This window comes from Dinoroseobacter sp. S76, assembly GCF_049801095.1.
GTDB lineage: Bacteria > Pseudomonadota > Alphaproteobacteria > Rhodobacterales > Rhodobacteraceae > Dinoroseobacter.
The window spans coordinates 1-57,671 of the sequence record NZ_JBNAGH010000015.1 but is presented as its reverse complement, the minus strand read 5'-3'; the positions used below and the strand labels follow the sequence as shown (position 1 = coordinate 57,671).

The window sequence follows — 57,671 nt, the reverse complement described above, 5'->3', positions numbered from 1 at the left end:
AGCTCCGACATGATCGAGATCGTGGGCAACACGATGGAAAGCGATGCGGGCGGGTTTCTGACGAAAACCAATGGTGTCGAGATCGGCGAGAACGCCGTCTCCCTGCGCGACAGCACCAACATCACCTTCAGCCACAACACGATGACGGACTACAATAACGGGATCGTCTATCGTGAGGTCAAAGGCCTCGATATCAGCCATAACGACATCTCGGGCATCCAGTCCGACGGCATGCGGGGTGGCGGGATCCAGGATGTGGTGATCTCCCATAACAACATGCATGACTTCCACGGATCTTCCCAGGATGTGAACCATACGGACATGATCCAGATCTGGGGCACCAATGCGAAGCTGCTCACCTCGAATGTGGTCATCAGCCACAATCTGCTCGATGCGGGCAACGGCGCGGCCTCTCAGGGCATCTTCATCCGCAACGAGGAGTTCAGCACCCAAGGGTATTATCAGGACATCGAGATCCACGATAACGTGATCTATAGCGGCATGCCCCAGGGCATCGGGCTCTCGGATACCCAGGGCGCCGAAATCTACAACAACACCCTGTTGTGGAATACCGGCGCCACCACCCAGAGCAATACGAACAGCCCCGAGATCTCCAGCGCGCCCAAAATCATCGTCACGAACCTGCCCGAAGCGCAAATCTCGAAGAATGTGACCGGGTCAATCTCGATCAATGACAAGGCCTATAAGGGCAACAACTATCTGGTGAACTACACCGATCCCGCCTCCGAGACCTTTGTCGGGAACCATGTGCTGAACCTCTCGGGCCTCGGGGACGGCACTCTTGCCGATCTGCAATTCCTGCCCAACAGCCCCCTATACGGGACCTATGGCGCGGCCATGAGCACCGAGACCCTGGTCAGCAGCGACGACGAATCCGTCCTGATCTATCAGTATGATCTGGTCGGGAACCGGCTGGGTGTGGGCGTCTCGGCGGAATACAGCGTCGTCGGCGGCCAAAGGGTCGATCCGGACACGACCGAGATCACATGGATCTTCAGCGACAACACCGTGCGCATGGGTCTGGTTGCGGAACATACCTTCAATGATCCCGGCATCCACAGTGTGACCCTGCGCCTGAAGACGGCCGATGGGCAAATCCATGAAAGCACCCGCCTGGTCGAGGTCCTCTCCACCGAGAACCTGTCCCTGGTGTTTGGTCCCGGCGGTGTTTCGGACAGCTCGCATTGGGAGTCGGATCTCGTCGTCTCCGGCGCCGTCAATAACGGCATTGTCGGAACCGAGAATGGCTATGGTTTCCGACTGGATGGCAGCAGCCGCCTCGCAGTGACCCGGGAGAATGATCAGATCTTCAATCTGGACACGTTCCAGATCGATCTGGGCTTCACCATGGATGGAGGCTCCGCCGCAGGGACGCTTCTGGCCCTGAGCGGCGCCTTCAGCATCACCGTCAATGCCGATGGCAGCCTGAGCGCCGTGGTGGTCACCGATGAAGGCACCTTCAAGATGGCCACGGCCCGGGGCCAGATCGAGGCCGGGGTGTCCCATGATATCAGCCTGAATTTCGATGGGCTGGCCGAGACCATGTCTTTGTCCGTCGATGGCACGGTTCTGGCACAAACCACCGCGACCGGCACCACCCCGCCCCTGGGTCATCACTCCATGACGCTGGGCGGCGCCAGCTGGAGCAAGAGCGCCAAGGGGGTTGTCGACAGCTTTGAAATGACGGTTCCGCCCTCCATCGTCTATGACGACACACTGCCCGGAGAAAATCCGGCTGGTCCGACGGACGAGGTCCAGGAGCCGGATGTGGTGCCGATCTCGGAGGAAATCGACGAGAGCGAGGGCCAGGAGCAGACGGATGCGGATCTGATCCCCATCCTCATGCTGCAAAGCGGGGCCTGGGATATCGACACGCTCTGGGCCTGGCTGACCGAGAACAATCTCGTCACATCCGATGACAATCAGAGCCTTCTGATTGGCGAGGACCAGACCGCCGCCACCGAGAGCACGCTTCTGAGCGAGCCTGCGGATATGGCGCTGTAACGCGCCAGACCGGGTCCCGCACTCTGCGGGATCCGGTTCGGCCCGCCCGGGTCGTCAGACTTGCAGCGCCAGCTCGTGCAGGAATAACTCGTCCCGCAGGGCGAAGGCTTCCAGCTTCCGAATGCCCGCATCGCTCTCGAACCGATCCGTCAGGATCGGCCAACGGCGATCCTGCAAGGCTCCTTCCGAGACCCGGTGAAACTTGTCTGTCACCGAGACACCGAGACCGCGCTCCGCCAGATCCCGCTCCAGCGCCCCGAGATCCCGGATCGAATAAATCCGGTTCAGACGCGGGACATTGGCCAGAGCGGCTGCAACGGCACTGTCCTCATCCATGGCTTGCACCGCATCCCAGCCCAGCATGCGCCGCGTGGCGAAATAGCTGGTGTAGAAATTGTCGTAATGGGCCCGGATGAAGGCCTGCCATTCCGCATCGCCCCCGAAGAAATACTCCTCCGTCGAGACGGTCAGGATCCGGCGCAACCCGCGCAGATGGGGGGGGCTGGGCTGTTCCAGCACTTCATCGGCCCGCTCCTGGGCACGCTTGAGCACATAAAGGTAATAGGAGGCCAGCCGCTCGAACGGATCGCGCAACACCGTGAAGGCAAAACGGGCCTCGGGCAGGGCCTCGAGATCAACCCAGTCCAGATGCCCGGAATAGAGACTGTATCCCGGTGGCATCTGTGCCGGTCCCGGCGCTGCCTGACTGTGCAACCGGACCGGCGAGATCTCCTCCGGCTTGGCAAGACCGGTCAGCGCCTCATGGATGGTCTGCCCCGCGGTTTTGGGAATATGCAAAAAGACCAGGGGGCATTCGGGGCTGAGCGTCATTTGGAAATCGCGACACCTTCACTTGCAGCGCTCTCCTCGACCGGGGCCTGCGTCGCGGGACCGTCCGCAGAGGGCGCCTCCGGACGCATGACATCGGCGATCGTGGCCTGCACGATCTCCGCCAGATCCGCGGATGGGTCGAAATGGATCAGATGGCCATTCTCGGCCCGCGCGACGGCCGTGCCCTGTGCGCCGAGATGAAAGGCAAAGACCGGGAGCCCCGTGGCCAGTGCCTCATGGGTGGTATAGGAAAACGTCTCGGGCCAGATCGAAGGGATCAGCCAACAGGTCACACCGTATTTCGCGACCAGCTGATCAAGCTCCGCGATCCGGTAGGTCCCATGGACGGGCGCGCTGGCTGGCAACCCATAGGCCGGGTCGATATTGCCGATCAGCACCAGCCCGATCTCTGCTTTGGCATCGTTGGCCGTATCGGTCTCGGCCCCAGGCTCCGCTGCAGCTGCGCCGTTGGAGGGCGCGCCAGCGCGTTCCAGACGCCGGGCGAGATCCTGAACGACCTGCGCCCCTTTCTGGAAACCGATATTGCCGAGCACACCGACCACCGGACGGGCATCTGGCGGAGCGGCTGGCAGTTCCGGCACCGCCGTCAGCAGATCATGGGGTTGCACCTGGATGGTGCTGGCCACCGCCGGATAGACCTGCAGCACATGATCCCGGCTGTCCGCAGAAAAGACCGTCACCTGATCGGCCGCCTCCAGAAGCCCGCCCCAGGCCGCGCGCCACCCGGACAGGTCCACGCGGCTGCCATCGGGCCGGACAATCTGATGGGCCGGATCCTCGGTCCCGAGCTCTGGCAGACCGCGATAAGCGCCATCACTGTCCAACAGGCAGTAGGACGGGCTGAGCGCAAAGAAGTCGTGAAACAGGATCTCGATCTCGTCGGGCAGGCCCTCCACAAGGGCCGGATCCCGGCGCAAGGTCAGCAGACATTCCGGCAGCCCCACCGGATCCAGATCCCCGACCCCGCAGGAATAGACAATGCGCCGCGCGCCGAGGGGCGCCAGAAGCGCCTGCACAAACTCAAAGGCATCCGTCCCGCCAGAGACCCGCCCGGTCTTGGTGATCACCTCGACCTGCCAGCGTCGCGGCCCGCCAACGCGCAGGATCACCGCGCCCTTTGTCAGGGGCAGCTCGGCCTCGATGCGGGTCTCCAGATGGTCATCCGCGCCCCCGCCCAGGGAATGGGCGAGATAGATCGGCACGGCAACCTCCGCCACCCGGGCCCGCTCGGCCAACAGGGCAATCGCCAAAGCGACCCGCGGAGTGATCAACGGGTCCGCCTTGATGAAGCTCTGCACCTCCCGGTCGTAATTCGGATAGCGATGGGACACGATCTGATTGTTGTTCAGCACCAGCTTGATCTTTTCGGCCGAGCCGAAGCTTTCACCGCCGCGATGCTCCACATAAAGCCCGGGCAGGCCCAGATGCCGCCCACCAAGCGCCCGGACCTTCTGGCACCAGTCGACCTCTTCTCCGTAGCCGCGCCCGAAAATGGGATCGAGCGTGGGCATCTTGCGCAGCCAGTCGATATGCATGGCCATGCAAAACCCGACCCCGGTCGGTGCCACGGACAAGGTGGCCTCGGGATGGAAGGTCTGCGCCACACGGTCCACCGCATCCGCCTCCCCCGGGTCCAGCACACTGCGCACACACATCACCGGGGCCGAGAAGATTTCCGCGTCATTCGACATGGGGGTGACCGTGGCCACATCCTCATGCTGGATCATCGGGCGGATCAAGCGGCTGGCCCAGTTCTCGGGCACAAGCGCGTCGGAATTCAGCAGGACCACGTGATCGCCCCGCTCCAGTGCTGCGGCAAAGCCCCGGTTCACACTGCCGATAAAGCCGCGATTGGTCTCGTTCTCCAGCAGGGTGACCCGCCCGGGATGGGCGGCATTCTGGGCCGCAGCCCAGTCCCGCAGCCAGGGCCGAACCTCCGGATCCGTGGAGCAGTCCTCGATCACCACCGCATGCCAGGGCACATCCGTATGGGTGGCCACCCGCTCCAATGCTGCCTGGGTCAGCTCAAAGGCGTTATAGACCGGCATGATGACCGTGATCGGGACATCCGTGGGATAGGTGACCGCATCCCCTTCGACAAAGGTAAAGAGCGCGGTCTCCATCGGGCCGGCTTCCGGCACGGCTTCGAGCCCCAGGCGCCGCTTGATCTGATCCCGGCGGATGGGGTCACGGTGCAGCGCATAGCCCAGAATGGTGGGCACCAGCCCGGTCAGCACCCCGAGAAACTTTCTGCGCAAACGCGCCCGGGCCCGACCGATCCCCTCCAGGGTCAGGGTCGCCACCGGTTGCGGTGTCTGCGCGACCCCATGGGCGTGGATCTGCAGTTGGAAAGGAAAAGCATGGAGCGGCGCATCCAGCATGAACCCGGTATAGCGGTTCAGACCGAGCGCATTGGCCACATCCTCCCGCGGGATATGCGGCCGACGGCTGTCTTCTCCGCCCTCCCAGAACAGGGTGACTCGATCTGCCGTGCTCCAGCCCAGCACATGAACCCGGTTGCCCCGCACCTCGACCCGATCCACATGCCCCATGGGGATCTCGCCCCCGGCTGGATCCAGGGGAAAGCCCGGGCAATCCAGGGTCAGATGCCGGTCTGCGTAACGATGGAACAACCCTCGGAGGCGATTGAACACAGGTAAAATCCCGTCTTATTCGTGATCGAAAAAATCGCCATATACCGCTCAGGCGTCCTTCGTACCATGCGGTGTACCCGGCAGGTTCCAAGCTGTCCATGAGCGAGCCTGCCGCAACGCGGCATTTTCTTAACAGAGGCGCTCCGAGAGGCGGATCTGTCCCTAAACCCGACGAAAGACCCGCGCCGCGGTCCGCCAGATCAGCGCCAGATCGAAACAGACCGAGCGGTGGGTCGCATAGATCAGATCGAGGCGCGCCTTGCGCGGCACGCAGGCCCGGGCATAGACCGCATCGGTCTCGGTGGCATCGGCGCAACCCGCGAGCAACCACTCCTCATGGGCGTGATAGACCAGCGTCGCGAGCCCCGTCACCCCGGGGCGGCTTTGCAGGACCTGGGCATAGGTTTCGGGAAATCGCTCCACATATTCCCGCAAGGGCGGGCGCGGGCCGACAAAGCTCAGATCCCCGCGCAGGATGTTCCAGAGCTGGGGCAGCTCATCGAGCCGGGTGCGCCGCAACCAGCGCCCCGCCGGGGTGATCCGCGCCGCCTTGTCACCGCCGGACACCCCGCTGTCGCGCACAGCCACGGTCATGGTGCGGAACTTCCACAGGGTGAAGCCCCGCTCCGGCGTGGTCATCCGCTCGGAGGCATAGAAAACCGGCGCGCCCTGGGTGATCCGCAGCCACAGCGCCAGCCCCGCGATCACCGGGCCCAGCACCAGCGCCAGCACGAGTGCCAGGGCGATATCGAAAATCCGCTTGCCCGGGCTCATGACATGGCCTCCCGATGAGCGGCTTGATCCGCGCGCCATTCCGCCACGATCCGCGGTGCGGTCCCGGTCTCCGGCGACAAGGGCACCAGCCCCGCCAGTCGCGCTGTGTCCAACACCACCTCCGGCAGGGCCGTCTCGGGCGCCGGGCGAGCCTGCCACCCGATCCCGGCTGCCTCCAGCAGATCTCCCATGGCGACCCCCGGCCCGGGTCCACTCAGGTTCAGAACCGGCGGCAAAGGGGCCTCCGCCGCCCGGATCACCAGCTGAAACAGGGTCTCTGCAAGGGTTTTCGGCCCGAGATAGCTGCGCAGCGGGGTGCAGCCATCGGCGAACCGGTCCAGTGTCACCGCCACCCCCGGATGGGCCCCGGACAAAAGCGCATCCGCCCCGGCCACATTGCCGATCCGCAGGGCAGAGGCCCCGGGCAGCCCGGCCAGAGCCGCCTCAGCCGCCTGTTTGGCCCGGCCATACTCGCTCACAGGGGCCAGCGGATCCGCCTCGTGGCAGCGCGCCCGCGCGCCGTAAACCGCTGCCGAAGACGCCCAGAGAAGCGGTTTGCCCCCGGCCACCCGCACCCCATGGGCCACCGCCCGCGCCAGGGGTGGGATGGCGGCAAAACTCTCGACCACGCGCCCGGGCCCCGGCACCGGCCCGGCGAGATCCAGCACCACATCCACCGCAGCACAGGCCTCGGCCAGGGCCAGCGGATCCGTGCGGGGGTCAAACATGACCCAAGCGCCCGCGCCGGGATCATGCCCCTGCCGGGCCTGCCAAAGCGGCTCTAAACCGGGCGCATCCCAGTGACGGCGCAGCATTCCGCCCAACCGCCCGGTCGCGCCCAGAACCAGCACCCGCACCATGATCCGCCCTCCCCCATAGTTCAGCCCGGCGGCTCTGACGCCACCGGGCCCAACTTAAGTCTGTAAATATCCCCGCCGGAGGCGCCTGCCCCCACCACGGGCGCACCGCAGGGCCCCATACCCCGCGCCAGAACCCCGCCTAGTTCAGCAGATCGGCCAGGTATTCCCCGTAGTTGTTCTTGCGGAACTTGTCGGCCCGGGCCTGCAGCTCGGCGGCCGTGATCCAGCCTTGCTCATAGGCGATCTCATCGGGGCTGCCGGTCTGCAGCCCTTGCCGCCGCTCCAGGGTGCGTACGAAATTCCCCGCATCGAGCAGGCTGCCATGGGTCCCGGTATCAAGCCAGGCATAGCCCCGCCCCATGCGTTTGACGTTCAAAATCCCCTCACCGAGATACATCTCCAGCAGGGTGGTGATCTCCAGTTCGCCCCGGTCGCTGGGCGTGACCGCCCGGGCGCGCTCCGGTGCAGAGCCATCGAGGAAATAGAGCCCCGTCACCGCGTAATTCGAGGGCGGCACTTCGGGTTTCTCGATGATCTGCTTGACGGACCCGGCCTCGTCAAAGGCCACAACCCCGTAGCGTTCCGGATCGGCCACGTGATAGCCGAAGACGGTCCCGCCCTCATCGGAGGTATCGGCCATCAGATCCGGCAGGCCATGGCCAAAGAAGATATTGTCGCCCAGCACCATGGCCGAGGGCGCCCCGGCCAGGAACTCCTCGGCCAGGATATAGGCCTGGGCCAGACCATCGGGCGAGGGCTGCACGATATAGGTGAAGCTCACGCCCCATTGGCTGCCATCGCCCAGGGTGCGCTGGAACTGCTCCTGATCCTGCGGCGTGGTGATGATCGCGATCTCGCGGATCCCCGCCAGCATCAGCACGCTGATCGGGTAATAGATCATCGGCTTGTCATAGATCGGCAGAAGCTGCTTCGACACCCCGATCGTGATCGGGTAGAGCCGCGTGCCGGAGCCCCCGGCCAGAATGATGCCTTTGCGTTGTGTCATGGAAAAAACAGCCTCTTCATAAGGGAAAACATCAGCCCGCCTTGGGCGGGAAGAGCATATCCTCCGCCCGGCACAAGCGTGCATAGAGATCGATATCCTCGGCATAGAGCCGCGCAACACGCGCCACCAGCGCCTCATCATAGAGCGCGCGATGGGCGGGCACCTTGCCCTGCCGTTTCATGGCTGCCAGCCGGTGGATCGGCGCATCGGCAAACTCGCCATCCTCCTGAGCCAGATGGCTCGTGCCATGCCTGGTCAGGGGGCGGGCATCGGCCACGGCGATGCCGCGGGCGGCCAGAGCCTCCACCGCCGTGCCGAACTGCTCAAGCGCGAAGACATCATCATAGGTCTCATAGACCAGAAAATCGCTCTGGGGTTGCCAGTGGATGTTCTTGGTCAGGGCCTTGTACTTGCCCAGAGTCGTGACGAACTGCCGGAAACTGGTCTTTTCCGGGTCAAGCTTGTCCCCGGTGAGCCGGTGCAGCCCCCAGAAATCCGGATAGCGCCCGACGATCTTGTCGAGAAAAACCGAGGCCAGCCGGGCATAGGGGCAGCGCAGCACCACGAAGGTGTAGGGCGCAGTCACCAGCTCCCGCAGGGAGGCCCGGAAGGTGCCGTTATTGGGATGGATCCAGGCCCAGTCTTCGGGGCCCGCAATGCAGCCATTGGCCAGGGCCAGACTGTAGCGCAGGGTCGAGCAGGCATTCTTGGGAATGAAGCTATAGACCGCGCCCGTGGGGTAATGGACCAGCGCCTGGGTCGCCGCCGTCACATGGGGCCCGTTCTTGGCCAGGGTGACAAGCTGGCCCCGCGCATGGCGCAAGAGACGGGGGGAGACCCCGGGATCACCGGGGGCCGTCATGGGCCGGGCTCCAGGACCCGAGGACAATGCTCCGGCGCGCAGGTCATGGCTGGGGCGTCACCCCGAGATCGGAGAGGATCGCGCTCAGGCTCTCGGCCCAGTCGGGTCGGGCAATGCCGAAGCTGGTCTCGAGGCTGGTGCAGTCCATACGCGAATTGAAGGGCCGCTTGGCCGGGGTCGGATAGGCCGCCGAGGGGATATCGGTGACCGCGCAGTCAAGCCCCGCCTGGCCAAAGATCTCCCGGGCGAAATCGGCCCAGCTCACATCCGGACTGCCCGAGAAGTGATAGGTCCCGGATTTGCCCGGATCGGCGATCAGCTGCTCGGCGATGGCCAGACAGGCCGCCGCGATATCACCCGCCGCAGTGGGCCCGCCCACCTGATCGGCGACGATGGTCAGGCTCTCACGCTCGGCCCCGAGCCGCAGCATGGTCTTGACGAAATTATTGCCATGGGCCGAAACCACCCAGGAGGTGCGCAGGATCGCATGGGTCCCGTCCGCGGCCCGCACGGCCTCTTCGCCTGCCAGTTTCGACCGGCCATAGGCGCCAAGCGGGGCCACCGGCGCATCGGGCGCAAAAGGTGCTGTGCCCGCGCCGTCGAAGACGTAATCGGTCGAGATATGGACGAAGGGCACGCCGAGCTCGGCCGCCGCTTCGGCCATGGCCCCGGGGGCCGCCCCATTGATGGTGGTGGCGAGGGCTTCCTCTTCCTCGGCCTTGTCCACGGCCGTATAGGCGGCCGCATTGATCACCACCGAGGGGTTGGCCGCGCGCAAGGCTGCCGCACAGGCCGCCGGATCCGACAGATCCGCCGCCCCGCGCCCGAGATAGACCGCCTCCGGGGCGCGTGCCGCCAATTCCCGGGCCACCTGCCCGGTCTCTCCGAATACCAGTATCGTCATGAATTCACCTTTTTCAGAGCCGCATCCACGGGCTGGCTCGGACGCACCAGCCGCAGGGCCGGCTTTTCCACCAGATGCCAGGAGAGCACGGCGCAAATCAGGGTCAGGGGGAAGGCCACCGCCATATTGCTGAGCGGCGTGACGGCTCCCATGGAGGCCGCGAGCTGCTGCAGCGGGAAGGCGTAGATATAGATCCCGTAGGAGTAATCTCCGAGCCGGTTATAGGCCAGCAGGGACGGCATCTGGGCCAGCCCCAGCCAGAGCACCCCATAGGACAGGGCGAGCACGAAGAGCACCTCCGCGACCGGGCTGCCATGGGCCAGCACCGCCAGCACCACCAGCCCCAGGGCAAGGCTCCAATGCATCGGAACATGGACGCGCCAGACATAGAGCGCTGTGCCGATCGCAAAGGGCAGCGCCAGTTTTGCAAGGGCCACCAGCTTGCCATGGACGGGCAAATGCGGGGTCACGACACAGGCCATCACCACCAGGCAGAAGGCCAGAGCAAAGAGCCGCGGTTTGCGCAGCAGCCCTAAAAGCCCGGCCAGGAACACCCCGCCATAGCAGACCACCTCGTAAAACAGCGTCCAGAGGGAGCCGTTGATCGGCGGCCCGTAAGGCACGGTCTCGAAGACACCCGGCAGATCATAGTCGAGGCTGACAAGGGTCAGGTTGCGGATCAGGTAGCCCGGCACATCGGCCCAATAGACCCCCGCAGGCGCGGTGGTCAGAAACAGCCCGGCAAAGACGACCGTCAGCACCAGCACCGTGATCAGCGCCGGAAAGAGGCGCAGGGCGCGCGCTTCGAGGAACCGGGTATGGCTGTGCCCCCGATCAAAGCTCTTGGCGATGAAGAAGCCGGAGATTGCGAAGAAGACATAGACGCAAACGGTGCCCAGGGTCTTGCCCAGAAGCAGAAAGAGCGGTTGCACGGCCTCGGGGCCCAGGGCGATCGGATAGGCGTGGGAAATGAGCACGCCCGAGGCGGCGCACATCCGGATCAGGTTGAAATGGTTGTCCCGGCCGCGGGAGCGCGCCTCCAGCCGGGGGGCATCGCGCAGACTGATCATCAGAGCGTCTCCTGGATTGGGGGCTCAGAAGGCCTGGGCTTGGGTTTGGGGGGCAGCGGCTGCTCGGTCCGGGGCCGCTCCAGGGGCAGGCTCGCCGGATCATAGCCGAAGCGGGAGAAATCCTCGGCATAAAGCTCGGCGATCATCTCGCGATCCGCCGGGGTCACGGTGACCGGGGCGGGTTGGCTGCCACGCTTGGCCATGAGACCACCATGGGTGTTGATCACCGGCATCTCCCGGGGGGCCAGTTCCTCCCCCTGCAGGCGGTCGAGCCAGGTGACGACCGGGGCGAGCCCCTCCTCGAGCCGGAAGACATCCGTGCCCTCGGGGACAAAGGCGCTCATGGGCAGGAGGTGATTGTCAAAGGCATGGGGGTCCGCCCCGCCCTTGGCGCGCAGATCTTCGAGCCAGGCGCTGAGCCGGGTTTCGGGGGGGATCCGCTGCTCCCAGTCGCGCTGGAAGCGGAACACGCTGACCAGACGCGGCACCGGGTGGCGCAGCACGGTGAAGCGGGCGGCGAAGTATTTCACCGGGATCAACCGCTCCAGATCCGCGGCGGTCACATGCTGGGGCGAGGTCACGGTCCAGCGCGGACCGGGATCGCGGTAGTGGAACTGATCGCGGAAGGCGAGCGCGCCAAAGCGGCGCTGGAGATAAGCCTCCACCGAGGTGCCCGCGCATTTCGGCACATGGGCGAAATAGATCAGCTGCTGACGCAGGCGGAAGAACGGCACCGCCCCGCCCCCCTCAGGCCTTTACACCCAACCGGGCGCCGACACCGTCGCGATCCTGCAGGGCGCGCCACCAGGCCTCATTGGCCAGATACCATTCCACGGTCTTGCGCAGACCCTGTTCCACGGTGACCGAGGGGCGCCAGCCGAGCTCGGTGGCGATCCGGGTCGGGTCGATCGCATAGCGCGCGTCATGGCCCGGACGGTCGGTGACAAAGGTGATCTGCTCGGCATAAGGCGCTGGCCCCGGGCGCAGCTCGTCGAGGATCTCGCAGAGCGTCTGCACGAGCTCGAGATTGGTGCGCTCATTCTCGCCGCCGATATTATAGGACCGGCCCAGCTCGCCCTTCTGCACCACGGTCAGCAGGGCATCCGCATGGTCTTCCACATAGAGCCAGTCGCGCACATTGGAGCCATCGCCATAGATCGGCAGGGGCTCACCCGCCAGGGCCTTGAGGATGATCACCGGGATCAGCTTTTCCGGGAAATGGAAGGGGCCGTAATTGTTCGAGCAATTGGTCATCACCACCGGCAGCCCGTAGGTCTCGTGCCAGGCGCGCACCAGGTGGTCCGACGCGGCCTTGGAGGCCGAATAGGGGCTGCGCGGATCGTAGGGTGTTTCTTCGGTGAACTGGCCCGTGGCCCCCAGAGAGCCGAACACCTCATCCGTCGAGATATGGTGGAAGCGGAAATCCTCGGGCTTGCCCTGCCCCGTCCAATAGCTGCGCGCAGCCTCCAGCAGCTGATAGGTGCCGGTGATATTGGTCTCGATGAAATCCCCCGGCCCGTCGATCGAGCGGTCCACATGGGATTCCGCGGCCAGATGCATCACCGCATCGGGCTTGTGGGTCTCGAAGACCCGGTCAAGCTCGGCCCGATCGCGGATATCCACCTGCTCGAACACATAGCCCGGCGCGTTCGAGACGCTGGCCACATTGTCGAGACAGGCCGCATAGGTCAGCGCATCGAGATTGACCACGCTATGGCCATCACGGATCGCCTGCCGCACCACCGCGGAGCCAATGAAGCCCGCGCCGCCGGTTACCAGAAGTTTCATACCTTATCCCTCGTACTCAAACGGGCTGTCAAAATCGGCGAGCGCCGGGGCGGCCGCATCCTTGGGCGAGATCATCGGATCCCCGTCAAAGGCCCAGTCGATGCCGCAACTGTCCCAATGAACCGCGCCATCGCAGTCGGGCGCATAATAATCAGAACACTTGTAAACAATCTCTGTATCGGGCTCGCGTGTGACAAACCCATGGAGGAATCCCGCCGGCACCAGAAGCTGGCGGCCATTCTCGAAGCTCAGCTCGGTGCCGAACCACTGGCCATAGCTGGGCGAGCCCTTGCGGATATCCACCGCCACATCGAACAGGCGCCCGCGCCCGCAACGCACCAGCTTGTCCTGAGCATGGGGGGGTGACTGAAAGTGCAGGCCGCGCACCGTCCCCACCTGCGCGGACATGGAGTGGTTGTCCTGCACGAAATCCAGAGTGATGCCGTGATCGGCCAGAACCCGCCGAGAGTAGCTTTCGGAAAAGAACCCACGGTCATCCCCGAACCGGGCCGGGGTCAGGATTTTCACACCGGGCAAGGGGGTGTCTTCGATTTTCACCGGGAACCTCGTAAAATAGTGACTTTAAAACAGAGGACTACCCTCCGGTCGCGGCAGAATATACCAATCGCCCCAAAGGGAGTCACTGCGACGGCACGCGAAACGCCCCGGTTCTCGCGATATGCCGCAGTTGCACAACAGGTCCGGGGCCCGCGGTTCAGGCGGGCTAGCTCTCCTGCCCCATCCGCGCGCGCACAAAGCCCAGAAACGCCTTGTCGGCACTGCGCAGGCGCGGGCGGCCCGAGCTCGCCCAATAGGCGCGCCATTCGGCCTCCAGCGCATAGACATCCCAGCCGGGCGCCAGGGCGCGGGCCTCGTCGAGGGTCTCACCGGCCAGGGGTGGCAGGGTTGGGCCCGCCTCCTCCACCAGCCCACCGCGCAGGGAGAAGGCGATCTTGTCCCCGGGCAGCTCGGCCATCTCGTAATCCGGCAGATGATCGGCGGCGATCATGTCCCGCAGCATCTTGCGGAACACCCGGCGTGGGCTGGCCGAACCGGACTTCTTCAACAGGAGATCCACCGAGGCCACCCAGCGCGCCTGCCGCCCGCAATGCTTGCGCGCCAGCTCGTAGATCCGCCGCTCCAGCGGTTTGCGCAGGCGAAAGTAATCCCGGCTCAGCGTCAGGACCGACTTCGACACCACCGCCCGAAAGAGCCATTCCGAGAGCGTCACACTGACCGAGACCATGCGCCCGCCGCGGGCCTTGCGCACGATCTCCCAGCTCTCGATCAGGCCAAAGCCCCGGGTCACTTCCTGACCGCCGGTCTCCATATTGGTGGTGATCCGTGTCCCCGCCAGCCGCTCGAACGCCTCGCGCAACCGCCGATAGGCATCGCCCGAGGTCTCGCGATTGGTCGCCACCAACAGATCATGGGCCTTGATCTGGAGCGTGCGGCTCACCGCCTGCCCCGCATTCAGCGCCGCCATGAGCTGGCTGATACAGAAGATCAGGATGTCCTTGTCATGGATCGTGGCCAGCCCCTTGACGCTGGGCGTCACCTCGATCTCCACCCCGTTATGGGCATAGCTCAGCACCCGGCGATCCGGCCGCGTGGCCAGCGAGAACACCGGATGCTCCATGGTCGCCAGATCATCCTTGGGGATCGCGTCAAAGATATCGCAGACGAAGAAATCCGCCTGCGCATATCGGTCCGGCGCGAGCCCCCTGCGGGAGGGGCTGCGAGAGGCTGTCAGGTCTGATGTCACTGCTCGACTCAGATTTATCGTGGTTTTATTGACGCCACGCTAGGGTTATCCACAGCGCCGCGCAACCGCTGGCATCGGGGGTTCGGAGTCGGGCGAGCGTGGGATCAGAGTCGCTTTATCGGGGGTTCAGAGTCGGGCAGAGCAAAATCAGGATCAAAAAAGCCTGCAAATAAAAGGGCTTCTCAAAAACGACCAATCGCTTAACACATATATAACACGACTCTAACAGGCAGAAAAAATCTCTCCGCCTCGAGATCAGGCTCCTGTAAGGGCAGGAACCCCCCGGATTTGCTAAGAAAAGAGCAGGGAAGATCGGCTTTTCCTTCCATGTGCGGTGTTTTTGAGTATATTTAGGAAAACACAACACATGAGGCGGTTTTCATGGCCAAAGACCTCGCAGAGCAGCAGCCCCCCTATTTCAATATCGACCCCGATATTGCCTTGTCCGAGCTTGGGCCTCCGACAGACAGCGCAGGCTTTGCCGCCATCGCCGAGGCTTGCGCCCGGGGCCGTTCGGACCTCGCCTCCCGCGGGCTCAATGAGGCGGGCCAGAAAGAGCTGCGCCTCTTCTCCACCTGGGAGATCACCAAATACCTGATCCCGGTTGCCCAGGCCCATTTCCGGCGCGTGCTGAAGCAGAACCCGGACCTGCCCCAGGGGCGCAGCGAAACGGCGGGCGGCGCGAAATGGTTCACCCTCGACGAGGTCCTGCGCCTGCGGGCCTTCTTTGCCGAGGGGGGATCCAAGGCCAAGGAGTACCGCCCCTACCGCCCCGAAGGCCTGCCCGCGAAACTCGTGGCCGTTGCCAATTTCAAGGGCGGGGTCGGCAAGACCTCCACTTGCGCCCATCTCGCCATGTCCGCAGCTCTCGATGGCTACAAGGTGCTGGTTCTCGATCTCGACAGTCAGGGCTCCATGACCTCGATCTTCGGCGGGCAGGTGGCCGATGAATGGGCGACGGTCTTTCCCCTGCTCGCCCGGCATTACGGTCGGCATCTGCGGGCCGAGAACCAGCGCAGGCTCGACCGCAACGAGGCGCCCATCCCGCTGGATGAGACCTTGGGCGATGCGCTGGAGGTCACGGCCCAGAGCCTGATCCAGCCCACTCATTGGCCGAATATCGACCTGATCGGCGCCCAGCTGAACCTTTACTGGGCCGAGTTCCAGATCCCCGTCTGGCGGATGCAGGCGCGCTCCTGGAAGCTCTGGGATGCGCTGACCGAAAGCCTTGAGGCGGACGGGATCCTCGACGCCTATGACCTCGTCTTCATCGACACGCCCCCGGCCCTTGGCTACCTGACGATCAACGGGCTCGCGGCCTCGGACATCCTGCTCGTGCCCATGGGCGCGTCTTTCCTGGAGTTCGACAGCACGGGCCGCTTCTTCGACATGCTCCACTCCACCTTCCACTCCATAGAGGAGGGGGAAAACATGGCTGCCCGCGCCCTTGGCCGCGAGGAGCTGGCCTTTGAATGGGACGCGGTCCGCGCCGTGGTGACCCGCTATGACGGGGCCCAGCAGGCTGAGCTGGCCGGGCTGATGCAGGCCTATCTCGGGCGCACGCTCAGCCCCCACCGGCAGGATTTCACCGCCCTGATCGGACAGGCCGGGGAACAGGTCTCTGGCATCTACGAGGCCGATTACCGGGATTTCAACCGCGAGACCTATGTGCGGGGCCGGGAGACCTTTGACGCGACCTATGCGGCTTTCAAGCGGCTCCTGCTGGGGGTCTGGCGGCGCGATGAGCTCGCCGCCAAGGAGGACGCCGCGTGACCCGTATAGGCTCTAAACGCAGGTTTAGGCCCTGTTTAGGGTCGTGCGAGACACGTCCCCTGTCCCTCTCTTCTTGCCCCTGAGCCCGCTTTACGGAGGACATCATGGCCAAACGCAAACGCCTCACCCCCGCCCAGCCCGGCTATTTGGAGACCAGTGGCCCGAGCCTGTCTCCGGGCTTTGCCGCCCCTGCCCCATCTGAGCCCACGCCGTCGGCTTCGGCGATCCCACCCATTGCCCAGGTCGCGCGGGACAGCGCGGCCTCGGCGGCTTTGGCTGAGGTCACCGCCGAGCTGGAGAATGCCCGGGCCGAAGGGCGGTTGATCCAGGCCTTGCCCCTGGCGGCGATCCAGCGAGATCATCTGGTGCGGGACCGCCTGATCGTCGAGGCGGATGAGATGGCCGTCCTCAAGGAAAGCCTGCGCAGCCGCGGCCAGCAAACCCCGATCGAAGTGGTGGATCTGGGCGCGGGGCAGTTCGGGCTGATCTCCGGCTGGCGGCGCGTCACAGCCCTCGGGGAACTCCATGCGGAAACCGGGGAGGATCGCTTCGCCCGTGTCCAGGCGCTTCTGCGGACGCCGGAGACCGCCGAGGCGGCCTATACCGCCATGGTCGAGGAGAACGAGATCCGCGTGGGTCTCAGCCCCTATGAGCGCGCACGTATCGTGGCCAAGGCCGTGGAGCAGGGCGTTTTCCCGACCCATAAACGCGCGTTGCAGGGCCTGTTTGCAGCTGCCTCCCGGGCCAAGCGATCCAAGATCGGATCCTTCCTGACCGTGGTCGCGGCCCTGGATGGGGTGCTGCGTTTTCCCGGCAGTCTGACCGAACGTCTGGGCCTGCGCCTCTCCAAGGCTCTGGAGGCAGATCCCGAGCTGGCCCGAACCCTGCGGACACGCCTGCGCAAGACGCCTGCCGAAGATGCTGCGGCCGAGGCGGCCCTGCTCGAAGCGGCCCTCAGCGCGTCTGTCGCAGCACCCAAGGGACGAGCGCAGAGCAGCCCCAAGCCCCCTGCCCCGTCGCGCAGCGCTTCGGGTGCAGAGGAAATCCGGCCAGGGCTCTATCTGCGTTCGGGTGGCACCGATCACGCTGCGACCCTGACCTTGTCCGGCCCCCAGGTGACACCGGAATTGCGCGCGGCCCTGACCGCCTGGCTGCGGGATCAGAGCCAGCCCTAGAAACGCCCTATGTTCCCCGCGAAACGTTTCGCACGCGAAACAAATTTCTGTAACGCACTGAATTCAAATAGCTTCTGAATTCTGAGAGTCTCCGGATTCGCCTGTTCCCCATCTCCGGATCCTCCGCCGCCTGTTTCGCGCCCATTCCCGCAACGAACTGCCCGGGTTTTGGGCATTCACTGCGGATCGGCGTTTTCCAGCGAATGCGGCACCTACCCCCTTGTGGCCCTAACCGGGCATCCGCTACACAATCTGTGGTGGAATTAGGCAGTTGATGAAATTGGGGGCAGTCTGGCGGGGGCCAGCGGACCCGGTTTTAGAGATTTGAGCAGACCTTGAGCGGAAGACGTGAATTCGCAATACGGGTCAGGGGCATAGGCTGAACGACGTGTTAAATTTCGTCAAATCGCTGACCTTGGGTCAAAAGGCCATTACGCTGCTGACCGTGGATCTGATCCTGATCCCGCTGGCGCTTCTGGTGACCTTCGCGCTCCAGCCAGCACCGCTCCCCCTACGTGACACGCTGTTCCTGATCCTGCCGATCCTGCCCTATCTTCTGGCGGCCAGCGCCCTGGTCTCCTTCTGGATGGGCATTCCCTACACGCGCCTCAATGCCTATGAGAGCCGCGCCGTTGCCGGGACTGCGCAATACGCGGTGGCCAATGGGCTCATCGCGCTGGTGCTGGGCAAGATCGCGGGGCTTGGCCTGCCGGGCGGGCTCTATGTGATTTTTGCGGGCTGTTTCTTTCTCTTCTCGGCTGCGAGCCGGGTGGTGATGCTGCAAATCCTGACCGCGATCTATCGCCGGGATGAGGGCCATACCCGGGTGTTGATCTATGGGGCGGGGACCACGGGCACGCAGCTGGCCTCGGCGCTCAACGCCCATAAAACGATCTATCCGGTGGCCTTTGTGGACGACAACACCGCGCTCCATGGCCTGACCGTGGCCGGGCTGCCAGTGCACTCGCCGGTCCGGATCCGGGAGCTCGCCAATGCCAAGCAGATCGACCGCCTGCTTCTGGCGGTGCCCTCCCTGAGCCAGCCGAAACAGGCGCAACTGGCCCGCCGCTTGCAGAAGATGGGGCTCGACGTGCAGGCCCTGCCCTCCTTCTCGCAGCTCATCGGCGAGGAGCAACTGGTCGAGAAGCTCAAGCCGGTCGAAAGCCATACCTTCCTCGGGCGCCAGCAGCTCTGTGATGAGCTCGAGCGCGGCTGCGAGAGCTATGCGGGCCGGGTCGCTCTGATCTCCGGGGCTGGCGGCTCCATCGGCTCGGAACTGTGCCGTCAGCTCCTGGCCTGTCGCCCTGCGAAACTCGTGCTCTATGAGCTCAACGAGCTCGCCCTCTACAATGTGGAGATGGAGCTGCGCAGCCTGGCCGAGGTCACAGGCACCGAGCTGGTCCCGGTGCTGGGCTCGGTCACGGATCCACGGCAGGTGCGCGGCGTGCTGGCAGAACACGCGGTGCAGGTCGTGCTCCATGCGGCGGCCTACAAGCATGTGCCCCTGGTCGAAGCCAACCCGCTGGCCGGGCTTGCGAACAACGTCTTCGGCACCCAGACCCTCGCCCGCGAAGCCGCCGAGAGCGGGGTGGAGCGCTTCATTCTGATCTCCTCGGACAAGGCGGTCCGGCCCACCAATGTCATGGGCGCCTCCAAGCGTCTGGCCGAACTGGTGATCCAGGATCTGGCCACGCGCAGCCCGGGCACGGTCTTCACCATGGTCCGGTTCGGCAATGTGCTGGGCTCATCCGGGTCGGTCGTCCCGCTCTTTCAGGAACAGATCCGCCGGGGCGGTCCGGTGACGGTCACGGATCCCGGTGTGACCCGCTATTTCATGACCATCCAGGAGGCCGTGCGTCTTGTTCTGACCGCAGGCTCCATGGCCAAGGGCGGCGAGGTCTTCGTGCTGGATATGGGCCGGCCCGTGCCCATCGTGCAGCTGGCCCGTCAGGTGATCGAGAGCGCAGGCTATACCGTGCGCGACGGGGATGCGCCCGATGGCGATATCGAGATCGTCTTCACCGGTCTGCGCCCGGGCGAGAAGATGTACGAGGAACTGACACTGACCGATGATCATATCGGCACGCGCCATCCCAAGCTGTTCTGCGCCCGCGAGCAAAGCGTGTCGGAGATCGAGGTCGCGAGCATCCTGCGCGCCCTGCGCCATGCGGTGGCCTCCAGCGACCCGGTCGCGGGCCGCGCGGTGATTGATCGCTGGGTCGAGGGCTATGTTGCCGAGCCCCAACGCGTCCCGTCGTGACCGCCGCGTCAGACCCCGTATCAGACCCTGAAACAGGCCCGCGGAGAGGGGTCCCGGCCGCCGCGGCCCAAGGCGCCGGGGCAGCGGAGACACAGGCCCCTTTCCATCTCGTCGCTGACCGGGAAAACGCCTTGAAGCCGGGGGCGTTGCCATGGTCTCACTGCATCAGTTGGTGGGATGGTCTCACCGGCCCTGCGAGATCCTTTGCCATGCGCCACCTGCCCGTTTCCGCCCCGCTTGCCCCGGCCTTTGGTCCGCGCCGCCCGGGCAGATCCGTCCGGGCGCGCGCGGCAACCAGCCTGTGCTCTGCCGCGCTCTGCGCCGTGGCCCTGGCCCCGCAATCCGCCCTGGCCCAGGAAGGGCTGGCCCCCGCCCCGTTTCTTGTCACCGAGGGCGAAGCCCGGGCCGCAGCGAAACAACCCGATTACGCCTTTCGCCCGACACCGGAGGCCGTGCTCGCCCCGCCCAGCCTGAATTTCTACGGCGTGCCGGGGCTGATCGACATGCCGTCCGGCGAGGCGCTGCCCGATGGCCAGATCGCCGTGGGCATCTCGAATTTCGGCGGGCAGACCCGCACCACCCTGAGCTTTCAGCTCGCCCCCCGCCTGTCGGGCAGCTTCCGCTATACGGGCATTCAGGATTGGAACTCGGACGGGTTCGACACCTTCTATGACCGCAGCTTCGATGTCCGCTTCCTGGCCCTGGAAGAGAGCCGCTATCTGCCCTCGGTCACGATCGGTTTGCAGGATTTCGTGGGCACCGGCATCTATGCGGGCGAGTATATCGCGGCCACCAAGCACCTGACGCCCCGGATCAAGGGGACCTTGGGGCTGGGCTGGGGCCGTCTGGGCAGTGCGAATAATTTTGGCGGGATCATCTCCGATGACCGGCCGGATTTCGATGCCGACAGCCGCGGCGGCGAGATCGCGTCGGATCAGTGGTTCCGCGGGCCGCAATCGGTCTTTGGCGGGTTGGAATGGCAGATCACGGATCAGCTTGGGGTGAAGCTGGAATATTCCACCGATGCCTATGAGCCCGAGGCCGTGGAGCGCGATGTGTTCGAGCGCAAGTCGGACTGGAATTTCGGGCTCGAATACCAGGTGAACGACTCCCTGCGGCTCGGGGGGTATTACCTCTATGGCTCCGAGTTCGGCGTGATGGCCCAGCTGCAGTTCAATCCCAAGGGGCCGCCCCAGGCCCTGCGCGTGCCTGCGCCGGAGCCCGTGGCCCTGCGCCCGGACCGGGCAGCCAATCCCGCACTCTGGAGCACCGAGTGGCGCGCGCGCCCCGATGCGCTGCAGATCCTGCGCGATGCCCTGGCCCCCGCCCTGGCTGCCGAGGGGCTGGAACTGCGCAGCCTGGCGGCCACGGGCACCAGCATCGATCTGCGCTATACCAACAACCGCTATCTGTCTTCGGCCAACGGGGTGGGGCGCGCGGCCCGGGTTCTGGCGCAGATCTTGCCGCCCTCGATCGAGACCTTCCATCTGACCCCGGAGGTCAGCGGCATGCCGGCCAGCCAGGTCACCCTGCAGCGCTCGGATCTGGAAAGCCTGGAATTTGCCCCCCAGGCCGGGGCACGCCTGCTGGCGGAGGCCGAGATCTCCGAGGCGGCGGATCTGCCGCCCTCGGCCCTCCTGACCGATGAGGTGTCCCAGCCCCTGACCTGGGGGATCGGGCCCTATCTGGAGCAAAGCTTCTTTGACCCCGATGAGCCCTGGCGGTTCGAGATCGGGCTCGAGGCCACGGCGGCCTATCGGTTCACGCCGAACCTCACCCTGTCCGGCACGGTCAGCAAGGAAATCATCGGCACCATCGCCGATAGCGACCGGGAATCGAACTCGGTCCTGCCGCGCGTGCGCACGGACAGGATCCTCTATGCCCAGGAGGGCGATCCTGGGATCGAGGATCTGGTCCTGGCCTATACGTTCCGTCCGGGCGAGGATCTCTATGGCCGGGTGACCGCGGGCTATCTCGAGGCGATGTTCGGCGGCGTGTCAGCGGAGCTGTTGTGGAAGCCCGTGGACAGTCGCCTCGGCTTCGGGGTCGAGCTGAACTATGCCCGCCAGCGGGACTTCGATCAGCGGTTCGGCTTCCAGGAGTATGACGTGGTCACGGGCCATGCCTCGGCCTATTACGAGTTCGGCGATGGCTATCTCGGGCAGGTCGATATGGGGCGCTATCTGGCCGGGGATGTGGGGGCGACCTTCACCCTGTCGCGCGAATTCGACAATGGCTGGGAGCTGGGGGCGTTCTTCACCCTCACGGATGTCTCCTCCGAGGATTTCGGCGAAGGCTCCTTCGACAAGGGCATCCTGCTGTCGATCCCCGTGGGCTGGCTGCTGGGTAGCCCGAGCAAGGCGGGCCTCTCGACCACCATTCGACCTGTCCAGCGGGATGGCGGTCAGCGTCTCTCGGTGCCGGGACGGCTTTATGATCCGGTGCGCGCGCAGCATGCCCGCGCCCTCACGCGGCAATGGGAGCGGGTATGGCAATGATCGTCATGGATCGGATCCGGCACCGCGCCGCTGCGATGTGGCGCGCGAAATCCCCTCAAAAGAGCCTGTTTTTGGCCCTCTCATCGCCGTGGCGGGGACGGGCCAGGCGCGGGGTCGGCGCGGTGCTGTGCTGCTCGGCGCTGGTGGCTTGTGCGTCGACCGGGCCTGGGGGTGAGGACAATGTCTGGGCCGAGATCCGCGATACGGGCCGGATCCTGATCGCCCAGCGTGGGCCCGCGCCCCAGGCGCCGGAGATCACGCCCGAGATCCTGGCGGGGGTCGATTTCCCGCTGATCCGGACGCGGAACCTCTCCGCGGGCTCCAGCGCGACCTTGGCGGGGATCGCCCGCCGGGGCACGGCCAGCGCGCCGGTCATGGTCTGGCGCGGCGCGGATGAGGCCACCTTCACCACCCGCAGCGGGCTGCTGATCGCGACACGGGGCACCGGGGATGACCTGATCTCCGCGGATGTGCGCGGCGTTGAGGGGGCGCTGCGAAACGGGGGCGGAGCCTATGCCCGTTCCTATGTGGTGCTGCAGGGCAATACACGGGGCCGGACCCTGAGTTTCGACTGCCAGCTGCAAGCCGCCGGGGCCGAGACCCTGACCCTTGTGGGGCAGCGCCGGGACACCACCCGGTTCGAGGAAAGCTGCAGCGGCGCCGAGGGTGCGTTCCGCAATACCTATTGGCGCGGGGCCGAGGGCAGCCTGTGGCAATCCCGGCAATGGGCGGGGCCCGAGATCGGCCATCTCGTGATAGAGTTGCTCAAAAAATAGGCATTTCTCCGGGCCCTGTGGCACAGCCTGTGGCCTGCAGGCCTCTGTAACGGCAAAGCCGCGAAAACCCGCGTATGACCGGGGGCTGCCCGGCTTTGTTCATTGTCTCGCCACAGTGCAGCATCTATGTTTGGATCAATTGCGAATCCCACTTGAGGTATCCGATATGAAGACCTTTACCGCTCTTGCATCCGGTCTGGTTCTGGCCGCCGCAGCTGCTGCACCGGCTCTGGCCACATCCGAAGTTCCGCTGAACGTGGCTGTCTCCAGCCAGGCTGCCGAGCTTGGCAGCACTGTTGCCATCGGTGGCACCACCGTGCCGGCCGCTGCCGTGGGCTTCACCGCCTTTGGCGCCGTGGTTGTCGCAGGCGCTGCTGGCAGCAGCGACAGCACCACCACCACACCTGCCGCCGAGTAATTCTTCGGATCGGTTGGGATCGGCTCCCATGCCGGGCACTTTCAAGGCCTGCAGGGACCGACCACGCGCTGGACATGCGCCAGCTTCTAAGCGAACCCGACCGGGTTCGCTTTTCGCTTTCTGCGGGCAGGGGGGCCGCAGATGTCGCGCCAGGGCCGCACCCGTCTCCGGGTCTCCTCTGTCGCGGTGACGTACCCCGGGCGGGCCGCTAAAGTCCCGGCACGCCCGACTGTTATAGGTTTCCCAAGATGAGAATTGCTGTTGCTGGCATCGGCTATGTTGGCCTGTCCCTGAGTGTTCTGCTCGCCCAACGCCATGAGGTGGTCGCGCTCGACATCTCCGAAGACCGGGTGGCCCGGCTCAATGCCGGTGAGGCCCCGATCGCGGATCCCGAGATCGAGCGCTATCTGGCCGAGGAAAGCCTGACCCTGCGGGCCACCACCGATGCGGCCGAGGCCTTTGACGGCGCCCGCTATATCGTGGTGGCCACCCCCACCAGTTATGATCCCCAGACCAACCGCTTCGACACCAGCTCGGTGGAGGCGGTGATCGAGAGCGCGCTTAAGCTCGCCCCCGAGGCCACCATCGTCATCAAATCGACCATCCCCGTGGGCTATACTGAAGGCCTGCGCAGCAAGCTCGGGGCCGAAAACATTCTTTTCAGCCCGGAATTCCTGCGCGAGGGCAAGGCACTCTGGGACAATCTCCACCCCTCGCGCATCGTGGTGGGCGCCAAGACCGACGAAGCCCGGATCTTTGCCGATCTGCTGGTCGAGGGCTCCCTCGATGCGGATGTGCCCGTGCTCTTCACCCAGCCCACCGAGGCCGAGGCGATCAAGCTCTTTGCCAATACCTTCCTCGCCATGCGCGTGGCCTATTTCAACGAGCTCGACAGCTATGCTCTGGCCCATGGGCTCGACAGCCGCTCGGTGATCGAGGGGGTCTGCCATGACCCGCGGGTGGGCAGCCACTATAACAACCCCTCCTTCGGCTATGGCGGCTATTGCCTGCCCAAGGACACCAAGCAGCTTCTGGCGAATTACGCCACCGTGCCCCAGAACATGATCTCGGCCATCGTGGACGCCAACACGACCCGCAAGGATTTCATCGCCGAACAGATCCTCGCCCAGAAGCCCGCCACGGTCGGCATCTACCGGCTGGTGATGAAGGCCGGCTCGGACAATTTCCGCGACAGCTCGATCCAGGGGATCATGAAGCGGCTCAAGGCCAAGGGCATCGCCGTCACGGTCTATGAGCCCGAACTGCCCGATGAGACCTTCTTCAACAGCCCGGTGGAGCGGGATCTGGAGGTGTTCAAATCCAGCGTGGATGTGATCGTGGCCAACCGCATGGATGACCTGATCGCGGATGTGGAAGCCAAGGTCTTCACCCGAGACCTCTTCGGCGAGAGCTGAGCCGAGGGCGGGGCAGGGATCATGGAGGAGGGCCGGGCAGACAGCGCAGAGGCGCCGGTCCTACTCCTCCATATCGGGGGGCCGAAATGTGGCTCCAGCGCCCTGCAACGCTATCTCTTCCATGGCCGGCGCAGGCTCGCGGGGCAGGGGATCCACTATATCGACCGGGAGTTCGGCATCGATCCGGATCTGGCGATGTCCCACAACCAGATGATGCTGCGCTTGGCCCGGGCAGGGGCCAGCGGCCTGTTGCAGACCCGCTTTACGGCCCTGGCGGCCCGTGGTCCGGACCAGACCTATCTGCTCAGCTCCGAGGTGCTGACCACCGAAGCCGGGCACGCGGCCGAGGCCCTGCGCGGGATGGACCGGCTCTTTGCGGTGCGGATCGTGCAATATGTTCGCCCCCAGGTGGAGTTCCTCAAAAGCGCCTGGCAGCAATGGGGGCTGGGCCTGTCCTTCGCGGCTTGGGTGGACCAGGCCCTGACCGAAGACCGCGCCAACTGGGCCCGAAGTCAGGCGCTCTGGCGCGACGCCCTGCCGGAGGCTGAAATCATCACCCGGCTCTATGCACGGGACCACATGCCCGGCGGGGATGTGGTGGCGGATTTCTGCAGCGCCCTCGGTTGGGACCGGGTCGAGACCCCCCATGGCGGGCTCGCCAATCCCAGTTATGACGATGCCACCGCCCTCGCCCTGCAGGAGCTCGAGCGCCGGGAGGGGCTGACCCCGCTAACCCTGGTGCGCCATTGCAAGCGGGAGGGGATCCTCTTTCCCACCCGGTCCGAGAACCTGGTCTTTCCGCCGGACCTGCAAGCCCGGGTCACGGCGCATTATGCGGCGGGCAATGCTGCGCTTTGTGCCCAGGCCGGGTTTGAGGCTGCGACCCGCACCCGGTTCGAAACCCCGCAGATCGCCCCCTATACCCCGCCCGACCCCACCCGTCTGGCGGAGGCCCGGGCGGCCGTGGCCGAGCGCCTCGAGGGGATCGACCTGCACAGGTTGCCCGGGCGCAGCCCGCAGCTCTGAGCGGCGCAAAGCGGCTCTGAAACAGGCTCTTTTCAAGGGGAATGCGCCGCCTTCAGGCGACTGCGTCGTCCATCAGGCGCGCGCGGAGGGCCTGGGCGAGGGTCCGGTCCTGCCCGGGCAGATCAAAGACCTCGCTCAGGATGCGATGGGCCCGGCGCAGGATCTGCGCCTCGGACATCTCGCCATAGGCGAGCCCCTCCGAGATCTGCCCGAACTCCGCCATCACGAAGCGCTCGGGATCCTCATGGCAGAGGAACCGCTCGGCCAGGGCGAAATTCTCGTTCAGGAAGTGATCCCGGATCCGGCGCCCCTGATCGCGCGAGAGCATCCGCGCATTCGGGCGCTGATATGCGGGCGGCAGGGCCCGGGTCAGGCGATGGGCGAAGCGGGCATCATGGCGGCTGTCAAAGAACAGCCCGTGATGGCGCATCATGAAATGCATCAGGGCGAAATCCACGCTGGGATTGCTGGCCTCGGTGAAAACGCTCTCTTCCCCGGTGGGCCAGTCAAAAAGCGCGAAGAAATCATAGGCTGGCTGGCCGCGCGCCATCAGGCGGGGCAGGAAGGGCCGCAGCCGGATCTGCGCACGGGGCAGGGCGTCGCGCCAAGCCTGCATGATCCCCAGGTAATTGGGCTGGTTGACCCGCAGATGGCGTTGCAGGCTGGCCTCCAGGGTCAGCCCGTCCTTGAGGTCCCATTGCTTCCAGGCCGAGGGGATCCAGTCGATCTGGGGTCGGATATAGGCCACCACGGTCATGTCGCACGCCTGATCGAGCCCGGCAAAGAGCCGCTCTGGCGCCCGCAGATCCGCCAGGTTTTCCGACGACAGGACCAGCGTGTCCCCGGGATCTGCGGCTGCGATCTGGCCGCGCAGGCGGGCCTGAAAGGCGATCCCGGCCTCGGCGCTCTCCATGGCCTGCTGCAGGGGCCAGAGCGGCGGTTGCAGCTCCTCTGGGGTCTCGGGTAGGGCAAGATCGCGGTTGAAGACCCGCACTCCGCGCGCCCGCAACGCGGGCAGCTGGGCCACCATGGCGTTGAAGATCGAGGTGCTGCCGCATTTCGGGAAGCCCGCATGGAGGATCAGGGATGTCATCGCTTGCCTCCGGGCCCAGATCCCGCGGCGCCGGTCACGCCGGGGCAGGGGGCAGGATCGCGGTCGGGTGCCGTAAGGGAAACGTGCCGGGGATGCATGCCGATCAGTTCTACAGGGCCGCCCCGGGAAGGCAAGCTGCGGGGCTGTGACGGGCTGGGGCAGGGGCCTGATCAGGCGCGGTGAAACACCCCGATCTCGGCCCAGTCAAAGCGCAGCACCGCCGAGGAGGGCCGCTTGCGCGCCTCCAGGGTGAAACCTGCCGCCGTGATCTCGGGGATCAGCGTCTCGAGCGGGGTGTCGCCCACCACAAAGAGCGGCGCGTCGGGCGCGAGCAGCCGCGCCACCTCGGCCAGGGCGGGGCCGCGCAGGGCCGGATCATCGAGTGTTTCGTTCAGGCAGGCCAGCTGCAGGGAGCCCGCCTCGTTCGAGAGCCGCCCTTCCGCCGCCTCAAGGGTCCCGGCAAAGCCCTCGGGTGGCAGCATCGGCCCGCGGAACTGCTGATCCCAGAAGCCCTGCAGGGCGGCGGGGATATTCACCCCCAACCCGGGCAGGCGGCGATAGAGCAGGATCGTCTCGGCCAGCACCCGGTGCAGGCTGCGCGCCCGGCGGTCCGAGCCGCATTGGCCGCAGCGCGCCGCCACATCGCCGCCCTCGAAATCCGGGGCCTGATGGCCGCAGATGTTGCAATGGCGCCCCTCGCGCCGGGCGATCCGGTCGAGCCAGACCAGATCCACCAGCTCGGGCGGGTGCAGCGCGCCGTGATGCTCATCCACCCGGGCCGAAAGCCCGGGCCGGGTCTTGTTGAAGAGCGACATGAGCCCGGGCACCTCGCCCAGCTCCCAGCCGCGGCTTTCCACGTAGAAGGAGTATTCCACATCCGTATAGGCATGGGGCACCGCCTCGGAGAAGCCACCGATCGTCTCATACATGGCCCGGCGCACGGCGAAGAACCCGCCCTGCACATGGGAAAAGGCCCGGTCGGGATTGTCCGTGGCAAAGCCCGGGTTGCGGAAATCGTCAAAGAGCGCGATCCGCGACGGGTAGTCCCGGCCATGGAGATAGCTCGGCGAATAGCACAAGGTGCCCGCCAGCCCGACCTCCGGATGGGCGTCGAGATAGGTGACAAAGGGCCGTTCCCAGCCCTGCTTGGTGGTCATGCCTTCCTTGCCGCAGACATAGATCATGTAATCGGAGGACCCATGGGCCATGCACAGATTGGTGCCCGGCCCCACCAGCGCGTTCTCGCGGTTCAGGATCAGGGTCATGTTGTCCTGGGCCCCATAGACCGAGAGCAGATGGGCCAGGGCCGGCGCGTCCGAGCCATTGTCGCAGACCACCAGATGGAAGGGCAAATCCGTATTGGCATAGAGCCGCCGGATCACCTCGCGGGTCTGGGCGAGATTGTTCCAGGACACCACCATCAGGTCGAGCGTCTCGCCCGCCCAGAAGCGCAGCAGCGTGTTGACCAGATCCGGACCGTTATGGTTGCGCCGCAACAGGGCCTCGGCATCCTCGATCATGGTCGCCACGGCGATCTCGGGCAGGGCGTAATAGGCGCGGATCTTGGCGGCCAGAGCCTCGGGGGTGACATCCTCCGACAGCATGCCCGTGATCCCGTCATGGACCAGATCCGGGATCCCGGCGATGGGCGTGGTCAGCACCGGCAGCCCGGCGGCCATGGCCTCCATCAGGGTGGTGGGGATCCCGTCCATATCCCCATCCGCCGCCCGCACCGAGGGCACGGCAAAGAGGTCATGGGCCCGGAACACCTCCATCAGCGCCTCCCGGCCCTTGACCGGCCCGTGCAGGGTGACATTGGAGATCTCCTGATCCTCGATGATCTGGCGATAGAGATCCTCCAGCGGGCCATAGCCATGGATGTTGATCGTGATCCCGTCCCGCTCCAGCAGCTTGCCCGCCCGGATCAGCACATCGAGCCCCTTCTTCTCGGCAAAGCGCGAGACCGCGGCCACGGCGCGGTGGCGGCGGGCGGGGCGGTCGGGGATCTTGCCCCCGGTAAAGAGATCCGGGTCGATGCAGTTGGAGTTGATTGTCACCTTCTCGGCCCGCACCCCGCGATCCACCAGGTAATCCCGGTGAAAGCGCGACAGGGTGAAGATCTGCAGACAGAGCGGGTCGGCGCTGATCTCGTCCAGCCGGTTGGCCACCACGTTCTTGTAGCGGAAGATATCCTGGGCATGGGCGATGCAGGTAAAGGGGATCCCGGCCTTGCGCGCGGCGGGCCAGACCATGTCGGTCACCGTGGGATAGATGAAATGGCCATGGACCATATTGCGCCCGGTCTCGGTCAGCCGCGCGGCCAGATGGTCCGCATCCTCGACCTGTTCCCATTGGATGTCGAAATCCGGGGCGAAATCGGCAAAGGGCGAGGCCCGGCAGAAGACCTGCACATCGATCCCCTGAGCCTTCAACAGGCGCAGCTCGTTGAGCACGAAGGTCTCCGAAGGGACCGGGAAATGGGTGCAGTAATAGGCCAGTTTCAGATCCGCGCGCGGGATCTGCCGGGGCAGGGCGCGGGCGGGCAGGACCAGGGGGGCAGGGGCGGCGCCTGCCTCCAGCTCGGCCAGAAGCGGCGCATAGGCCTCGGCCATGGCCGCGTGATAGGCGGTCCGGCCAAAGGCGGCCTCTGCATGATCCGCCGCGCGCAGCCCGTCCAGCAGCAGCTGCTTGCGGTCCCGGCCATAGGCCAACACTTGGGCGGCCACGGCCTCGGTGTCGCCGACAGGGACCACATGGCCGGTCTCGCCCGGGATCACCAGCTCGGGCGGCCCGCCATGGTCATAGACGATCGCCGGGCGCCCGGCGGCCATGCCTTCGAGCACCGTGCGCCCGAAGCTTTCCTGAAACTGCGACAGGCTGAGCACGAGATCGAGCTCGGCCACGGCCTCGGCGGGGCTCTCGCGATAGCCCGCGATGCGCAGGCTCCGGGGCAGCTCGCCCGCCTCGATCCGGGCCTGCAGGGCCTCCGTATGGGCGTGTTCGGGCCCGATTAGCAGAAACTCCGCCTCGGGCAGGTCGGGGGCCACGCGCCGGGCGACCTCGGCGAAATCGGCAATGCCCTTCTTGGGCATGTTCGAGCTGATCATGCCCACCCGCAGGGGCCCCTCCACCGGGAGCGGGGGCAGGCTCTGCAAGGCGCCCATATCGGCGGTGTTATAGACCACGGCGGCCTGACGGCCCGGGGTGTTGAAACAGGCGGCCGTGGCCTTGGAATTGGCGATGACCCGGTCGCATTGGCCCCAAAGCCCGGTGATGATCCGATCGGCCTCGGCCCCCAGCATCTCCTGAAGGGAGGCGTCATGGGTGATCAGCTCGCGCGCCTGCACCACGCTGGGCCGCCCCATGCGCCGGGCGGCGACCAGGGGCTCGCGCAGGGTGATCGTATTGGCATGGACGATATCGATCCGCTCTTCGGCCATGAGCTGGGCAAAGCTGGTCACGGCGGCCTCGTCCAGCGGGCTGCCCACCTGCCACCACTCATAGGCCAGCACCGCCACCGCACAGGCGCGGCTGCGCAGAAGCTCGATATAGGGCCCGTTGCCATCGCCGGGCACGGCGATGATCACATTGATCTCCATCGCCGTTAGCGCGTCGAGCATGTCGATCAGACTGCGCTCGGACCCATAGAGCTGGTCGCCCACCGTATGGGCCACCAGCAGCACCGTGGGCCGGGTCGGTTGCCGCTCCCGCAGGCCGGACAGGCGGGTGATCTCGGCCCGCAGCCCCGCACTGCGCGCAGGGGGCAGGGCCGGCCGGGTCGGGGGCCGCGCCACGCGCCCCTCGGGCTTGCCATAGCGGATGTAATGCAGGACCGGATTGTAATCCGCCTCGGCCACATCGGCATAATCGGCGCGATAGGCCTTGGCATCGAATTTCGGCCCGGGATTGCGCAGCAGCCGCGCCCCGAGCCAGAGGAAATGCTCCATCGGATCCATGCCGAGCGCGGCCACATCCGGATAGGTGTTGCGGTACCAAAGAGCATCGAACAGGCCCGACGCCTCCAGATCAGCGCGGTCGGAATGCAGGTCGTCAGACATCATGCTCTGGCTCCGGTCTCAGGACCGGCCATGGGGGCTGTCGGCCAGATCCGGGGCCGCGGCGCGGGGGGCGTCTGCACCCTCCGGCCCTGCGGGTGCGGCGCTGTCCGGGGCCAGAACGCGCTCTTCCGCGCGCTCTTCCACGGGGTCCGCCCCGGGCTCTTCTGCGGGCTCCAGCGCCGCGGCCCTGTCATCGGGAGCCTCGGCCGGGTCCGCCGCCGGGATCTCTGCAGGGGCGTCGGCCTGCAGCTCCGGGATGTCTGCCTCGGAGCGATCTGCCTCCGGGATATCTGTCTCTGGGGCCTCTGTCTCGGGGAGGTCTGCTTCCGAGGCGTCCGGTTCTGGCGTCCCCTCTGCCATCGGGGTCTCGGCCACCGGGCAGTGGCGCGGCTGGGTCAGGTCCCGGGGTGCGCGGCCCTCGGTCAGGCCGTATTGCACGAAATGCCGGGCCGGATCGGTGCCGCTATCGGCCACATCGGGGTTCGTGGTCAGGTAGTATTCCGCATCAAAGGCGCCGGTGGCCAGGAGCCTCCGGGCACATTCGGCGAAATCCGCGTCCTGCAGCCGGGCCCCCTCTGCGGCGGGATCCGCGGCCCCGGGCCCCTGCAACAGAGCCTCCATCAGCTCGGGCAGCCAGGTGATCATCCGGGTCCGGGCTTTTTGCAGGGCGCGGGTTTCCTGCTCGCTCCGGGCCAGAAGACGGGTCAGCTCGGCCATCTCGCGGGTCTGGGCCTCCAGCTGCTGGGCCTGCCGATCAAGGGTGCGGGCGAAGGTCTCCGGGGCCAGATCCCCCCCGGCGCGTGGCTCGCTCTGGGCCAAGAGCCGGGTCAGGGTCAGCACCTCGGCTCGGGCGGTCTCAAGCTGGGCATGGGCCGCATCCCGGGCGCCTTCGAGCACGCGGATCTCGACCTGCGCTTCGAGGATCTCGGTCTGGCGCTGATGGCCCAGCAGACGGGTCTCCGTCAGAGCCGTCTGGAGCGCGGCCAGCTCCTTGTCCTGGGCTGGGGGGGACGTCTGCTTGTCCTCGGGCATAGCCGTTTTCTGAGGCGCCTGGGCCGCGTCCGGGTTGATTTTGGACATGCTCACCCTTTATCGACAAGCGCCCGACAAGATGCGCGTCCTGCCCTGTAGCGACGTTATTCCGACATGGCAGACTATTTCCATGCTGCAACGAAAAGAAAGCTTCTGCGCCAATTGTGGTGCACGATATGCTGTCTTGCGTGGGTTGTGCAACTGCCTCCCCGAAATGCCTGTGTCGCAGATGTGGCTTTCACATCGCCCGCTCACCGGTCAGCGATGCGCCGATAGGCCAGGATCAGCCCGGCCCCGACAAACACGCCAAGGGCATTCATGATCAGGTCATCCACATTGAATTGCCGATAGGCGCAGGGATAGAGCCCCCACAACCCGCTGAGTTGTGTCAACTCCAGCACCAGGGTCAGGGCGCAGCCAAAGAGGGCCGCCTTGGCCAGGCTCGGCACTTGCTGCCCAAAGGCCAGGCCGATGGCGACGCAGATGACGAAGTTCATGGCGGTGGCCGCCAGGGTCCGGTTCATCACCCAGCCCAGAAGACCGGTTTCGGCGGATTGCAGGTGCCCCACAGCCTCGAGAAACCGGCCCGGGCTGAGCTGTGGGGTGGCCGAGGGGACCGGACAGACCAGGGTTGCCGGGTCGGGAAACGGGTGCATGGTCAGAAAGGCGAAGGTGCAGGTCAGCGCGAAAAGGGGCAGTGCCCCCCATCCCGGAAAGCGGCCGATCCCGCGCAGCGCGCCCAGGATCACCAGGCTGAGGGCCGTCCCATACACCACCGCCAACCCGGCATACCCGAAAACCCAACTGCCCACTCCAGATCCCTCAATTCTTGAAAAATGCCTGCATATTGCGCCCTTTTTGACGGTTTGCCGCATATCCGCAAGGGCGGGGAGCCCCTATCGCCATGGGAGGAGGGGGCAACGGGATTGGGCTGGACCGATCCGGGCGTTGTGCCTATCTGAAACGCGTTTTGATGCAATAACAGACCGGATGACGGACATCATGGCAGAGCTCGCGACAGGCCCGACTGCAGACGACATGCCCCCAGCGCAGAGCGGGTCCCGGATCGGTCCCAAGATCGGGCCCCAGAACACGGCCGTGCTCACGCTGACCTATGGGGATCGGATCGCGTTTCTCGATCAGGTGCTTGCGGCTGTGGCCGCCGCCGGCGTGGCCCGCGCCTTTGTTCTGGCCAATGGGCTCAGCGAGGCGGTGGCCCAAAACTTGGCGGAGGTTGCGGGCGCCCGGCCTGATCTGGATGTGCAGATCGTGACCGCCCCGGAAAATCTCGGTTCGGCTGCCGGCTATGCCCGCCTGCTCGACAGGATGCTGCAGGACCCCGAGATCCAGGCCGCGTGGTTTCTCGATGATGACAATGTCCCGCAACCGGAGGCGCTCTCCCATTTGCTGGATGTGGTGGCCGCAGGGCCTGCGACGGCGGCCTGTGCGCTGCGCACGGATCACACCTATATGGCGGACGCAATCCGGCGGGGCTATGCGCTGGAGCCGATGCGCGGTGAAGCTTTCGGCGTGGATATTCTCAAGCGGCCCCGGCGCCTGCTCACCCGGCTCCGGCACCGTTTGGCCCGGAGCGGCTCCGGCGGCGGGCTGACCCCGGCCACCCATGTGCCCTATGGCGGGCTGCTGGTGCCCCGCGATATGGTGGTTCGGGCCGGTCTGCCGCGGACGGATTTCGTCCTCTATATGGATGATTTCGAGTACAGCAAACGGATCGCGGAGACCGGGCAGATCCTGTTGGTGCCCGAGGCTCTGGTGGATGATGTGGATGTCTCCTGGAACGCCACCGGGGCGGGGCAGGAGGCCAAGAAAGCGCCACGCTCCCAGACCGGCAAGCTCGTGCAGATGACCCCGGATTTCCGCATGTATTACGCCGTGCGCAACGCGATCTATCTGGATTTTCGCCGCCTCACCCTGCTGAGCGCGCCGCTCTTTGCGATCAACCTGACCCTGTTGCTGGGCGGCACCGGGGCCAAGGCGCTGCTGGCGGGGCGCCCGGGCAATGCCAAGGCCCTCTTTGATGCGGTGACCGATGGGCTCCGGGGGCGGCTTGGCCGGGCGGCAGGGTATCCCCTGCCCTGAGGGGCCGCCCTAGCCGACCTTCTTGCGCAGCTTCTGGACCATGGCCATGGCGCCCTCCCGCAGGACTGCGCTTTGCAGCAGGCGCGCCAGATAGATCGCCAGAAGGATGGCGACCGCGACCGCGAACTGGACCAGCTCCGTGCTGTCCTGGATCTGCTGGCGGGTGAGCAGGATGGCCGCGATGGCCGCCCAGCCGATCAGCAGATCGGGCAGATAGGACCGCGCGATCACCGCCGCCGTCAGATGCGTGGCGCGGGTGGCGAACCAGGCGGCCACGGGCAGGCGGATGGCGAAGTTGCCGCAGACAATCCAGATCGCCACATTGATCAGGCGGTTCTCGGGGGCCGAGAACAGATAGGCCCCGCCAAGGGCGGCCACGACCACGGCGAGACAGACCATGCCATACATCAGGATATGCTTGCGCGCGGCCTGCGCATTGAGCGACCACACGACCCCCTGATCGATGGGGTTTTGCATGATCATCAGGCTGAGCCAGGCCAGCAGCGGGGCGGCAGCGGCCCAATCGGGGCCCAGAATGAAGGGCACGAAGATATCGGCCGTCGAGAAGCTCAGCACACTGATCGGGATCAGCAGGAAGTTCAGGAACACGATGGCCCGCCCGAAGAGCGCGCGAAAGGCGGGCCCGTCCTCCTGCAGGCGGCTCAGGGAGGGAATGAAGATCGAGGCCAGGGGGCTGACGATCCGTTCGGGCAAGAGCCGCGAGAGGGTCACGCTGCGATGATAGAGCCCGGCGGCTGTCGGAGAGATCTGTCCCCCCACGACCAGTGTCGGCAGACCCTGGGCCACCAGCTGGAACATGTAGCCGACCGAGACGCTGGCCCCGAATTTCAGCGCGCCGGTGGAGCCTCGCAGATCGGTCTCGCCCAGGGAGGAGGGCTTCCAGGCGACCCCCCAGACATAGAGCACGAGGGTGATCAGCGTCTGCAGCACCTGTTGCAGGATCACGGCCCAGTAGCTCGCCCCGGCCAGGGCGGCGATCACCGCGACCACAGTGCTGACCACAAAGGCGATCAGGGTGCCATTCTCCAGCAGCACCAGCTTCTGCTTGCGCCGCAGGATCGCAATATAGGGTGTCAGGGCCGCCGAGAGGATCACCGAGATCCCCAGAACCGCAAAGACCGGCCCCACTTCGGGCACGTCGAAATGCTGCGCGGCCAGTCCCGAGCCGGCGATCATCAACCCGCCAAAGACGATCCCCAGGAAGAGATTGACCCAGAACAGGGTATTCACCAGGCGATGGGTCACCACCTGCATCTGGATGATCGGCTGCGCCAGGCCAAATTGCGAGATATGCATCGCGATCATCGCCACGGGCATGGCCAGGGAGGCGATGCCGAATTCCTCGGGCGGGATCAGCCGGACCAGCACGATCGCGCTGCCCAGATGCAGGATCAGCTTGATGGCGGACAGGGCCAGAACGAATGCCGTGGATTTGCGCACCCGGCTCTGGGTGCCGGGACCCAGGGCGCTGACATCGAAATACGCATCGCGGGGATCGGGCTGCAGCGGCTCAGGCACGGGGCGCTCCGGGATGGCGGGAGGCCTGGGGTCTATGGGGCATGGGAGGGGCTTTCAGGCGGGCCTGGGCTCAGGAGATCACGGTGTTCGGGGCGCCAAGGCGTTGGGCCATGTCGGAAAATCCGGACAGATAGACATCCGCGACGCGCTTGGATTGTGCCGTGAGGCTGGCCGGATCAAAGGTCAGGGCCTTGTCCAAGGCATCGGCGACCTCGTGAAACTCGACGCCTGCGGGCATCTCCGGGACATCCCAGCTGTCGCGGAAGCCGACAATCTTGCGCACCCCCGGCATCAGCCCGACCCGCGGGCGGTCAAAGGCAAAGGAGGTGATGAAGCCATGCAGGCTGGTGCCGATATAGGCCTGGGAGCCGGCAATCAGGGACATGATGTCATTGACCGACAGATCCAGAGGCGCGACCCCGAACCAGCTCTCACTGCCGAGCAGAGCGTCGAGCCGCTGACCGGTGACCTGATCGTCATGACCCGAGGCCCGTCCGATGGCAAAGGACATCACGTTCAGCCCGGTCCGGGCATGGACCTCGCGGAGCTGATTGGCCAGCTCCTGCTCATGGCCGCGGACCCATCCTTCGGCGGATTGCACACAGATATAGGGCCCATCGCCGAGCCCGGCCTGCTGAACGATCCGGGCGCGGCTCGCGGCCTTCTGGGTCTCGCTGAGCAGGCGGGCCATGATCACGGCACTGTCGGGCAGGACCTGTGGCGCGGGCAGGCCCCGGGCCGCCAGCCCATCTGCGGTGATCTGGTCGCGCGTGCAGAGCCAGGCGGCGCGCTCCAGCGCCTGCACCTGCCAGGCCTTCTGGGCGGGGGAGAGTTCCTTGAAGGTGGTGCCGCCCACCGCATTGTAGAGAATATCGGTGCGCTCCGGCGCGGCGAAACTCTGGGGGTCGATAGTCCAGGGCTGCAGGTTCGGGCAGCCATAATAGCGCCGCCACATGGGATCCCATGCTGCATATCCCGTCCGGTAATGGACCCGCTGCAGGATCTGGCGGCTGAACCATTCCGGCACATGGTGTTCGGCCATCTGCGTCCATGTGGGGGCCAGCACCTCGCCGCCGCTGACCACGATGAGATGGCGGGCCTCTGCCGGGATCTTGCGGCGATAGAGATCGCGCAAGGGCGCGCAGACCACGCCCCCCTCGGAGGTCAGATCCGCCGCGCGCAGGGCGTAGAATGTCGGCGTGACCTCGGGCCAGGCCTTGGCACAGAGATATTCCGACACTTTGGCAAACAGGACATCGCCATAGTTGAACCGGTCAAAGGCCCCGAGAATAGAGATAGCCGGTTCATGCTGTTCAAGCGTCATCACAGCGCTCCTGTTTCTTGAATGTCGCAAGTGTGAGTTGTGGGTGTGTGTGGGTGGTGAAACCTGGGCTGCCTGTGGGCCCTGTCGGGGCGCGCAGGCGCTTTGAAGGATCCGTTCTGTATCGTCACAGCCGGTCTGACAGTGGGGCACTCAGACCCGTGATGGGCAAAGAGCCGAGGCGCTTTGCGACCATCAGGTTGGAGATCTGAGGCGTGTTGGGAAGGGGCCGTCTCGCTTGAGGGCGTGTCTGGCCGCGCGGGACGGGGCGTCATGGGGGCGCCGATAGACCGTGGCGGGAGGATGCAGCGTGTTCTGGCGGGTATAACTGGCGCCCCGTCTTTGGGGGCTGCCTTGCCCATCCGCGAGCTCCGATTGCGGGCTCTCTTCGGTGGCCGCACTGGGGGCGACGGCAAAATTGGTGCCCATCGCCAGCAGGATCCACAGGAAGGCCTGTGTCCCGCTCCAGACCGCGACCGTGCCCAGGGCCACAAAGAGGCCCACAAAGCCAATCAGATAATTGCGCCGGTATTTTTGCAGCACGGGCGAGAGATCCTTGCGGCGCACCAGCATGAAAATCATCATGGCAAACGCTCCCATCTGCAGGAAGAAGGCCGGGAAGCCCCCCCGCATCGCGGTCAGCAGCCACTGGTTGTCCACGGAGCTGCCCATATAGGAGGGGCGCACCCAATCCCGCAGGCCCAGGCCAAAGATCGGGTTATCCCAGACATTCATCATGCCATATTCGAAGATCAGAACGCGCCAGTAGGCCGTGCCGGCAGAGAAGGCCAGCCGGGTCGAGATGGCAATGATCGCAGGCCGATCCGACAGCACCTCGACGATCAGGAAGGAGATCACGAACAAAAGGATCAGCAGCTTCCAGCGGTTGCGCGACATCACCCCCCAGCTCAGCAGCGCCAGCTGGATCATGAGCGCCAGATAGGCGCCACTGGAGAGCGAGGTGAACACCACCAGAATGCAGCAGCTCGCAAAGAAGAACTGCGCCTGACGACTGTCAAAGACGGACAGGAAATGCATCATCCCAAAGCCCCAGAACACGCCGAACAGGATCGGATGCTCCAGATTGCCCTGCACCCGGTCAAAGCCCAGACGGGCCGGATAGCCGATGGTGGCATTGCCATGGATATCGATGAACGGGCCGAGCAGCTCGAACAGGATGAACCGTTCCGTGGTCAGCTCGATCAGGGCAATGGGGGTGATGAAGAGCAGGCAATAGGCAAAGAAACGCCAGAAAAACCGGTACGCTTCCGGTTGGGACAGGATAATGCGCCCAAGCGCATAGGCCCCGAGGGTTTCAACCACCTGCAGCCCGGCAAATTGCAGCCGGGGCAGCCCGTTATTGATCAAGACAGAGAGAAAGACCCAGAACGCGTAGCAGATCACCATCCCGTCGACCCATGTCAGCTTGTAACGGGGGCTGAACAGCAACAGGCTGACACTGGGAATGAAGGCGAGCGTCAGCACCAGTCGGGGAAAGCCCATGGTGATGGTGCCCAGGGTAATGGTCCCGGGGATCAGGTAGGACAGCAGAAAGACAATGATCGCGCCCATGGCCAGTCCGCTGACCGTATTGGCCTGGGGGGTGGCGGGGTTGATGCTGGCGTTGCTCATGACTGTACTCGAAATACGGACTGATCTGACATGCTTATAGGAGATCTTACGCGAAAACCCTGCGTCCCGTTAGTGTGGCGCGATGCCATGCAGGTCAAGTTTGGGCACAAAGACGTTGCCATTTCGTGTGTATCCATGGGCTGGTTTGCGCCGAGCGCGGCAGAATTGTGCACCAGAGCCCAATAAGCGGTTCAGAACCAGCCGCCAATCGCCCTGAGGCAGCCCCTCTGGAACCATCTTGGGGGCGTGGCGGGACCACATCAGCTCAATGCATCAGGCCAATACATCAGGCCTGTGCGCAGCGCGGCGCGTCAGTCCTGTTCATTTTGGAAGAAGACGAACTCGTCATCGGCATCACCGGTGCCAAAGAGGAGCCTCATGTTCTGATGGAGGGTGTCGTCCGGATCCGGGGGCGGGATCTTGATCTCGGCAGGGGCGGGTCTGCGTGGGGCGAGCGGAAGATGGATCGGTCGGCGTCGGGCGCGCAGGTTCATGGGACCCTCCCGCATGCGGCCTGACCCTGCATGGCACATGGTGGTCCATGATCGCGCAAGGGCCCCGGTCGCCGGACAGGCGCATCTGGTCCAGCGCGGGGTCTGGCATGGGGCAGCGCCAGGGCAGGGTCAGGGGCAGGGTTCGGGGGTGCATTTGGGGCTGGGGCGTTCTGACCGAGGCCACAAGACAGGTCGGGATGCGGACCGGTGCGCGGCACTGCCGACCGATCACGCTCTGCTTCAGCGTCTCTGCACGGGGGAGAGGGGGTGTGTCTGTCGGATCCGGACCCGAGGGCGTGTCGTCGCCTCAGCTCCGGCACCCTTCGGAGCGACGCGTGAGGGCGCGACATGTCTGTCAGGATGGGGCGCATGGGCATCAGATCCACGTCTCTCTGGGATATGCGCCGATCCTGTGTCCCGTCAGGGGGAACAGAGGAGGGGCGCCCCTGTTGGGAGCAACACGCTGCCAGCCGGGAGATGGGGACAGGGCACCCGCCCCGGCAGGTGCAGAGGTCGCAGGCAGCCAAGAGCCCGGCATGGCTTTATAGGTGCAGAGCGTATGTATCCCTGCCTCCGGCGTTTAGTGTCTAGATTTTTGAACTGGTATGTTCCCGACATGGACTGTGCACGCGGAGGTCGCCGCCGTCCACATCGCCACAACACATACTTAGTTCGCGTTACATATAGTCTACACCGGATATAGAGGTGAACTGCGGTCAGCAGGTGGCAGGATCATGTCTTTGTCCTGCTGAGACAGGGTTTCTGAGGGGATCGCGCATGTGCGGCTCCCTGGGCAGGATCTCGCGTATGGGCTCTGGTCGCGCGCGGAACGCGCCGCGATGCTCCGCCGTGACCCCAGGGGCGCGGCAGGCGGCGGGCGCGCGGTCTGTCCAGGCGTCTCCGGCGCCGAAGGACGGCTCAGGCGCCTGCGATGAACCCCTGCAGCCGGGCAATGAGCGCGGCCTTCTCCGAAGGCGCGTCGCAAGCGGGGTCTGCGGCGGAGGGACCGCTCAGATCGCTGGCCAGCAGGGGCGCGATCTCTTCGGCGGCGAAGGCCACATGCACGCCGGCGAGGCGGGCGACCTCGCGGGCCGTGGCCATCTGGTGATCGTTGCGATGCTCGCCAAGCTCATGGCGGCGCGGCAGCAGGATGACCGGCTTGTCGTGGCGACGGGCGGATAGAACCGTGCCCATGCCCGCATGTCCCACCACAACGCGGGCGGCTTTGAAACACTCATCGAACCGCCCCGGTGTGAGATGCTCATGCAGCTCCAGCGCCCCCCAGCGGGCCGCATCCTCTGCGCCATGGGGGCCGGTCTGTGCAATGACCGGCTCGCCCAGTGTGGGGGCCAGTTCCGCCATGGTATCGATCAGCCGGATGAAGGGCAGCTGCGTGCCGACGGTGACAAAGATCATAGGATCGATCCCGCATATTCTGCGCCGGAGGCCTCCGCCACATGGGGCCATTGGCTGAGCCACAGATCCGCAAAGCGGCGCGCAGCGCGCCCGGACATCGACATCTCTTCGGCATTGGCCACGCTGTCCAGCCAGATGGTGCGCGCGCCCATCATCTTGCCCAGAGCCAGGGCCATCACCCCGGGCAGGGCCCCGGTCGAGAGCACCACATGGGGGCGATAGGAGAGCATGAGCCGCCCCAGCGCCCAGCCACAGGCCAGAATCGCGCGTTTATCGTCCCGGTTGCAATCCGGCACGATGCGAAACGGGGTGGCCTCGAAGCGCTCGGGCAATTCGGCAATGGTCGTGACATGCAGCGCGTCTTGCCCGGCCCAGGCCGCGCGGACTTCCATCAACTGCTGCCAGTGGCCTCCGCCGGATGCGATCACCAGAATACGGGATGTCATGGGGTAGGGTGTCCTTGCATGAGCGCATTGAGCAGATCCGGCCGGATCAACCGGATCAAGGTGATATGTGGCGGGCGCACCGTGTCTCCCACGAGGTCATCCGCAGATGGGGGAGAGGGCGATGCTCAGCCCTGACAGAGCAGGTCCGCGCTTGCCGGGCTGTCGGCCTGGGGACGTTAGAGGAGACTCTATCAAATGCGGTCAAGGCCTATCCCGCGTCTTGGGCCAAATTCGGTTTTGAATGCGATGCGATTGCAGCGCCCTGTGCGGCCATCTGGTCGGTTTGACGGCAAAATTTGGAGCCTTTCGCCGCAGAATGGCGCGTGGAATTGTGTTCTTTACCTTTCGCCGCTAACCCAAAGCCGGGCCTTTTTGCGCCCTGTGTCTGGGTGTGGACCTGCTGCGGGGTCTCAGGCCCGTTCACTCCCCTGTTGCGGGCATTGCCGAGGACCTCATGTCGACACATTCTTCCGATCCTTGTCCTGCCGATGGAAGCACGCCCGAGACGCCCACGCCCCGGGTCGCGCTGATTATCCCGCATTACAATGACACGGACCGGCTGGTCACCTGCCTGACCGCTCTGCTGCCGCAAAAGCATCCGGATGTGGAACTGGTTGTGGTCGATAACGGCTCGACCCAGGACCTGACCCCGGCCCAGGATCTGCTCGCGCAATACGGGCCCGAGGCGCGTCTGGTGGTCGAGGATGGCAAGGGGGCGGCCCTTGCACGCAATCGGGGCGTGGCGGAGACCCGGGCGCCGCATCTGCTGTTTCTCGATGCCGATTGTGTGCCGGATGCCGATTGGCTCAAGACAGCCTGTGCGCTTGCAGGGGCTGATCAGGTCATTGGCGGGCGGATCGATGTTTTTGACGAAACGCCGCCCCCCCGCTCTGGCGCCGAGGCCTTCGAGACGGTGTTTGCCTTCCACCAACAGACCTATATCGCGCAGAACGGATTTTCCGTGACCGCCAATCTCTTGACAACGCGCGCCGTGTTTTCCCGCACGGGCCCGTTCATCAATGCCCTGTCCGAGGATCTGGATTGGTGCCATCGGGCCGTGGCGACAGGCGCCCCCCTGACCTATGAACAGGATTTGCGGGTGCTCCATCCGACGCGGCAGGATTGGCCGGCCCTGCGCAAGAAATGGGTGCGGATCACCAAGGAGAGCTTTGCCACCTATGGGACGACACCCCGTGCCCGGTTGGGCTGGGCGATCCGGGCGGTGACCGTTCTGGGCTCGGGCGTGGTGTTTATTCCCAAGGTCCTCCGTCATGAGGCCCTGAGTGGTGTCGAAAAGGGCCGGGCTGTGGGCACCTTGCTACGGCTGCGCAGCTTGCGGGCCTATTGGATGCTGGGGCAGGCCATCCGCGGCGCGGTCTGAAGGGGTCTGACGGGGTCTGATCGGGCAGGTTTGAGCCCCAGATCATCCCGAGACATCAGCGTTCTGCCGGGCCGGGTGTTTCCTTTCGATCTGCGTGGATGAGGATGCCTCTTTGCGCCCCCGGATGCGGCATGCCTGCGGGCCTGTCACCTCCCAGGCGGTGACGGCCTGCTATTCCGCGCAGGCCCGGGCATAGAGATCCTCGTGCCGGATGATGTCATCCTCGCCCAGATAGGCCCCGGTCTGCACCTCGATCAGCACCATGGGCACCTTGCCGGGGTTCTCCAGCCGGTGTCGGGCCCCGAGCGGGATATGGACCGACTGGCTTTCGGCCACGAGCCGCACCTCATTGCCCACGGTGACCTGGGCCGTGCCTTCGACGACGATCCAGTGCTCGGCCCGGTGGAGATGGGATTGCAGGGAGAGCGCGCCGCCCGGTTTGACCACGATCCGCTTGACCTGAAACCGGTCTGACAGGGCCAGGGTCTCGAACCAGCCCCAGGGCCGGAAGTCCCGGGCAAAGGAGTCCGCCTGCCGCGCGCGCTTGACCTTGAGCGTGTCGACCACGTCGCGCACCTCCTGGGTGCGGGTGGCATCGGCCACAAGCACTGCATCGGGCAGGGCCACGACCACCGTATCCTTGAGGCCCAGCCCCACCACCTCGAGCCCATCGGCCCCGGAATGGAGCAGGGTGCTCTCGCAATCGAGCGCTGTGGCCGGGCCTTCGGTGACCACGCCCCGGGCATCGGGTCCGGCCTCGCGCCAGACCGCCTCCCAATCGCCGAGATCGGACCAGGCCCCGTCATAGGGCGCCACACTGAGATTATCGGCCCGCTCCATCACCCCGTGATCGATCGAGATCTCGGGCACCTCTGCCCAGGGCACCGGATCGAGCCGGTAGAAATTCAGATCCGCCCGGGCGCCTGCGACCGCAGCGGCCACCGGGTCCAGAAGTTCGGGCAGATGGGCCGCCACGGCGGCGCGCAAGGTGGCCGCCGAAAAGAGGAAGATCCCCGCATTCCAGAGGGAGCCGCCGTCCTCGAGCAGGCGCGCGGCGGTCTCCGCATCGGGCTTTTCCACAAAGCTGCGCAGGGGGCGGACGCTCTGTGCGGTCTCGCCCGGGGCGGGCGGGGTCGGGTCGAGCCAGCCATAGCCCGTCTCGGCCCGGCGCGGCGTGATGCCGAAGGTGACGATCCGGCCCGCCTGAGCCGCAGGCACCGCCCGGGTGGCGGTCTCGGCAAAGCCCGCCTCATCGGGGATCACATGATCCGAAGGCATGACCAGCATCAGGGCTTCGGGATCCGCAGCCTCGAGCCAGAGCGCCGCGGCCAGCACCGCGGGGCCCGTATTGCGGGCCGCAGGCTCGATGAGGAGGGTCGCCTCCTCCTGCCCGATCTCGGTCAGCTGTTCGGAGGCGATGAAGCGAAAGGCCTCGCCCGTGACCACCACCGGAGGCGCGATCTGAGCGTCCGTGGCCCCCGCGAGCCGCCCGGCCGCGGCCTGAAACAGGCTGTGGCGCGCCCCGGCCAGGGGGGCGAATTGCTTGGGATAGCTCTTGCGCGAGAGCGGCCAGAGCCGGGTGCCGGAGCCACCGCAGAGGATGACAGGGGTGATCATGGGGGTGATCATGGGAGTGGCGCATCCTCGCAGGCAGACAGGGTTAAGATCTGGGTAACGACTGGAGGTTAACCAATCCTTAGCCACGTCCTGGCCGGGGCATTGGTCCGTGCGTGGCCCGGGTCCGGCTGCGCCTGCGCGCGGGTTCAGATCCGGCCTGTGAATGCCAGCAGGGTGAGCGCGGCCCGGCCCGCGGGGCTGTCGCGGCGAATGCCTGCTTCGCGCAGGGCCCGCACCCGGCGCGGACCCGCCCGCCCCAGATCCGCCCGCAGCCGTGCCACCTGTGCCCGGTGATCCGGGGTGAGATGCTCGGCCACGGCCCAGAGGGCGGCGAGATTGTCCTGCATCCAGCCGCGATAGGTGCCGTTCAGGCTCAACCAGATCCGGCGCATCCCGGCCCGGGCCCCGCGATGGGCGCCCAGCACATTCCCCTCATGCTGGCGGTAATAGAGCCTCTGACCCCGGTCATAGGCGATTGTCCCCCCGGCGCCGGTGATCAGCAGATAGAGCCACCAGTCATGATAGGGCACTGTCTCGGGCGGTCCGGCGCGACGTACGAGATCCGCCGCAGCCGGGCTCAGCGCCACGGTATTGCCCGCGATGATGTTCTGCACGAGGGCGTTTTCAAAGCCCGGGGCTGCTCCGCGGCTGCGGATCTGGCGGATCGGGCGCAGCTCGGGATCGGTGAGCACCGTGTTCGACGCATAGAGCACGCAGGCCTCCGCCGGGTGCCGGGCGAGATGGTCCCGGGCCTGGGCCAGCCGGTCCGGCATCCAGACATCATCCTGATCCGAGAGCGCGATCATGGCCCCGTCCCGCGGCAGCTCCGGATGGCACAGGAGCGACAGGAAATTCGCCGAAGCGCCCTGGCGCGGCCCCTCCAGAAGGCGGATCTGACGGGTGGGATGGGCCTCGGCAAACCCCGCCAGCACCGCCCGCGTGTCATCCTGCGACCCATCATCGGAGACCCAGAGCGACCAGTCCCCATGGCTCTGGGCGGCGAAACTGTCGAGCTGGGCGCGCAAATGGGGCCCGCCATTATAGGTGGCCATGAGAATGCGCATATGCCCCCCGACCGCCTCGGTCCGGGGGGGCGGGGCAGGGGCGGGCTCAGGCATTCAGGATTTCGCGATGATACCGGCGCAGGAAGACCAGCCCGACCACCATCAACACGCCGCTGACCACGAAGACATAGGTCGGGCTGACATAGGAGGCGTCATAGCCCACATAGAAGGCGCTGCGCATGATCCCGGTCAGATGCACCGTGGGCAGGTACCACAGATAGTCGCGCACGAGATCCGGCACGGTCTCGAAGAGAAAGAAGATGCAGGACAGGATGAAAAGCGGACGGGTGAGGATTGACCAGAACCGCTGCCAGATCGGGAACATGGAGAAGAGAAAGCAGTTCATCGTCCCGACCCCGAGGGCAAGGGCCGTGGTCATGGCAAAGCCGAGGGCGATCCGATCGAGCTCGAGCGTGGTGCGGGTGTCGAAGAACAGCAGGATCCCGGTGAAAATGATATAGGCCACCATCAGCTGGGTCAGCGTGTTCAGCACGAAGCGCGCGATCATCGCATCGATATAGGTGACCCCCGGATAGGCCAGCAATTGGCGCGAAAACAGGATCGACAGGGCGATCTTGCCGCTCACATCCAGAAACATCAGGAAGGGGATCAGGCCCGTGGCATAGAAGATCACGAAGACGGTCCCCATGGGGGGCGATTTGAAGCCCGCCGAAAAGACCAGGGTCAGCAGGGCAATCCCGCCCACGGGCTCCAGCACGGCCCAGATATACCCCCCCGGCGAGCGGCCATAGGTGGTCGCCATCTCCCGCAGCATCAGGGCAATCACCGTGCGCAGGGTCGCAAAGGGCCGCTGGCCCACCGGGCGCAGCTTTGGCTCCTGCGGCGGGGCTGTGTCGACAGGGATGTCTGAGGCGGGCGGGGGGCTCATGACAGGTCGAACCGATTGGGACAAACTGGCTCTTGGTATGACCCAAGCCGGGTCCGAATACAATTTCCACCATGGGCTGGCCCGCCGGGCGAAACGCCACGCAAGACCTGGACCGAGGCTCCGTGCCGCGCGGGGACAGCGCGCCCAATGCTGGCAAAGGCCGGAATTTTTCTATAGCAGGGAGACAGGAGCCTGCGGCGCGCCGCCCTCCCATCGTCTCAGAGGACCCTGTCCCGTGACCCAATCGAAAGCGTCCCTGCCTGTGTCGTCAGATCCCGCCAAGCCCGCCGCCGCCCGACAGCAGACCGAGACCGGTCCGAAACCCGTGGCGACGCCCCAGGCCCCCCAGCCCCCCCGGCCAGCGCCCGCCGCCCAGACGCCAGCCCAGACCCCGGCCGCAGAGCAGGTCCCCGCGCAGCCACAGGCCCAGACCCCTGTGCACCCCCCCGCGCAATCTCCGGCACAAAAGCCCGCGCAAAACGCGGGGCCCAGGGTCAAAAACAAGGTCAAACCGGGACAGGCTCAGGGACAGGGCCAGCCCCGTGCCGCGCAGCCCGCAGGTCCCGCCCCGGCGGCCAAGGCTGCGCCGCCCGCACAAAAACAGGCCCAGCCCCCCGGACAGGGCAAAGCCAAGGCCAAGCCGCAAGACGCCGCCTCCAAGGCCCAGCCAGCCCCAGTCGCAACCCCGGCCCAGGCCAGGGGTAACGCCCCAAAACCCGGCGGCCCCGCACAACGCCCGGCACAAGCCGCGCAACAGGCGGTCGCCCCCGCGCCGGTCCCGCCCCCCGCGACACCGGCCAAGGGGGCGCGGCGCCATCTCCTTCTGCTGTTGAGTTTCGTCGCCATGGTCTTGCTGCCCGTGGCGCTCTCGGGAGGCTATCTCTGGACCCGGGCTGTGGACCAATACGCCTCCTATGTGGGGTTCTCCGTGCGTACCGAAGAGGTCGGCTCGGCCATCGAGCTTCTGGGCGGGGTGACGGAGCTCTCGGGCTCCTCGAGCTCGGATACGGATATCCTCTACAAGTTCCTCCAGAGCCAGGAGCTCGTGGCCAATATCGATGCCGAACTGGACCTGCGGGAGATCTGGTCCAAGGCGGATCCGGCGGTGGATCCGGTCTTTGCCTATGAGCCCCCGGGCACGATCGAGGATCTGGTGGAGCATTGGGAACGCAAGGTGGCGATCTATTACGACAGCGGCTCAGGCCTGCTGGATCTGCGGATCCTGGCCTTTGCCCCCGAAGATGCCCAGGCCATCAGCACGGCGATCTTCGAAAAGAGCAGCGCGATGATCAATCAGCTCTCGACGCTCGCCCGGGAGGATGCGATCGGCTATGCCCGCGACGAACTCGATCAGGCGGTGATCCGGCTGCGCGAGGCGCGGGTGGCGCTGAACGCCTTCCGCAACCGCACCCAGATCGTGGATCCCACCATCGATACCCAAAGCCAGATGGGTCTGCTGACCAATCTCGAGGCCCAGCTGGCCGATGCCCTGATCGAGGTGGATCTCTTGCGCGAAACCACGCGCCCCGGGGATCCCCGGATCACGCAAGGCGAGCTGCGGGTCGAGGTGATCGAGCGCCGGATCGCGGAAGAGCGCCGCCAGATGGGCCTTGGCGGCGGTAGCTCGGATGAGCGTTCGGTCTTTGCGGATCTGGTGGGCGAGTATGAGACCCTGGCCGTGGATCTGGAATTTGCCCAGCAGAGCTATGTGGCGGCCCTCGCGGCCTTTGATGCGGCCCGCAACGAGGCCCGGCGCCAGAGCCGCTATCTCGCAGCCCATGTGCGCCCGACCCTGGCCGAGCAGTCGAAATATCCCGAGCGCGGGTTCCTGCTGGGGCTGATTGCGCTCTTTTCCTTCCTAGCCTGGTCGATTACGGCCCTGATCGCCTATTCCCTGCGGGATCGGCGCTGAGATCCCCATGGGACAGGCTCAGGAGTAGAGGCCCGACGCGATGATCCGGTTCGAGAACCTCACCAAACGCTTCGTTCTGCATGGTCAGTCCAAGATGGTGATGAAGGATGTCAATCTGACAATCCCCTCGCGTACTTCCGTGGCGCTCTTGGGGCGCAACGGGGCGGGCAAATCGACCCTCTTGCGGATGATCGCGGGCACCATGGACATCACCTCCGGGCGGATCCTCTCAACCGGGTCGATCTCCTGGCCCGTGGGGTTTGCCGGATCTTTCCACCGGGACCTGACCGGGTCCCAGAACACCAAGTTCATCGCCCGGGTCTACGGAGTGGATACGGATGCCCTGACGGATTTCGTCGAGGATTTCGCCGAGCTCGGCAAGCATTTCCGCCTGCCCCTGCGCAGCTATTCTTCGGGCATGAAATCGCGCCTAGCCTTTGGGGTCTCCATGGGGATCGGCTTTGATACCTATCTGGTGGACGAGGTCACCTCTGTGGGGGATGCAGCGTTCCGCTCAAAAGCCACGAAAGTGTTCAACGCCCGCATGGCCAAAGCCGGAGCCATCGTGGTCAGCCACTCCATGCCGCAGATCCGCCAGATGTGCGACTCCGCCATGATCCTGGAAGGTGGTCAGGCGTATTATTTCGAGGATCTGGAAGAAGCCATTGCCTTGCATGAAAGCCATATGACCCGCTAGGCCACGCGGTGGATTGGAGTTGAACAGGCTTTGGGCCGCCAGTAAAGCTGGCCACCGGAGGAGCTGTTTCCGCACCGACGGTGCGAGCCTTGGAGAGTAGCATGCAGATCACCTTGCATATTGGAATGAACAAGGTTGGGTCGAGCGCTTTGCAAGCCTACTGCATGCAGAACCGGTCAGCCTTACTCAAAAGACATGGTATTCTCTATCCGGAAACAGGCCTTGGCAAAGGAACCGATGGGCGTGGTATTCATATCGGTATCACCCGCGCCTTTGAGAAAGATCCTGCCAAGCTTCCGCAGTTGCGCGCCTCATTGGATGCGGAGATCGCCAAGGCGAAACCGCGTCATGTTTTCATCAGTTCGGAGTTCTTTGTCCGCCAGAAAGACATCAAGGCCGTGGGGGCGTTCTTCGAAGGTCATGAGGTCGAGGTTCTGGTCTACCTACGGCGCCATGATTACTGGACGTCATCGCTTTACTCTCAGGCGGTCAAGACTGTCGTCACACCGGCCTGGGAGCCTGGCATCGAGAACTTCATCGCGCATCACAAGAAGCGCAAGCGGTCCTATTTCTACTTTCTGTATCTGCTGAACAGCTGGGCAGAGGTTTTCGGGCGCGATGCCATGAAGGTCCGGGTGAATGAGCGTAGCCAGGTGACAGATGTCGTCAGTGATGCGTTGCGCCTGATTGGCGCCGCAGACATGCTCACCACCCATCCGCAGAAGCACGGGGCGGTGAATGCTTCGCTTTCACATAGCCAAGTTTATCTGATCGATACGCTGCGTGGCCTCAGTATGGATGCGGGACTGCGCAAAAAGCTCTCGAATGTCATTTTGTCCCATGAGAGTCCCAAGAGTAAGGGCCTGTTGCTGTCACAGGAACAGGCCCAACAGATTGTCGAAGACCACATGCCGGAATACGCAGAGATCGCACGCACCTATCTTGGACGTGCGGATGGCCGACTATTCTACGATCCGATGCCGAAGGAAGAGGCCGTCTCCTAGATCACCCTCTGCATTTTGAGGCTTTGGTCAGAAGGACAGGCATAGATGCGATTTCGGAGCCCAGGACAGATCCGCTCAGAACCGTACAAGCACCTGTCAACTTGAGACGGAGGATCCGTCCGGCAGCAGGCCCGTCTTCGGCTTGCGGTTGACCTGACGCAGCCAGGGTGCGCGGGTGTCCTTGACCTCTTTCATCCACTCAGCCTCTTCCTCGCGGAAGCGGGTGGCGAATTCCACGTTCCGGCTGGTGCCGAGCTTGCCATGTTCGGTGGACAGATCCCCGACCGGGATTGCCGGCTCGCCGATATGATGGGCGATCACGTTGACGACCTCATGGGCGCTCATGGCGGTGATCACCTCATAGCTCAGGCGCAGGGGGGTGAGGCCATATTCCTTGAACATCGCCTCGGTGCCGATCTCCTTGTTCAGAAGATGGCGGACCCAGTAATTGATCTTCTCGCGGTCATAGACAAATTTCGCCTCGGCCGCCGCCCGGCTTTCGGAATCCGAATGGGCCTTATGGGTCACCTGGGTGACATCCATCTTGTAGAGCGACACGGCCTGCTGGACGATGTCCTGACGGATCAGCCAGAAACACGGCGCGCTCCGAAAATACTCCATGAAGGCTGCAACGGATCCAAAGGTGACCCGGATCTGATAGAAGGTCGCCTCGAAGCCGAAGACGCCATGGGTGTTCCGGCGGCGGCGCAGCACCTCGATATACTGATCCATGTTGGACGCGTTCAGCGCCTTGGACATGCGCGGCACAAAGCTGGGATTGAAGCACTCGCCGGGATCGCTCAGCCGGCCCGTTTGCTTGGCGATATCCGTCAGCCAGGAACTGCCCGACCGCGCGGTAAAATAGATGGCGTATGTCTTGTCTGCAGCTGGCTTGTTGCGGAGCAGTCGATCAAAGCGCGCCTGATCAAATTCAGAGGAATCGAAAAGTTGTTTTTTCATAAGCGCGAAAGAACCATGTGCGGAGGATCAGCTCTTTGCCGGGCTTACCGAAACATGCCGTCGCGCGCAATCGCCATCCCCGGTGGGACCTATACCAGATCGATGGCCGTGCTCAGAAGTGACACATCCGTAACCCCGATCAGCAAAACGCTGCCTGTCGCGCCAAAGTCGAGCAGGAGCCCCTCGGCCTGCGCCTCGGCAAAGGGGGCCAGGGTTTCGGCAGTGACCGGACCACCGCCCAGCAGGTCCGGGGCCAAGCGCAACCGATCCTCACCAATGGTGAGATCCTCGATCACGTCATGGCCAGTCTCGAAGACGAAGGTATCTGCTCCGGCGCCGCCACTGAGCCGGTCATTGCCCACCCCGCCGACCATATAATCACGCCCGTTCTGACCGAAGAGATGGTCATCGCCGTCGCGCCCATGGAGGGTGTCGTTGCCATCACCGGCCCAGAGGCTGTTATTGCCGCTATCTCCGCGCACCCGGTCCTCGAACTGCGTGCCCTGCAGATCCTCGACACTGTCATAGCTGTCGCCTGCAGCCTCACCGGTGTTGAGATGCGCGAATTGCAGATCTGCGAGCACGCCGCTGTTCGCTTTCCAATAGGCCGCCCGGTCTGTCCCTGCGCCCCCGACCAACTGGTCACCCCCGGCGCCGCCGAGCAGAATGTCGTCGCCCTCTTCCCCCACCAGCCGGTCATTGCCACCCCGCCCGTGGAGCACATCGTCACCCGCGCCGCCTAAAAGCGTGTTCACACCATTATTGCCACGCAAATCGTCCCGGTATTGGCCGCCCTGCAAATCCTCGATGCTGGCATAGGTGTCGCCCGCGGCCTCGCCCGTGTTCGAGCCAGAAAACTGCAGATCTGCCAGCACGCCGGAGCCGGCTTTCCAATAGGCAGCGCGATCGGTGCCCGCGCCCCCGATCAACTGGTCGCTCCCGGCGCCGCCGAGCAGAATGTCATCGCCTGCGTCCCCCACCAGCCGGTCATTGCCGCCGCGCCCGTGGAGCGTATCGTCTCCCGCGCCGCCCCAGAGCGTGTTCACACCATTATTGCCACGCAGGTCGTCTCGGAACTGGCTGCCCTGCAGGTCTTCGATACTGGCATAGGTGTCGCCTGCGGCCTCGCCCGTATTCGCGCCGGAAAACTGCAGATCCGCGAGCACGCCGCTATTGGCTTTCCAATAGGCGGCCCGGTCCGTGCCTGCGCCCCCTTCGAGCTGGTCCGCGCCCGTCCCACCGAGCAGCACGTCATTGCCAGCGTCCCCCACCAGCCGGTCATTGCCGCCGCGCCCGTGGAGCACATCGTCTCCCGCACCGCCCCAGAGCGTGTTCGCCGCCCCGTTGCCGCGCAGGTCGTCCCGGTACTTGCTGCCCTGCAGATCCTCGATGCTGGCATAGGTGTCGCCCGCTGCATCGCCCGTATTCACATGGGCAAATTCCAGATCCGCGAGGATCGCGGCATTGGCGCTATAGTAAGCCGCCCGGTCCGTGCCCGCGCCGCCATCGAGATGGTCCTTGCCCGCGCCCCCCTGCAGCAGGTCATTGCCCGCTCCGCCGATCAGCTCATCATCGCCACCGCGCCCCTGGAGGCTGTCATCCCCATCATTGCCCAGCAGGGTATTGGCCCCGTTATTGCCGCGCAGATCGTCCCGGTACTTGCTGCCGATCAGGACCTCGATGCTGCTATAGGTGTCGCCCGCGGCTTCGCCCGTATTGAACTGGGCAAATTGCAGATCCACCAGAAGGCCCGCTCCGGACGTCCAATAGGCGGCGCGGTCCGTGCCTGCGCCCCCTTCGAGCCGGTCGGCCCCGGCCCCGCCCAAGAGCGTGTCATCGCCATCGGCCCCGACCAGCCGGTCATTGCCGCCGCGCCCGTGGAGCGTGTCGTTCCCATCATTGCCCCAGATCGTATTCGCGGCCCCGTCACCCCGCAGATCATCCTGGTAATTGGTGCCCTGCAGGTGCTCGATGCTGACATAGGTATCGCCCGCAGCCTCGCCGGTATTGGCATGGGAAAACTGCAGATCCGCCAGGAGACCGGCGCTTGCGGTCCAATAGGCGGCCCGGTCCGTGCCCGCGCCCCCTTCGAGGCGGTCCGCTCCGACCCCGCCGAGCAACAGGTCATCGCCATTATAGCCGCGCAGGACATTGTCATATTCGTTGCCGTGGATCGTGTCGGCGACATTGGAGCCCTCAAAGAGGATCTGCACGGGGTTGGAGGTCAGCCCCTCGAACATCGTCAGATGCACCCGGCTGAGATTGAGCACATCCAGCGCGCCCAACAGGGTCGGATCATAGGGCGTGTTATCCGGGTTATGCAGGTAGAGCACCTCATCGCCAAAGCTCAGGCGGGCGCCATCGCTGGTCGCGGTGATGGTGAGTTGCTCGATACTGCGCAGCATCGTCCAAGCAGACAGATCGAGCCCATCCTCCAGAATGTCGAAATCGAGGATATGGTCTTCCATGCCATCGGCGCTGAGCAGGAACAGATCGGGGCCGGCCCCGCCCCGCAATTCATCCACCCCGTCCCCATCCAGCAGCAGATCCGCGCCCGCCTGGCCCAGCAGGATGTCATTGCCAGCCCCGCCAATGAGCAAATCCTCACCGGATGTGCCCGACAGGGTCCCGCCATTGTCCCAGGCCACCAGAACCGAGCCGGTCGGGCCGAACGGGACGACGATCTGGGTCACGCCCGGTTCCAGCTCCGATCCCGCGAAGATCTGCAGCGCGTCGGAGGTCGCATTGACGGCCAGGGTCACGACATTGGCGAGAGACACATCCTGAGTGTCTGCCAGCGTTTCCAGATGAAAGAGCCGCCCGCCCGGCAGCAGCTCGAAAAGCGAGATCCCGTCATCGGCCCCGCCCGCGATCACATAGCTGCGGCCATCGGCCTGGATCGTCTCGAGGCTGGTCACCTGCGAAAACCGGGTGTCCAGATCGTCGATGATGTGATCCCGGGGGATGAGTTCTCCACCCGGGGTGATCTCGATCACGCTCAGGGAAGACGAGCCCGCGCTGCCGACAATCGCATAGGCCCGGCCATCGACATCCAGCACCTCAAGCTGGGTGGGAACAGAGATCCCCAGCCCATCCTCGGCCCCGAGTGTATCCACAAGAGCGGAGCCTCCCGTGGGGTTCAGACTGTAGAGAAGGACCCCGTCACTCTCGAGATCGAGCACCACGCGATAGCTTTGTCCCCCGAAGGTCAGCAGAGCATCCACCGGCGCGGACCCGTCCAGGGCGGGCGGCGTGGTCAGATCCTGCTGGCCCGCATAGGTCGCCGTGCCGGTCTCGGAGAGGGCATAGGCGGTCACGGTGCCACCCGCCGGGCTGGTGGCATAAAGCTGGGTGCCGCTGGCGGTCTGTCCGATCTGAAGATCCGTGACAGTCGCAGCGGTCTGATCCACTGCGACCGGATCGGTCAGCGTCGTGATATGGATAGTTTGCGCCACTTTGGCCCCCTTGGACAATCTGCGCTGCGTCTGCGCACAGGTTCGCAGCGCCTCGGGTCGCGCGCGGGGGAGGCTCGGGGCAAAAGGTTGGCGTTTGGGGCGAATTTTATCCGCCTCATCCTCTCGGGGTCAGACGGGGCTGGCGCTCCGTGCAACAGGGGCCCCAGCCAGGCAGGCAGCCCGGCCCCCGCAGCGCTGGACAGCCCCGATGGAGGGGTTAGCCTTGGGGCAGAGACCGATGGGAAGGATCATCATGGGGCGCGGGCTTGCTCTGATTTTCTGCTGTATGGCCAGCTTCGCTCAGGCGCAGGATCCGGCTCAGAACCGGCCCGATGCCGGAGGGCTGCACACGCAGATCCATCGCCCGGAGCTCAGGGGGATCTGCGGCGCCGGACGGCAGGGGGAGGCGGGCTGTGCCGCGATCCGGGCGCGCAAGATCCTCGATGCGCAGGTCCCGCCCTGGCGGGCCATCGGGCGGGTGAATTTCGCGAGCCTGCAGATCCGCAGCCATTGCACGGGCACACTGGTGGCCGAGGCGGTGGTGCTGACCGCGGCCCATTGCCTTTACAACTATGCGCGCAAGGCCTGGATCCCGGCCCAGAGCCTGCGCTTTGTCGCGGGCTACCAGCGGGGCACGGGGATCGGGGTGGCCGGGGTGCGCCGCTATGTGCTCGACCCGGTGCAGGATCCGACAAGCCGGGATTTCCGCGGTGGGATTGCCGAGGATTGGGCGCTTCTGTTGCTCGACACGCCCCTGGGGGCGGAGGCCGGGATCCTGCCCCTGGCCCGAGATGGGGCCCGAGACATGACCGGGGAAAGGGCGGATCCCGATGCCCTTGCGGGCTATGCCGGGCTGCGGCCCCATGTACTGTCCCTGGCCGAGGGCTGCGGACCCGGGCAGATGCGGGCGGAGGGCAGGGTCCTCGACACCCCATGCCCGGCCATGCAGGGCGATAGCGGTGCGCCGCTTCTGGCCCTGACAGAGAGCGGCCCGGTGATCCTCGGGGTGCTGTCGGCTGTGGCCAGCACCGGGGACGGGTTGCGCAGCCTGGGCATTCCGGCCGCGCGGATCCCGGACCCGGCCGGGCTGACGCCCTGAGCCGCGCTGCGGGCCGGATGCAGGGGCAGGGGTAGGGGGCTTTCCCGAACACCTCCCCCAGAGATCTCCCCACGGACCTCCCCACTGGGCCAGATCAGCGCTAGACAGGGGAAACGGGTCTGGTTCAGGCTCTGAATAAGGCTCTTCAAAAGGCAAACGCGCGGTGCAGACCCCCTATATCTCGGCGATCTATCCGCTGCCCGGCGCCGATGAGACCCGCCCGGTGGCGCAGTTTCTCAGCGAGACCGGCCAGAATACCGGCAATCTGATCTTCTCCGCCGCCGTGCTGCGGCTGGTGCGCGGGCTGGCGCGCGCCCCGCGCGAGATCACGGATCTGAGCGAGATCGCCGAGGCCTGCGACGGGGTGGTGCTGGCGGCGGCCAATTGGCTGCAACCGGCCCGGGATCTGGGCGAAATGGCGGCCCTGATCGAGGAGATGGACAAGCCCACCGTGGTGCTCGGGCTCGGGGCCCAGGCGCAAGGCGACCAGATCCCGGAACTGCCCAAGGGGAGCCTGCGCTTTCTCAAGGTCGTCTCCGAGCGCAGCGCCTCGATCTCCGTGCGGGGCACGTTCAGCGCCGAGGTGCTGGCCCATTACGGCATTCACAATGTGACCGTGACCGGCTGCCCCTCGCTGCTCTACCATCTGGATCGCCCGGCCGAGATTGCCCTCCGCGCGCCGGAGGATCCGGACCGCCCCCTGCGGCTGGGGCTGAATGGCGATCTGCCGGGGGATCGGCTGCCCGCGCGGGACACGCCGCGCCATAGGCGGGGCCGGTTCATGCTGCGCGAGGCGGTGCGGCTCGGGGCGCATTATACGGCCCAGACCGAGCTGCCCCTGATGCGGGTGGCGCGGGGGGATTTGCCCCCGGATGATCCGGCCTGGCCTCTGCTGTCCCAGGCGCTGGAGATCCCGGATCCGGCCCGGCTCGCCGCCTGGGCCGCCACCCATGTCCGGATGTTTGGCCGGGCCGAGGATTGGATCGCCTGGGCCGGGACCCGGGATCTGGTGATCGGCACGCGGCTCCACGGGGTGATTGCCGCCCTTCTGGCGGGTCGGCCCGCGCTGCTTCTGACCCATGACAGCCGCACCGCCGAGATGGCCCGGGAAGCCGCCATTCCCGCCCTGGAGGCCGACCCGGTCCTGGCCGAAGGCGCGCTGGATCCCCGGGACCTGCTGAGCCGGATCGACCCGGCGGCGTTCAACCGCCGACAGCGGGCCTACAGGGCGCGTTTTGTGGCCTTTCTGGACCAGAACGCGGTGCCGCACCGCCTGAGCCCACCGCCCGGGCCGCGCCATTGACAGGCCCCAACCTGCCGGTCAGAACATCGCCACCCCCCGTGTTCACAGCGCAAAGGCCGCCCATGACTGAGACGATCCTGCTGACCGGTGGCGCGGGTTATATCGGGTCCCATACCTATGTCGCCCTGAAGGCGGCGGGCTATGAGGTGGTGATCCTCGACAACTTCTCCAATGCGGCCGAGGATGTGCCCGACCGGCTCGAACTGATCACCGGTGGCCCGGTGCAGGTCTATAAGGGCTCGGTTCTGGACCGGCCGCTGCTGGCCCGCCTTTTCGCCGAAACCCAGATCGATGCGGTCGTCCATTTCGCCGCGCGCAAGGCGGTGGGCGAGAGCGTGGTGAAGCCGCTGGAGTATTTCGAGACGAACTGTTCCGGGCTGGTCGGGCTCCTTCAGGAGATGGACGCAGCCGGGGTGCATCGCCTGGTCTTTTCCTCCTCCGCCACGGTCTACGGCGTTCCCGATGAGACCCCGACCCCGGAAACCGCCCCGCATCGGCACATCAACCCCTATGGGCTGAGCAAGATCACCGGCGAGCTTGTGCTCGATGCCCTGGCCAAATCCGACCCGAAATGGGCCTTTGGCATCCTGCGCTATTTCAACCCCGCAGGCGCCCATAGCTCGACCCTGATCGGCGAGGACCCGTCGGATATTCCCAACAATCTGATCCCCTACATCGCCCAGGTCGCCATGGGGCAGCGCCCCGTCCTGCAGGTCTTTGGCAATGACTACCCGACCCCGGACGGGACCGGGTTGCGGGACTACATCCATGTGGAGGATCTCGCCGAGGGGCATGTGCTCTCCCTGCAGGCGCTGCTGAGCACCGGGCAGAGCCATCTGGTCAATCTGGGCACCGGTGCGGGGCATTCCGTGCTGGACATGATCGCCGCCTATTCCAAGGCCTGTGGCCGGGATCTGCCCTATGAGATCGTCGACCGCCGCCCCGGAGACGTGCCGGTCTATTGCGCCCAGGTGGACAAGGCGCGCGAGGTGCTGGGCTTTGAAGCCAGGCGGGATGTGGAGGCCATGTGCGCCTCCAGCTGGGCCTGGGTTCAGGCCCGGGCGCGGGGCAACGCCTATTGAGGCCCAGATTGCGACCCTGAGAGCGCCGCATGACGGCTCCCTGGGGGCGCTAAATTCACATAATTCCGATTACAGGGGGCGATACCGGGGGGCGCGTTCCAAACGCAAGAGCGACACCCCCATCGGCCCCCGCACAGCCCGAACGCCCTCGCGCGTCGGTCTTCCGCGCGATCACG

45 protein-coding genes (1 of these 45 running past the window's edge) are annotated in these 57,671 nt (G+C 65.4%); 17 read left to right on the top strand and 28 right to left on the bottom strand.

Translation table 11 applies throughout. The features are described 5' to 3' along the window. On the top strand, window positions 1-2,025 hold the 3' portion of the coding sequence (locus ACP153_RS21670) for a right-handed parallel beta-helix repeat-containing protein (protein WP_424973101.1). The gene continues 339 nt to the left of window position 1, outside the view; the window shows 2,025 of its 2,364 coding nt (coding positions 340-2,364); its start codon lies off the left edge, out of view; it ends in the stop codon at window positions 2,023-2,025. Between the two features lie 54 nt (window positions 2,026-2,079). Here ACP153_RS21670 and ACP153_RS21665 read toward each other — a convergent pair whose 3' ends face one another. From ACP153_RS21665 to ACP153_RS21610, 12 genes are all read right to left on the bottom strand, one after another. After that, window positions 2,080-2,856, bottom strand: coding sequence for a sulfotransferase family 2 domain-containing protein (locus ACP153_RS21665; RefSeq protein ID WP_424973100.1), 777 nt, complete (start codon window positions 2,854-2,856; stop codon window positions 2,080-2,082). After that, window positions 2,853-5,510: a glycosyltransferase gene (locus ACP153_RS21660; protein ID WP_424973099.1), complete on the bottom strand. Its 2,658-nt coding sequence runs from the start codon at window positions 5,508-5,510 to the stop codon at window positions 2,853-2,855. The genes ACP153_RS21665 and ACP153_RS21660 overlap by 4 nt, the downstream gene beginning before the upstream one ends. A 183-nt stretch (window positions 5,511-5,693) precedes the next feature. Further along, window positions 5,694-6,305, bottom strand: a complete 612-nt coding sequence (locus tag ACP153_RS21655; RefSeq protein WP_424973098.1) for a sugar transferase — start codon at window positions 6,303-6,305, stop codon at window positions 5,694-5,696. Beyond that, on the bottom strand, window positions 6,302-7,165 hold the full coding sequence (locus tag ACP153_RS21650) for an NAD-dependent epimerase/dehydratase family protein (RefSeq protein WP_424973097.1): 864 nt from the start codon (window positions 7,163-7,165) through the stop codon (window positions 6,302-6,304). The genes ACP153_RS21655 and ACP153_RS21650 overlap by 4 nt, the downstream gene beginning before the upstream one ends. A gap of 139 nt (window positions 7,166-7,304) precedes the next feature. Then, a complete protein-coding gene (rfbA, locus tag ACP153_RS21645; RefSeq protein ID WP_424973096.1) occupies window positions 7,305-8,171 on the bottom strand; it encodes a glucose-1-phosphate thymidylyltransferase RfbA in 867 nt (288 codons plus the stop codon). 31 nt (window positions 8,172-8,202) lie between these two features. Beyond that, window positions 8,203-9,033 (bottom strand): sulfotransferase family 2 domain-containing protein, encoded by an 831-nt coding sequence (locus ACP153_RS21640; protein ID WP_424973095.1) that lies wholly within the window; start codon window positions 9,031-9,033, stop codon window positions 8,203-8,205. A 43-nt stretch (window positions 9,034-9,076) separates the two neighbouring features. Next, on the bottom strand, window positions 9,077-9,937 hold the full coding sequence (gene rfbD / locus ACP153_RS21635) for a dTDP-4-dehydrorhamnose reductase (protein ID WP_424973094.1): 861 nt from the start codon (window positions 9,935-9,937) through the stop codon (window positions 9,077-9,079). Then, on the bottom strand, window positions 9,934-11,007 hold the full coding sequence (locus ACP153_RS21630; RefSeq protein ID WP_424973093.1) for an acyltransferase family protein: 1,074 nt from the start codon (window positions 11,005-11,007) through the stop codon (window positions 9,934-9,936). Before ACP153_RS21630 ends, rfbD begins: the two co-directional genes overlap by 4 nt. Then, window positions 11,007-11,741, bottom strand: coding sequence for a sulfotransferase family 2 domain-containing protein (locus ACP153_RS21625; protein WP_424973092.1), 735 nt, complete (start codon window positions 11,739-11,741; stop codon window positions 11,007-11,009). Before ACP153_RS21625 ends, ACP153_RS21630 begins: the two co-directional genes overlap by 1 nt. A gap of 13 nt (window positions 11,742-11,754) precedes the next feature. After that, the gene (gene rfbB / locus ACP153_RS21620; RefSeq protein ID WP_424973091.1) at window positions 11,755-12,795 is read right to left on the bottom strand and encodes a dTDP-glucose 4,6-dehydratase; all 1,041 of its coding nucleotides are present in this window, start codon (window positions 12,793-12,795) and stop codon (window positions 11,755-11,757) included. A gap of 3 nt (window positions 12,796-12,798) precedes the next feature. Then, window positions 12,799-13,353: a dTDP-4-dehydrorhamnose 3,5-epimerase gene (gene rfbC / locus ACP153_RS21615; RefSeq protein ID WP_424973090.1), complete on the bottom strand. Its 555-nt coding sequence runs from the start codon at window positions 13,351-13,353 to the stop codon at window positions 12,799-12,801. Between the two features lie 166 nt (window positions 13,354-13,519). Next, window positions 13,520-14,548 (bottom strand): replication initiator protein A, encoded by a 1,029-nt coding sequence (locus ACP153_RS21610; protein WP_424973107.1) that lies wholly within the window; start codon window positions 14,546-14,548, stop codon window positions 13,520-13,522. A 393-nt stretch (window positions 14,549-14,941) separates the two neighbouring features. Between ACP153_RS21610 and ACP153_RS21605 the strand changes: the two genes are divergently transcribed. From ACP153_RS21605 to ACP153_RS21570, 8 genes are all read left to right on the top strand, one after another. Then, on the top strand, window positions 14,942-16,333 hold the full coding sequence (locus ACP153_RS21605; RefSeq protein ID WP_424973089.1) for an AAA family ATPase: 1,392 nt from the start codon (window positions 14,942-14,944) through the stop codon (window positions 16,331-16,333). A 104-nt stretch (window positions 16,334-16,437) separates the two neighbouring features. After that, complete coding sequence (locus ACP153_RS21600) at window positions 16,438-17,508, top strand: ParB/RepB/Spo0J family partition protein (protein ID WP_424973088.1); 1,071 nt, start codon at window positions 16,438-16,440, stop codon at window positions 17,506-17,508. A 388-nt stretch (window positions 17,509-17,896) separates the two neighbouring features. Continuing rightward, window positions 17,897-19,768: a polysaccharide biosynthesis protein gene (locus tag ACP153_RS21595; protein ID WP_424973087.1), complete on the top strand. Its 1,872-nt coding sequence runs from the start codon at window positions 17,897-17,899 to the stop codon at window positions 19,766-19,768. 209 nt (window positions 19,769-19,977) lie between these two features. Next, a complete protein-coding gene (locus ACP153_RS21590) occupies window positions 19,978-22,266 on the top strand; it encodes a YjbH domain-containing protein (protein WP_424973086.1) in 2,289 nt (762 codons plus the stop codon). After that, on the top strand, window positions 22,257-23,042 hold the full coding sequence (locus tag ACP153_RS21585; RefSeq protein WP_424973085.1) for a YjbF family lipoprotein: 786 nt from the start codon (window positions 22,257-22,259) through the stop codon (window positions 23,040-23,042). The genes ACP153_RS21590 and ACP153_RS21585 overlap by 10 nt, the downstream gene beginning before the upstream one ends. Window positions 23,043-23,208: 166 nt before the next feature. Further along, entirely contained in the window at window positions 23,209-23,460 is a 252-nt protein-coding gene (locus tag ACP153_RS21580) for a hypothetical protein (protein WP_424973084.1), read from the top strand. 248 nt (window positions 23,461-23,708) lie between these two features. Next, window positions 23,709-24,875 (top strand): nucleotide sugar dehydrogenase, encoded by a 1,167-nt coding sequence (locus tag ACP153_RS21575; protein ID WP_424973083.1) that lies wholly within the window; start codon window positions 23,709-23,711, stop codon window positions 24,873-24,875. A 21-nt stretch (window positions 24,876-24,896) separates the two neighbouring features. After that, window positions 24,897-25,901: a hypothetical protein gene (locus ACP153_RS21570; RefSeq protein ID WP_424973082.1), complete on the top strand. Its 1,005-nt coding sequence runs from the start codon at window positions 24,897-24,899 to the stop codon at window positions 25,899-25,901. 52 nt (window positions 25,902-25,953) lie between these two features. On the opposite strand, the gene ACP153_RS21565 is transcribed toward ACP153_RS21570, so the two are convergent. The 4 genes from ACP153_RS21565 to ACP153_RS21550 all read right to left on the bottom strand — a co-directional run bounded on the left by ACP153_RS21565 (window position 25,954) and on the right by ACP153_RS21550 (window position 32,896). Beyond that, window positions 25,954-26,994 (bottom strand): hypothetical protein, encoded by a 1,041-nt coding sequence (locus tag ACP153_RS21565; RefSeq protein WP_424973081.1) that lies wholly within the window; start codon window positions 26,992-26,994, stop codon window positions 25,954-25,956. A gap of 170 nt (window positions 26,995-27,164) precedes the next feature. After that, window positions 27,165-31,055, bottom strand: coding sequence for a glycosyltransferase (locus tag ACP153_RS21560; RefSeq protein ID WP_424973080.1), 3,891 nt, complete (start codon window positions 31,053-31,055; stop codon window positions 27,165-27,167). A gap of 15 nt (window positions 31,056-31,070) precedes the next feature. Further along, the gene (locus tag ACP153_RS21555) at window positions 31,071-32,132 is read right to left on the bottom strand and encodes a hypothetical protein (RefSeq protein ID WP_424973079.1); all 1,062 of its coding nucleotides are present in this window, start codon (window positions 32,130-32,132) and stop codon (window positions 31,071-31,073) included. Window positions 32,133-32,335: 203 nt separating this feature from the next. Continuing rightward, window positions 32,336-32,896 carry a VanZ family protein gene (locus ACP153_RS21550; RefSeq protein WP_424973078.1) on the bottom strand — a complete coding sequence of 187 codons (561 nt, stop codon included), beginning with the start codon at window positions 32,894-32,896 and terminating at the stop codon, window positions 32,336-32,338. 190 nt (window positions 32,897-33,086) lie between these two features. On the opposite strand from ACP153_RS21550, the gene ACP153_RS21545 reads away from it, so the two are divergent. Further along, on the top strand, window positions 33,087-34,184 hold the full coding sequence (locus ACP153_RS21545) for a glycosyltransferase (RefSeq protein WP_424973077.1): 1,098 nt from the start codon (window positions 33,087-33,089) through the stop codon (window positions 34,182-34,184). 9 nt (window positions 34,185-34,193) lie between these two features. On the opposite strand, the gene ACP153_RS21540 is transcribed toward ACP153_RS21545, so the two are convergent. From ACP153_RS21540 to ACP153_RS21515, 6 genes are all read right to left on the bottom strand, one after another. Then, a complete protein-coding gene (locus ACP153_RS21540; RefSeq protein ID WP_424973076.1) occupies window positions 34,194-35,723 on the bottom strand; it encodes an oligosaccharide flippase family protein in 1,530 nt (509 codons plus the stop codon). 70 nt (window positions 35,724-35,793) lie between these two features. Beyond that, window positions 35,794-37,047 carry a polysaccharide pyruvyl transferase family protein gene (locus tag ACP153_RS21535; RefSeq protein WP_424973075.1) on the bottom strand — a complete coding sequence of 418 codons (1,254 nt, stop codon included), beginning with the start codon at window positions 37,045-37,047 and terminating at the stop codon, window positions 35,794-35,796. Between the two features lie 192 nt (window positions 37,048-37,239). Next, window positions 37,240-38,676 (bottom strand): O-antigen ligase family protein, encoded by a 1,437-nt coding sequence (locus ACP153_RS21530; RefSeq protein WP_424973074.1) that lies wholly within the window; start codon window positions 38,674-38,676, stop codon window positions 37,240-37,242. Window positions 38,677-38,987: 311 nt separating this feature from the next. Beyond that, window positions 38,988-39,170, bottom strand: a complete 183-nt coding sequence (locus ACP153_RS21525; RefSeq protein ID WP_424973073.1) for a hypothetical protein — start codon at window positions 39,168-39,170, stop codon at window positions 38,988-38,990. A gap of 918 nt (window positions 39,171-40,088) precedes the next feature. Next, window positions 40,089-40,586: a glycosyltransferase gene (locus ACP153_RS21520; protein ID WP_424973072.1), complete on the bottom strand. Its 498-nt coding sequence runs from the start codon at window positions 40,584-40,586 to the stop codon at window positions 40,089-40,091. Then, window positions 40,583-41,032 (bottom strand): UDP-N-acetylglucosamine--LPS N-acetylglucosamine transferase, encoded by a 450-nt coding sequence (locus ACP153_RS21515; protein ID WP_424973071.1) that lies wholly within the window; start codon window positions 41,030-41,032, stop codon window positions 40,583-40,585. The genes ACP153_RS21520 and ACP153_RS21515 overlap by 4 nt, the downstream gene beginning before the upstream one ends. Before the next feature lie 454 nt (window positions 41,033-41,486). Here ACP153_RS21515 and ACP153_RS21510 point away from each other — a divergent pair, with 454 nt between their 5' ends. Then, complete coding sequence (locus ACP153_RS21510) at window positions 41,487-42,413, top strand: glycosyltransferase family 2 protein (protein WP_424973070.1); 927 nt, start codon at window positions 41,487-41,489, stop codon at window positions 42,411-42,413. Window positions 42,414-42,584: 171 nt separating this feature from the next. Here the strand turns inward: ACP153_RS21510 and ACP153_RS21505 are convergent, their stop codons facing one another. The 4 genes from ACP153_RS21505 to ACP153_RS21490 all read right to left on the bottom strand — a co-directional run bounded on the left by ACP153_RS21505 (window position 42,585) and on the right by ACP153_RS21490 (window position 46,629). Next, window positions 42,585-44,030 (bottom strand): mannose-1-phosphate guanylyltransferase/mannose-6-phosphate isomerase, encoded by a 1,446-nt coding sequence (locus ACP153_RS21505; protein WP_424973106.1) that lies wholly within the window; start codon window positions 44,028-44,030, stop codon window positions 42,585-42,587. A gap of 146 nt (window positions 44,031-44,176) precedes the next feature. Beyond that, window positions 44,177-45,148: a glycosyltransferase family 2 protein gene (locus tag ACP153_RS21500; protein ID WP_424973069.1), complete on the bottom strand. Its 972-nt coding sequence runs from the start codon at window positions 45,146-45,148 to the stop codon at window positions 44,177-44,179. Beyond that, window positions 45,141-45,983, bottom strand: a complete 843-nt coding sequence (locus tag ACP153_RS21495) for an ABC transporter permease (protein ID WP_424973068.1) — start codon at window positions 45,981-45,983, stop codon at window positions 45,141-45,143. Before ACP153_RS21495 ends, ACP153_RS21500 begins: the two co-directional genes overlap by 8 nt. Window positions 45,984-46,251: 268 nt before the next feature. Further along, entirely contained in the window at window positions 46,252-46,629 is a 378-nt protein-coding gene (locus tag ACP153_RS21490; protein ID WP_424973067.1) for a hypothetical protein, read from the bottom strand. Between the two features lie 183 nt (window positions 46,630-46,812). On the opposite strand from ACP153_RS21490, the gene ACP153_RS21485 reads away from it, so the two are divergent. From ACP153_RS21485 to ACP153_RS21475, 3 genes are all read left to right on the top strand, one after another. Next, window positions 46,813-47,895 carry a capsule biosynthesis protein gene (locus ACP153_RS21485; protein ID WP_424973066.1) on the top strand — a complete coding sequence of 361 codons (1,083 nt, stop codon included), beginning with the start codon at window positions 46,813-46,815 and terminating at the stop codon, window positions 47,893-47,895. A gap of 40 nt (window positions 47,896-47,935) precedes the next feature. Next, window positions 47,936-48,592: an ABC transporter ATP-binding protein gene (locus ACP153_RS21480; RefSeq protein ID WP_424973065.1), complete on the top strand. Its 657-nt coding sequence runs from the start codon at window positions 47,936-47,938 to the stop codon at window positions 48,590-48,592. Window positions 48,593-48,693: 101 nt separating this feature from the next. Then, complete coding sequence (locus tag ACP153_RS21475; RefSeq protein ID WP_424973064.1) at window positions 48,694-49,596, top strand: hypothetical protein; 903 nt, start codon at window positions 48,694-48,696, stop codon at window positions 49,594-49,596. Window positions 49,597-49,692: 96 nt separating this feature from the next. On the opposite strand, the gene ACP153_RS21470 is transcribed toward ACP153_RS21475, so the two are convergent. Together ACP153_RS21470 and ACP153_RS21465 are read right to left on the bottom strand one after the other, a co-directional pair. After that, complete coding sequence (locus ACP153_RS21470; protein WP_424973063.1) at window positions 49,693-50,556, bottom strand: Stf0 family sulfotransferase; 864 nt, start codon at window positions 50,554-50,556, stop codon at window positions 49,693-49,695. An 89-nt stretch (window positions 50,557-50,645) separates the two neighbouring features. Beyond that, window positions 50,646-54,011: a calcium-binding protein gene (locus tag ACP153_RS21465; protein ID WP_424973062.1), complete on the bottom strand. Its 3,366-nt coding sequence runs from the start codon at window positions 54,009-54,011 to the stop codon at window positions 50,646-50,648. A gap of 286 nt (window positions 54,012-54,297) precedes the next feature. Here ACP153_RS21465 and ACP153_RS21460 point away from each other — a divergent pair, with 286 nt between their 5' ends. The 3 genes from ACP153_RS21460 to galE all read left to right on the top strand — a co-directional run bounded on the left by ACP153_RS21460 (window position 54,298) and on the right by galE (window position 57,495). Then, window positions 54,298-55,110: a trypsin-like serine peptidase gene (locus ACP153_RS21460; protein ID WP_424973061.1), complete on the top strand. Its 813-nt coding sequence runs from the start codon at window positions 54,298-54,300 to the stop codon at window positions 55,108-55,110. 163 nt (window positions 55,111-55,273) lie between these two features. Then, a complete protein-coding gene (locus ACP153_RS21455; RefSeq protein WP_424973060.1) occupies window positions 55,274-56,413 on the top strand; it encodes a polysaccharide pyruvyl transferase family protein in 1,140 nt (379 codons plus the stop codon). A gap of 62 nt (window positions 56,414-56,475) precedes the next feature. Further along, a complete protein-coding gene (galE, locus tag ACP153_RS21450; RefSeq protein WP_424973059.1) occupies window positions 56,476-57,495 on the top strand; it encodes a UDP-glucose 4-epimerase GalE in 1,020 nt (339 codons plus the stop codon). Window positions 57,496-57,671 lie beyond the last annotated feature (176 nt).

Coding starts and splice junctions, on each gene's coding strand:
- ACP153_RS21565 (WP_424973081.1), bottom strand. CDS start 26,994: ATGACATCCCTGATCCTCCATGCGGGCTTCCCGAAATGCGGCAGCACC.
- ACP153_RS21650 (WP_424973097.1), bottom strand. CDS start 7,165: ATGGTGCGGGTGCTGGTTCTGGGCGCGACCGGGCGGTTGGGCGGAATG.
- ACP153_RS21535 (WP_424973075.1), bottom strand. CDS start 37,047: ATGACGCTTGAACAGCATGAACCGGCTATCTCTATTCTCGGGGCCTTT.
- ACP153_RS21460 (WP_424973061.1), top strand. CDS start 54,298: ATGGCCAGCTTCGCTCAGGCGCAGGATCCGGCTCAGAACCGGCCCGAT.
- ACP153_RS21590 (WP_424973086.1), top strand. CDS start 19,978: ATGCGCCACCTGCCCGTTTCCGCCCCGCTTGCCCCGGCCTTTGGTCCG.
- ACP153_RS21600 (WP_424973088.1), top strand. CDS start 16,438: ATGGCCAAACGCAAACGCCTCACCCCCGCCCAGCCCGGCTATTTGGAG.
- ACP153_RS21510 (WP_424973070.1), top strand. CDS start 41,487: ATGTCGACACATTCTTCCGATCCTTGTCCTGCCGATGGAAGCACGCCC.
- ACP153_RS21665 (WP_424973100.1), bottom strand. CDS start 2,856: ATGACGCTCAGCCCCGAATGCCCCCTGGTCTTTTTGCATATTCCCAAA.
- ACP153_RS21470 (WP_424973063.1), bottom strand. CDS start 50,556: ATGAAAAAACAACTTTTCGATTCCTCTGAATTTGATCAGGCGCGCTTT.
- ACP153_RS21655 (WP_424973098.1), bottom strand. CDS start 6,305: ATGAGCCCGGGCAAGCGGATTTTCGATATCGCCCTGGCACTCGTGCTG.
- ACP153_RS21520 (WP_424973072.1), bottom strand. CDS start 40,586: ATGATCTTTGTCACCGTCGGCACGCAGCTGCCCTTCATCCGGCTGATC.
- ACP153_RS21580 (WP_424973084.1), top strand. CDS start 23,209: ATGAAGACCTTTACCGCTCTTGCATCCGGTCTGGTTCTGGCCGCCGCA.
- ACP153_RS21500 (WP_424973069.1), bottom strand. CDS start 45,148: ATGCCTGAGCCCGCCCCTGCCCCGCCCCCCCGGACCGAGGCGGTCGGG.
- ACP153_RS21495 (WP_424973068.1), bottom strand. CDS start 45,983: ATGAGCCCCCCGCCCGCCTCAGACATCCCTGTCGACACAGCCCCGCCG.
- ACP153_RS21560 (WP_424973080.1), bottom strand. CDS start 31,055: ATGATGTCTGACGACCTGCATTCCGACCGCGCTGATCTGGAGGCGTCG.
- ACP153_RS21640 (WP_424973095.1), bottom strand. CDS start 9,033: ATGACGGCCCCCGGTGATCCCGGGGTCTCCCCCCGTCTCTTGCGCCAT.
- ACP153_RS21505 (WP_424973106.1), bottom strand. CDS start 44,030: ATGATCACCCCTGTCATCCTCTGCGGTGGCTCCGGCACCCGGCTCTGG.
- ACP153_RS21570 (WP_424973082.1), top strand. CDS start 24,897: ATGGAGGAGGGCCGGGCAGACAGCGCAGAGGCGCCGGTCCTACTCCTC.
- ACP153_RS21630 (WP_424973093.1), bottom strand. CDS start 11,007: ATGATCAGTCTGCGCGATGCCCCCCGGCTGGAGGCGCGCTCCCGCGGC.
- ACP153_RS21605 (WP_424973089.1), top strand. CDS start 14,942: ATGGCCAAAGACCTCGCAGAGCAGCAGCCCCCCTATTTCAATATCGAC.
- ACP153_RS21555 (WP_424973079.1), bottom strand. CDS start 32,132: ATGTCCAAAATCAACCCGGACGCGGCCCAGGCGCCTCAGAAAACGGCT.
- rfbA (WP_424973096.1), bottom strand. CDS start 8,171: ATGACACAACGCAAAGGCATCATTCTGGCCGGGGGCTCCGGCACGCGG.
- ACP153_RS21475 (WP_424973064.1), top strand. CDS start 48,694: ATGCAGATCACCTTGCATATTGGAATGAACAAGGTTGGGTCGAGCGCT.
- ACP153_RS21525 (WP_424973073.1), bottom strand. CDS start 39,170: ATGAACCTGCGCGCCCGACGCCGACCGATCCATCTTCCGCTCGCCCCA.
- rfbD (WP_424973094.1), bottom strand. CDS start 9,937: ATGACGATACTGGTATTCGGAGAGACCGGGCAGGTGGCCCGGGAATTG.
- ACP153_RS21530 (WP_424973074.1), bottom strand. CDS start 38,676: ATGAGCAACGCCAGCATCAACCCCGCCACCCCCCAGGCCAATACGGTC.
- ACP153_RS21545 (WP_424973077.1), top strand. CDS start 33,087: ATGGCAGAGCTCGCGACAGGCCCGACTGCAGACGACATGCCCCCAGCG.
- ACP153_RS21585 (WP_424973085.1), top strand. CDS start 22,257: ATGGCAATGATCGTCATGGATCGGATCCGGCACCGCGCCGCTGCGATG.
- ACP153_RS21480 (WP_424973065.1), top strand. CDS start 47,936: ATGATCCGGTTCGAGAACCTCACCAAACGCTTCGTTCTGCATGGTCAG.
- ACP153_RS21575 (WP_424973083.1), top strand. CDS start 23,709: ATGAGAATTGCTGTTGCTGGCATCGGCTATGTTGGCCTGTCCCTGAGT.
- rfbB (WP_424973091.1), bottom strand. CDS start 12,795: ATGAAACTTCTGGTAACCGGCGGCGCGGGCTTCATTGGCTCCGCGGTG.
- galE (WP_424973059.1), top strand. CDS start 56,476: ATGACTGAGACGATCCTGCTGACCGGTGGCGCGGGTTATATCGGGTCC.
- ACP153_RS21515 (WP_424973071.1), bottom strand. CDS start 41,032: ATGACATCCCGTATTCTGGTGATCGCATCCGGCGGAGGCCACTGGCAG.